This is a genomic window from Mycobacterium sp. NGS15, from assembly GCF_059813245.1.
Genome location: NZ_JCALEF010000006.1, coordinates 449,503 through 501,833, shown reverse-complemented (window position 1 = coordinate 501,833; position 52,331 = coordinate 449,503). Strand labels below are relative to the sequence as shown.

At 63.6% G+C, this 52,331-nt stretch carries 68 protein-coding genes (2 of these 68 only partly in view); 51 read left to right on the top strand and 17 right to left on the bottom strand.

What is annotated here, in order from left to right:
* Positions 1 to 476, bottom strand: the start of a protein-coding gene (lysA, locus tag AC5Y5C_RS20210; protein WP_499975718.1) for a diaminopimelate decarboxylase. The gene continues 871 nt to the left of window position 1, outside the view; 476 of the gene's 1,347 nt are visible here — the first part of the coding sequence; its start codon is at positions 474 to 476; its stop codon lies beyond the left edge, outside the window.
* Between the two features lie 107 nt (positions 477 to 583).
* Here lysA and mfd point away from each other — a divergent pair, with 107 nt between their 5' ends.
* The 4 genes from mfd to efeB (AC5Y5C_RS20190) all read left to right on the top strand — a co-directional run bounded on the left by mfd (position 584) and on the right by efeB (AC5Y5C_RS20190) (position 8,625).
* Positions 584 to 4,237 (top strand): transcription-repair coupling factor, encoded by a 3,654-nt coding sequence (gene mfd / locus AC5Y5C_RS20205; protein ID WP_499975717.1) that lies wholly within the window; start codon positions 584 to 586, stop codon positions 4,235 to 4,237.
* On the top strand, positions 4,234 to 5,217 hold the full coding sequence (locus AC5Y5C_RS20200; RefSeq protein WP_499975715.1) for a nucleoside triphosphate pyrophosphohydrolase: 984 nt from the start codon (positions 4,234 to 4,236) through the stop codon (positions 5,215 to 5,217). The genes mfd and AC5Y5C_RS20200 overlap by 4 nt, the downstream gene beginning before the upstream one ends.
* Before the next feature lie 109 nt (positions 5,218 to 5,326).
* Positions 5,327 to 7,381, top strand: a complete 2,055-nt coding sequence (gene efeU / locus AC5Y5C_RS20195) for an iron uptake transporter permease EfeU (RefSeq protein WP_499975712.1) — start codon at positions 5,327 to 5,329, stop codon at positions 7,379 to 7,381.
* 17 nt (positions 7,382 to 7,398) lie between these two features.
* Positions 7,399 to 8,625, top strand: a complete 1,227-nt coding sequence (gene efeB / locus AC5Y5C_RS20190; protein WP_499975710.1) for an iron uptake transporter deferrochelatase/peroxidase subunit — start codon at positions 7,399 to 7,401, stop codon at positions 8,623 to 8,625.
* Here the strand turns inward: efeB (AC5Y5C_RS20190) and efeB (AC5Y5C_RS20185) are convergent.
* The 3 genes from efeB (AC5Y5C_RS20185) to efeU (AC5Y5C_RS20175) are packed head-to-tail and all read right to left on the bottom strand — an operon-like array spanning position 8,622 to position 11,918.
* On the bottom strand, positions 8,622 to 9,926 hold the full coding sequence (efeB, locus tag AC5Y5C_RS20185; protein WP_499975709.1) for an iron uptake transporter deferrochelatase/peroxidase subunit: 1,305 nt from the start codon (positions 9,924 to 9,926) through the stop codon (positions 8,622 to 8,624). The two genes, efeB (AC5Y5C_RS20190) and efeB (AC5Y5C_RS20185), sit on opposite strands and share 4 nt — an antisense overlap.
* Positions 9,874 to 11,028, bottom strand: a complete 1,155-nt coding sequence (gene efeO, locus AC5Y5C_RS20180; protein ID WP_499975707.1) for an iron uptake system protein EfeO — start codon at positions 11,026 to 11,028, stop codon at positions 9,874 to 9,876. Before efeO ends, efeB (AC5Y5C_RS20185) begins: the two co-directional genes overlap by 53 nt.
* Positions 11,025 to 11,918 carry an iron uptake transporter permease EfeU gene (gene efeU, locus AC5Y5C_RS20175; RefSeq protein ID WP_499975706.1) on the bottom strand — a complete coding sequence of 298 codons (894 nt, stop codon included), beginning with the start codon at positions 11,916 to 11,918 and terminating at the stop codon, positions 11,025 to 11,027. The genes efeO and efeU (AC5Y5C_RS20175) overlap by 4 nt, the downstream gene beginning before the upstream one ends.
* Before the next feature lie 173 nt (positions 11,919 to 12,091).
* On the opposite strand from efeU (AC5Y5C_RS20175), the gene AC5Y5C_RS20170 reads away from it, so the two are divergent.
* The 7 genes from AC5Y5C_RS20170 (at position 12,092) to AC5Y5C_RS20140 (ending at position 18,282) form a co-directional block, all read left to right on the top strand.
* A complete protein-coding gene (locus AC5Y5C_RS20170) occupies positions 12,092 to 12,859 on the top strand; it encodes a lytic transglycosylase domain-containing protein (RefSeq protein WP_499975704.1) in 768 nt (255 codons plus the stop codon).
* An 83-nt stretch (positions 12,860 to 12,942) separates the two neighbouring features.
* Positions 12,943 to 14,235, top strand: a complete 1,293-nt coding sequence (gene eno / locus AC5Y5C_RS20165) for a phosphopyruvate hydratase (protein WP_078290586.1) — start codon at positions 12,943 to 12,945, stop codon at positions 14,233 to 14,235.
* 29 nt (positions 14,236 to 14,264) lie between these two features.
* A complete protein-coding gene (locus AC5Y5C_RS20160; RefSeq protein WP_499975701.1) occupies positions 14,265 to 14,879 on the top strand; it encodes an FtsB family cell division protein in 615 nt (204 codons plus the stop codon).
* On the top strand, positions 14,876 to 15,355 hold the full coding sequence (locus AC5Y5C_RS20155; protein WP_499975698.1) for a DUF501 domain-containing protein: 480 nt from the start codon (positions 14,876 to 14,878) through the stop codon (positions 15,353 to 15,355). Before AC5Y5C_RS20160 ends, AC5Y5C_RS20155 begins: the two co-directional genes overlap by 4 nt.
* Before the next feature lie 5 nt (positions 15,356 to 15,360).
* Entirely contained in the window at positions 15,361 to 16,305 is a 945-nt protein-coding gene (locus AC5Y5C_RS20150) for a Ppx/GppA phosphatase family protein (RefSeq protein ID WP_499976098.1), read from the top strand.
* 217 nt (positions 16,306 to 16,522) lie between these two features.
* A complete protein-coding gene (locus AC5Y5C_RS20145; protein WP_499975695.1) occupies positions 16,523 to 17,413 on the top strand; it encodes an alpha/beta fold hydrolase in 891 nt (296 codons plus the stop codon).
* Positions 17,410 to 18,282: a sulfite exporter TauE/SafE family protein gene (locus tag AC5Y5C_RS20140; RefSeq protein ID WP_499975692.1), complete on the top strand. Its 873-nt coding sequence runs from the start codon at positions 17,410 to 17,412 to the stop codon at positions 18,280 to 18,282. Before AC5Y5C_RS20145 ends, AC5Y5C_RS20140 begins: the two co-directional genes overlap by 4 nt.
* On the opposite strand, the gene AC5Y5C_RS20135 is transcribed toward AC5Y5C_RS20140, so the two are convergent.
* From AC5Y5C_RS20135 to AC5Y5C_RS20120, 4 genes are all read right to left on the bottom strand, one after another.
* The gene (locus tag AC5Y5C_RS20135; RefSeq protein ID WP_499975691.1) at positions 18,209 to 19,396 is read right to left on the bottom strand and encodes an MAB_1171c family putative transporter; all 1,188 of its coding nucleotides are present in this window, start codon (positions 19,394 to 19,396) and stop codon (positions 18,209 to 18,211) included. The two genes, AC5Y5C_RS20140 and AC5Y5C_RS20135, sit on opposite strands and share 74 nt — an antisense overlap.
* A complete protein-coding gene (locus AC5Y5C_RS20130; protein ID WP_499975688.1) occupies positions 19,393 to 19,911 on the bottom strand; it encodes a hypothetical protein in 519 nt (172 codons plus the stop codon). Before AC5Y5C_RS20130 ends, AC5Y5C_RS20135 begins: the two co-directional genes overlap by 4 nt.
* 2 nt (positions 19,912 to 19,913) lie before the next feature.
* Complete coding sequence (locus AC5Y5C_RS20125; RefSeq protein WP_499975687.1) at positions 19,914 to 20,393, bottom strand: XRE family transcriptional regulator; 480 nt, start codon at positions 20,391 to 20,393, stop codon at positions 19,914 to 19,916.
* Between the two features lie 85 nt (positions 20,394 to 20,478).
* On the bottom strand, positions 20,479 to 22,320 hold the full coding sequence (locus AC5Y5C_RS20120) for a fatty acyl-AMP ligase (protein WP_499975684.1): 1,842 nt from the start codon (positions 22,318 to 22,320) through the stop codon (positions 20,479 to 20,481).
* 490 nt (positions 22,321 to 22,810) lie between these two features.
* Here AC5Y5C_RS20120 and AC5Y5C_RS20115 point away from each other — a divergent pair, with 490 nt between their 5' ends.
* Positions 22,811 to 24,037, top strand: a complete 1,227-nt coding sequence (locus AC5Y5C_RS20115; protein ID WP_499975681.1) for a tyrosine-type recombinase/integrase — start codon at positions 22,811 to 22,813, stop codon at positions 24,035 to 24,037.
* Positions 24,038 to 24,040: 3 nt separating this feature from the next.
* Here AC5Y5C_RS20115 and AC5Y5C_RS20110 read toward each other — a convergent pair whose 3' ends face one another.
* From AC5Y5C_RS20110 to AC5Y5C_RS20095, 4 genes are all read right to left on the bottom strand, one after another.
* Positions 24,041 to 24,493, bottom strand: coding sequence for a hypothetical protein (locus tag AC5Y5C_RS20110; protein WP_499975678.1), 453 nt, complete (start codon positions 24,491 to 24,493; stop codon positions 24,041 to 24,043).
* A gap of 111 nt (positions 24,494 to 24,604) precedes the next feature.
* Positions 24,605 to 25,507 carry a hypothetical protein gene (locus AC5Y5C_RS20105; protein ID WP_499975676.1) on the bottom strand — a complete coding sequence of 301 codons (903 nt, stop codon included), beginning with the start codon at positions 25,505 to 25,507 and terminating at the stop codon, positions 24,605 to 24,607.
* Entirely contained in the window at positions 25,504 to 26,019 is a 516-nt protein-coding gene (locus tag AC5Y5C_RS20100; RefSeq protein WP_499975675.1) for a DUF6932 family protein, read from the bottom strand. The genes AC5Y5C_RS20105 and AC5Y5C_RS20100 overlap by 4 nt, the downstream gene beginning before the upstream one ends.
* Positions 26,016 to 26,957 (bottom strand): helix-turn-helix domain-containing protein, encoded by a 942-nt coding sequence (locus AC5Y5C_RS20095; protein WP_499975673.1) that lies wholly within the window; start codon positions 26,955 to 26,957, stop codon positions 26,016 to 26,018. Before AC5Y5C_RS20095 ends, AC5Y5C_RS20100 begins: the two co-directional genes overlap by 4 nt.
* Before the next feature lie 328 nt (positions 26,958 to 27,285).
* On the opposite strand from AC5Y5C_RS20095, the gene AC5Y5C_RS20090 reads away from it, so the two are divergent.
* From AC5Y5C_RS20090 to AC5Y5C_RS20010, 17 genes are all read left to right on the top strand, one after another.
* Positions 27,286 to 27,429 carry a hypothetical protein gene (locus AC5Y5C_RS20090; protein WP_499975672.1) on the top strand — a complete coding sequence of 48 codons (144 nt, stop codon included), beginning with the start codon at positions 27,286 to 27,288 and terminating at the stop codon, positions 27,427 to 27,429.
* The gene (locus AC5Y5C_RS20085; protein ID WP_499975670.1) at positions 27,426 to 28,178 is read left to right on the top strand and encodes a hypothetical protein; all 753 of its coding nucleotides are present in this window, start codon (positions 27,426 to 27,428) and stop codon (positions 28,176 to 28,178) included. Before AC5Y5C_RS20090 ends, AC5Y5C_RS20085 begins: the two co-directional genes overlap by 4 nt.
* A 2-nt stretch (positions 28,179 to 28,180) precedes the next feature.
* Positions 28,181 to 29,041, top strand: a complete 861-nt coding sequence (locus tag AC5Y5C_RS20080) for a hypothetical protein (protein WP_499975668.1) — start codon at positions 28,181 to 28,183, stop codon at positions 29,039 to 29,041.
* 39 nt (positions 29,042 to 29,080) lie between these two features.
* Entirely contained in the window at positions 29,081 to 29,281 is a 201-nt protein-coding gene (locus tag AC5Y5C_RS20075; RefSeq protein WP_499975667.1) for a hypothetical protein, read from the top strand.
* Between the two features lie 101 nt (positions 29,282 to 29,382).
* Entirely contained in the window at positions 29,383 to 29,805 is a 423-nt protein-coding gene (locus AC5Y5C_RS20070; protein ID WP_499975665.1) for a DUF6197 family protein, read from the top strand.
* A complete protein-coding gene (locus tag AC5Y5C_RS20065) occupies positions 29,802 to 30,110 on the top strand; it encodes a DUF732 domain-containing protein (RefSeq protein ID WP_499975664.1) in 309 nt (102 codons plus the stop codon). Before AC5Y5C_RS20070 ends, AC5Y5C_RS20065 begins: the two co-directional genes overlap by 4 nt.
* Positions 30,107 to 30,316 carry a hypothetical protein gene (locus AC5Y5C_RS20060; protein ID WP_499975662.1) on the top strand — a complete coding sequence of 70 codons (210 nt, stop codon included), beginning with the start codon at positions 30,107 to 30,109 and terminating at the stop codon, positions 30,314 to 30,316. The genes AC5Y5C_RS20065 and AC5Y5C_RS20060 overlap by 4 nt, the downstream gene beginning before the upstream one ends.
* The gene (locus AC5Y5C_RS20055) at positions 30,316 to 30,636 is read left to right on the top strand and encodes a hypothetical protein (protein WP_499975661.1); all 321 of its coding nucleotides are present in this window, start codon (positions 30,316 to 30,318) and stop codon (positions 30,634 to 30,636) included. Before AC5Y5C_RS20060 ends, AC5Y5C_RS20055 begins: the two co-directional genes overlap by 1 nt.
* Positions 30,633 to 31,046, top strand: coding sequence for a hypothetical protein (locus tag AC5Y5C_RS20050; RefSeq protein ID WP_499975658.1), 414 nt, complete (start codon positions 30,633 to 30,635; stop codon positions 31,044 to 31,046). The genes AC5Y5C_RS20055 and AC5Y5C_RS20050 overlap by 4 nt, the downstream gene beginning before the upstream one ends.
* Positions 31,043 to 31,216, top strand: coding sequence for a hypothetical protein (locus AC5Y5C_RS20045; protein ID WP_499975657.1), 174 nt, complete (start codon positions 31,043 to 31,045; stop codon positions 31,214 to 31,216). Before AC5Y5C_RS20050 ends, AC5Y5C_RS20045 begins: the two co-directional genes overlap by 4 nt.
* Positions 31,213 to 31,416: a hypothetical protein gene (locus AC5Y5C_RS20040; protein WP_499975656.1), complete on the top strand. Its 204-nt coding sequence runs from the start codon at positions 31,213 to 31,215 to the stop codon at positions 31,414 to 31,416. Before AC5Y5C_RS20045 ends, AC5Y5C_RS20040 begins: the two co-directional genes overlap by 4 nt.
* Positions 31,416 to 31,586 carry a hypothetical protein gene (locus AC5Y5C_RS20035; RefSeq protein ID WP_499975654.1) on the top strand — a complete coding sequence of 57 codons (171 nt, stop codon included), beginning with the start codon at positions 31,416 to 31,418 and terminating at the stop codon, positions 31,584 to 31,586. Before AC5Y5C_RS20040 ends, AC5Y5C_RS20035 begins: the two co-directional genes overlap by 1 nt.
* A complete protein-coding gene (locus tag AC5Y5C_RS20030; protein ID WP_499975653.1) occupies positions 31,583 to 31,729 on the top strand; it encodes a hypothetical protein in 147 nt (48 codons plus the stop codon). Before AC5Y5C_RS20035 ends, AC5Y5C_RS20030 begins: the two co-directional genes overlap by 4 nt.
* Positions 31,726 to 32,874, top strand: coding sequence for a hypothetical protein (locus tag AC5Y5C_RS20025; protein ID WP_499975651.1), 1,149 nt, complete (start codon positions 31,726 to 31,728; stop codon positions 32,872 to 32,874). The genes AC5Y5C_RS20030 and AC5Y5C_RS20025 overlap by 4 nt, the downstream gene beginning before the upstream one ends.
* A complete protein-coding gene (locus AC5Y5C_RS20020) occupies positions 32,871 to 33,728 on the top strand; it encodes a dATP/dGTP pyrophosphohydrolase domain-containing protein (protein ID WP_499975649.1) in 858 nt (285 codons plus the stop codon). The genes AC5Y5C_RS20025 and AC5Y5C_RS20020 overlap by 4 nt, the downstream gene beginning before the upstream one ends.
* Positions 33,725 to 34,702, top strand: a complete 978-nt coding sequence (locus AC5Y5C_RS20015) for an AAA family ATPase (RefSeq protein ID WP_499975647.1) — start codon at positions 33,725 to 33,727, stop codon at positions 34,700 to 34,702. Before AC5Y5C_RS20020 ends, AC5Y5C_RS20015 begins: the two co-directional genes overlap by 4 nt.
* On the top strand, positions 34,695 to 36,152 hold the full coding sequence (locus AC5Y5C_RS20010) for a DNA cytosine methyltransferase (RefSeq protein WP_499975645.1): 1,458 nt from the start codon (positions 34,695 to 34,697) through the stop codon (positions 36,150 to 36,152). The genes AC5Y5C_RS20015 and AC5Y5C_RS20010 overlap by 8 nt, the downstream gene beginning before the upstream one ends.
* A 128-nt stretch (positions 36,153 to 36,280) precedes the next feature.
* On the opposite strand, the gene AC5Y5C_RS20005 is transcribed toward AC5Y5C_RS20010, so the two are convergent.
* A complete protein-coding gene (locus tag AC5Y5C_RS20005) occupies positions 36,281 to 36,514 on the bottom strand; it encodes a hypothetical protein (RefSeq protein WP_499975644.1) in 234 nt (77 codons plus the stop codon).
* A gap of 68 nt (positions 36,515 to 36,582) precedes the next feature.
* On the opposite strand from AC5Y5C_RS20005, the gene AC5Y5C_RS20000 reads away from it, so the two are divergent.
* From AC5Y5C_RS20000 to AC5Y5C_RS19965, 8 genes are all read left to right on the top strand, one after another.
* Complete coding sequence (locus AC5Y5C_RS20000) at positions 36,583 to 37,596, top strand: DNA-methyltransferase (RefSeq protein ID WP_499975642.1); 1,014 nt, start codon at positions 36,583 to 36,585, stop codon at positions 37,594 to 37,596.
* Positions 37,597 to 37,786: 190 nt separating this feature from the next.
* On the top strand, positions 37,787 to 38,137 hold the full coding sequence (locus AC5Y5C_RS19995) for a hypothetical protein (protein ID WP_499975640.1): 351 nt from the start codon (positions 37,787 to 37,789) through the stop codon (positions 38,135 to 38,137).
* Entirely contained in the window at positions 38,134 to 38,847 is a 714-nt protein-coding gene (locus AC5Y5C_RS19990) for a DNA-binding protein (RefSeq protein WP_499975638.1), read from the top strand. The genes AC5Y5C_RS19995 and AC5Y5C_RS19990 overlap by 4 nt, the downstream gene beginning before the upstream one ends.
* Complete coding sequence (locus tag AC5Y5C_RS19985; RefSeq protein WP_499975636.1) at positions 38,844 to 39,110, top strand: hypothetical protein; 267 nt, start codon at positions 38,844 to 38,846, stop codon at positions 39,108 to 39,110. The genes AC5Y5C_RS19990 and AC5Y5C_RS19985 overlap by 4 nt, the downstream gene beginning before the upstream one ends.
* Positions 39,110 to 39,967 carry a hypothetical protein gene (locus tag AC5Y5C_RS19980; protein WP_499975634.1) on the top strand — a complete coding sequence of 286 codons (858 nt, stop codon included), beginning with the start codon at positions 39,110 to 39,112 and terminating at the stop codon, positions 39,965 to 39,967. Before AC5Y5C_RS19985 ends, AC5Y5C_RS19980 begins: the two co-directional genes overlap by 1 nt.
* Entirely contained in the window at positions 39,967 to 40,305 is a 339-nt protein-coding gene (locus AC5Y5C_RS19975) for a GIY-YIG nuclease family protein (RefSeq protein ID WP_499975632.1), read from the top strand. Before AC5Y5C_RS19980 ends, AC5Y5C_RS19975 begins: the two co-directional genes overlap by 1 nt.
* Positions 40,305 to 41,093: a hypothetical protein gene (locus AC5Y5C_RS19970; protein ID WP_499975630.1), complete on the top strand. Its 789-nt coding sequence runs from the start codon at positions 40,305 to 40,307 to the stop codon at positions 41,091 to 41,093. Before AC5Y5C_RS19975 ends, AC5Y5C_RS19970 begins: the two co-directional genes overlap by 1 nt.
* On the top strand, positions 41,090 to 41,437 hold the full coding sequence (locus AC5Y5C_RS19965; protein ID WP_499975628.1) for a hypothetical protein: 348 nt from the start codon (positions 41,090 to 41,092) through the stop codon (positions 41,435 to 41,437). The genes AC5Y5C_RS19970 and AC5Y5C_RS19965 overlap by 4 nt, the downstream gene beginning before the upstream one ends.
* Here the strand turns inward: AC5Y5C_RS19965 and AC5Y5C_RS19960 are convergent.
* Complete coding sequence (locus AC5Y5C_RS19960) at positions 41,410 to 41,595, bottom strand: hypothetical protein (protein ID WP_499975626.1); 186 nt, start codon at positions 41,593 to 41,595, stop codon at positions 41,410 to 41,412. The two genes, AC5Y5C_RS19965 and AC5Y5C_RS19960, sit on opposite strands and share 28 nt — an antisense overlap.
* A gap of 12 nt (positions 41,596 to 41,607) precedes the next feature.
* Between AC5Y5C_RS19960 and AC5Y5C_RS19955 the strand changes: the two genes are divergently transcribed.
* Both AC5Y5C_RS19955 and AC5Y5C_RS19950 read left to right on the top strand, forming a co-directional pair.
* Entirely contained in the window at positions 41,608 to 42,156 is a 549-nt protein-coding gene (locus AC5Y5C_RS19955; RefSeq protein WP_499975625.1) for a DUF1643 domain-containing protein, read from the top strand.
* Between the two features lie 175 nt (positions 42,157 to 42,331).
* Entirely contained in the window at positions 42,332 to 42,664 is a 333-nt protein-coding gene (locus AC5Y5C_RS19950; RefSeq protein WP_499975623.1) for a WhiB family transcriptional regulator, read from the top strand.
* 274 nt (positions 42,665 to 42,938) lie between these two features.
* On the opposite strand, the gene AC5Y5C_RS19945 is transcribed toward AC5Y5C_RS19950, so the two are convergent.
* On the bottom strand, positions 42,939 to 43,127 hold the full coding sequence (locus AC5Y5C_RS19945) for a hypothetical protein (protein WP_499975622.1): 189 nt from the start codon (positions 43,125 to 43,127) through the stop codon (positions 42,939 to 42,941).
* Between the two features lie 289 nt (positions 43,128 to 43,416).
* On the opposite strand from AC5Y5C_RS19945, the gene AC5Y5C_RS19940 reads away from it, so the two are divergent.
* From AC5Y5C_RS19940 to AC5Y5C_RS19925, 4 genes are all read left to right on the top strand, one after another.
* Positions 43,417 to 43,758, top strand: a complete 342-nt coding sequence (locus tag AC5Y5C_RS19940; RefSeq protein WP_499975621.1) for a hypothetical protein — start codon at positions 43,417 to 43,419, stop codon at positions 43,756 to 43,758.
* The gene (locus tag AC5Y5C_RS19935; protein WP_499975620.1) at positions 43,755 to 44,729 is read left to right on the top strand and encodes a hypothetical protein; all 975 of its coding nucleotides are present in this window, start codon (positions 43,755 to 43,757) and stop codon (positions 44,727 to 44,729) included. The genes AC5Y5C_RS19940 and AC5Y5C_RS19935 overlap by 4 nt, the downstream gene beginning before the upstream one ends.
* A gap of 141 nt (positions 44,730 to 44,870) precedes the next feature.
* Complete coding sequence (locus tag AC5Y5C_RS19930) at positions 44,871 to 45,419, top strand: DUF6968 family protein (protein WP_499975618.1); 549 nt, start codon at positions 44,871 to 44,873, stop codon at positions 45,417 to 45,419.
* Positions 45,419 to 45,742: a hypothetical protein gene (locus tag AC5Y5C_RS19925; protein WP_499975616.1), complete on the top strand. Its 324-nt coding sequence runs from the start codon at positions 45,419 to 45,421 to the stop codon at positions 45,740 to 45,742. The genes AC5Y5C_RS19930 and AC5Y5C_RS19925 overlap by 1 nt, the downstream gene beginning before the upstream one ends.
* Positions 45,743 to 45,785: 43 nt before the next feature.
* Here AC5Y5C_RS19925 and AC5Y5C_RS19920 read toward each other — a convergent pair whose 3' ends face one another.
* Complete coding sequence (locus AC5Y5C_RS19920; protein ID WP_499975614.1) at positions 45,786 to 46,160, bottom strand: hypothetical protein; 375 nt, start codon at positions 46,158 to 46,160, stop codon at positions 45,786 to 45,788.
* Between the two features lie 307 nt (positions 46,161 to 46,467).
* Here AC5Y5C_RS19920 and AC5Y5C_RS19915 point away from each other — a divergent pair, with 307 nt between their 5' ends.
* The 3 genes from AC5Y5C_RS19915 to AC5Y5C_RS19905 all read left to right on the top strand — a co-directional run bounded on the left by AC5Y5C_RS19915 (position 46,468) and on the right by AC5Y5C_RS19905 (position 47,478).
* A complete protein-coding gene (locus AC5Y5C_RS19915; RefSeq protein ID WP_499975613.1) occupies positions 46,468 to 46,881 on the top strand; it encodes a hypothetical protein in 414 nt (137 codons plus the stop codon).
* A 133-nt stretch (positions 46,882 to 47,014) separates the two neighbouring features.
* Positions 47,015 to 47,206, top strand: coding sequence for a hypothetical protein (locus tag AC5Y5C_RS19910; RefSeq protein WP_499975610.1), 192 nt, complete (start codon positions 47,015 to 47,017; stop codon positions 47,204 to 47,206).
* A 2-nt stretch (positions 47,207 to 47,208) separates the two neighbouring features.
* Positions 47,209 to 47,478 carry a DUF7213 family protein gene (locus AC5Y5C_RS19905; RefSeq protein WP_499975608.1) on the top strand — a complete coding sequence of 90 codons (270 nt, stop codon included), beginning with the start codon at positions 47,209 to 47,211 and terminating at the stop codon, positions 47,476 to 47,478.
* Positions 47,479 to 47,509: 31 nt separating this feature from the next.
* Here AC5Y5C_RS19905 and AC5Y5C_RS19900 read toward each other — a convergent pair whose 3' ends face one another.
* On the bottom strand, positions 47,510 to 47,668 hold the full coding sequence (locus tag AC5Y5C_RS19900; protein WP_499975606.1) for a hypothetical protein: 159 nt from the start codon (positions 47,666 to 47,668) through the stop codon (positions 47,510 to 47,512).
* A 125-nt stretch (positions 47,669 to 47,793) separates the two neighbouring features.
* Between AC5Y5C_RS19900 and AC5Y5C_RS19895 the strand changes: the two genes are divergently transcribed.
* From AC5Y5C_RS19895 to AC5Y5C_RS19875, 5 genes are all read left to right on the top strand, one after another.
* Positions 47,794 to 48,135 (top strand): HNH endonuclease, encoded by a 342-nt coding sequence (locus tag AC5Y5C_RS19895; RefSeq protein ID WP_499975605.1) that lies wholly within the window; start codon positions 47,794 to 47,796, stop codon positions 48,133 to 48,135.
* A 149-nt stretch (positions 48,136 to 48,284) separates the two neighbouring features.
* Entirely contained in the window at positions 48,285 to 48,848 is a 564-nt protein-coding gene (locus tag AC5Y5C_RS19890) for a hypothetical protein (protein WP_499975601.1), read from the top strand.
* Positions 48,849 to 49,074: 226 nt separating this feature from the next.
* Positions 49,075 to 49,542 carry a phage terminase small subunit gene (locus tag AC5Y5C_RS19885; RefSeq protein WP_499975599.1) on the top strand — a complete coding sequence of 156 codons (468 nt, stop codon included), beginning with the start codon at positions 49,075 to 49,077 and terminating at the stop codon, positions 49,540 to 49,542.
* Between the two features lie 9 nt (positions 49,543 to 49,551).
* Positions 49,552 to 51,201, top strand: a complete 1,650-nt coding sequence (locus AC5Y5C_RS19880) for a terminase large subunit domain-containing protein (RefSeq protein ID WP_499975596.1) — start codon at positions 49,552 to 49,554, stop codon at positions 51,199 to 51,201.
* Positions 51,202 to 51,214: 13 nt separating this feature from the next.
* A protein-coding gene (locus AC5Y5C_RS19875) for a phage portal protein (protein ID WP_499975594.1) crosses the window boundary here: on the top strand, positions 51,215 to 52,331 show its 5' portion. Its footprint extends 335 nt past the window's final position; the window shows 1,117 of its 1,452 coding nt (coding positions 1-1,117); its start codon is at positions 51,215 to 51,217; its stop codon lies beyond the right edge, outside the window.

Here is a 52,331-nt window from a genome sequence, read left to right as displayed (position 1 = left end):
AGCCGGGTGGCCAGGAACATGATCTCTGTGTAGGAGTCCACCACGATCCGGCCCACGCCCACCGCGGCCGCGTCACTGAGCTCGTCAGGGGTCTTGGCGTTGCCGTGCATGATGATTCGTTCCGGATCGAATCCGCCCGCGAGTGCGGTCGCCAACTCGCCGGAGGAGCAGACGTCCAGCGACAGGCCCTCTTGTGCCACCCAGCGCGCGACGTCGGCTGTCAGCAGCGCCTTGCTGGCGTATGCGACTTCGATCTCGCGCAGGGTGCTGCGATAGCGGCGGGCGCGGTAGCGGAAGTCCTCCTCGTCAAGCACGTATGCGGGGGTGCGGAATTGGTCGGCGATTTCCGAGAGTGCCGTCTCTCCGACGCACATCCGGCCCTGCTCGTCCAGGTGTGTGGTCACCGGCCATACGGCCGGGTCGACGCGTGGCCGCGCCACGTTGTGTAAGGACGGCAGGAGGTCCAGAAGTGTCATGCATCCACCGTGCGCCTGTGGCGAGCGCATGCGGAGTTTCTTGACGCTGCCTTGACGGTGATGGGCCCGATTTTGGCGAGATCTGGGCGCCGTAGAATGGAGCCACCATGACTGTGACTGCCCCGCCTCTCGCCGGGGTGATCCGGACAGCCTTGCGGGATCCCGCATTCGATGTACTTGCCCCGGCCATCGCCGCCAAGACCGGCCTTGATCTGACGGCACCGTCGTGTGCCCGGGCATTCGTCGTGACCGGTCTCGCCGATGCGAGCGATGCGCCCGTCTTGGTTGTGACGGCCACCACCCGGGAAGCGCAAGACCTTACCGCCGAGCTGCGCGACGTATACGGCGATGCGGTGACGTTGTTGCCGTCCTGGGAGACGCTTCCGCATGAACGGTTGTCGCCCGGAGTCGACACCGTAGGCGCACGGCTGCAGGTGCTGCACCGGCTGGCGCATCCGCAGGATTCCCGGATGGGGCCACCGCTGCGGGTCGTGGTCACCACGATTCGCTCGCTGTTGCAGCCGATGTCCCCAGGGCTGTTCGATCTTGAGCCCGTGGAGCTCATGGTCGGTGCCGAGTCGGAATTCGACGGACTGATCGCCCGCCTGGTGGAACTCGCATACACCCGCGTGGACATGGTGGCGGGCCGCGGTGAGTTCGCGGTGCGTGGCGGCATTCTCGATGTCTTCAGTCCCACCGCAGACCATCCGGTGCGTGTCGAGTTCTGGGGCGACGAGGTCAGCGAGATGCGCTACTTCTCGGTCGCCGACCAGCGATCGATCCCCGAGCTGGAGGTCACCTCCGTGCTCGCGATGCCCTGCCGCGAACTGCTGCTCACCGCGCAGGTACGTGCCCGTGCTGCCGAACTTGCCGCGGTGGCGAGTGCCTCCGCGGAGGTGCCCGATGAGCACCGGATCGGGACCGGGGTGGCGGAGATGCTGGCCAAGCTGGCGGACGGCATCTGCGTCGACGGGATGGAATCGCTGCTGCCCGTGCTGCATTCGGGCGAGCTCACCATGCTCGTCGATCATCTGCCTGATACCGCCCCGGTGCTGGTCTGCGATCCGGAGAAGGTGCGCACCCGGTCGGCGGACTTGGAGCGCACCGGCCGCGAGTTCCTCGAGGCCTCCTGGTCGGTCGCCGCGATCGGCGCCGACGCTCCGATCGACATTGCGGCGCTGGCAGACTCGGGGTTTAGGGAGCTTGATGACGTCAAGCGCACTGCCGATGAGGCCGGACATCCGTGGTGGTCGCTGAGCCCGCTGAGCATGGGTGACGACCAGTCTGTCGAGCTGGCGGTGCGCCCGTCGCCGTCCTCGCGCGGTCACAAGGAAGGCGCCGCGGAGATTTTCGCGATGCTGCGCGCCCACGTGATGACGGGTGGACGGGCAGCGGTGGTGGCCGCAGGCGCGGGTACCACCCACCGGATTATCGAGCAGCTAGCCGAAACAGAAACGCCTGCCACGTTGTTGGAGCCGGGAGCCGAGCCCGCCGAGGGGGTTGTCGGAGTACTGCGCGGCCACCTCACCGACGGTGTGGTGCTGGCCGGGGCCAATGTCGTCATCGTCACCGAGACCGATCTCACCGGCAGCCGGGTGGCGGCCACCGATGGCAAGCGGCTACCCGCCAAGCGCCGTAACCAGGTTGACCCGCTCGCCCTCACCGCCGGCGACCTCGTCGTACACGATCAGCACGGCATCGGGCGATTCGTCGAGATGGTGGAACGCACCGTCGGCGGGGCCCGTCGGGAGTACCTGGTGCTGGAGTACGCCTCGGGCAAGCGCGGCGCCGCCGCCGGTGGGCAGAGCGATCGCCTGTATGTGCCGATGGATGCCCTCGATCAGCTGTCTCGATATGTGGGTGGTGAGTCACCCGGCCTGAGTCGCCTCGGGGGTAGCGACTGGACCAACACGAAAACTAAGGCGCGCAAGGCTGTTCGTGAGATCGCCGGTGAGCTCGTTGCGCTGTACGCGGCGCGCCAGGCCGCTCCCGGTCATGCCTTCGCGCCGGATACTCCGTGGCAGCGGGAGATGGAAGACGCCTTCGGGTTCGTCGAGACCGTCGATCAGCTGACCGCCATCACCGAGGTGAAATCCGATATGGAGAAACCAGTCCCGATGGACCGGGTGGTGTGCGGCGACGTGGGCTATGGAAAGACCGAGATCGCGGTGCGGGCGGCGTTCAAGGCTGTCCAGGACGGTAAGCAAGTCGCGGTGCTGGTGCCCACGACACTGCTTGCCGACCAGCACCTGCAGACCTTCACCGATCGCACCGCGGGATTCCCGGTGAAGGTGGCGGGCCTGTCCCGATTCACCGATCCGGCCACCTCGAAGCTGGTCATCGAGGGAATGGCCGACGGCTCAGTCGATATCGTGATCGGTACCCATCGTCTGCTGCAGACGGCTGTGCGATGGAAGGACCTCGGTCTGGTGATCGTCGACGAGGAGCAGCGCTTCGGCGTCGAGCACAAGGAACACATCAAGGCGCTGCGCACCCACGTGGACGTTCTCACGATGAGCGCCACCCCGATCCCGCGCACGCTGGAGATGAGCCTGGCCGGCATCCGCGAGATGTCGACCATCCTCACTCCGCCCGAAGAGCGCTACCCAGTCCTGACGTACGTGGGCCCGCACGATGACAAGCAGGTGGCGGCGGCGCTGCGCCGCGAGCTGTTGCGTGACGGACAGGCGTTCTACGTGCACAACCGGGTGAGCACGATCGACAGAGCCGCCGCTCGACTGCGTGAGCTGGTGCCGGAGGCCAGAGTTGTTGTGGCGCACGGTCAGATGCCCGAGGAATTGCTGGAACGCACCGTCGAGGGCTTCTGGAACCGTGAGTACGACATTCTGGTGTGCACCACCATCATCGAGACGGGGCTGGACATCTCCAACGCGAACACCCTGATCGTGGAGCGGGCAGATATCTTCGGGCTGTCGCAGCTGCACCAGCTGCGTGGCCGCGTCGGCCGTAGCCGTGAACGTGGATATGCCTACTTCCTGTATTCGCCCGAGGTTCCGCTGACCGAGACCGCGTACGACAGGCTCTCGACAATCGCCCAGAACAACGATCTCGGTGCCGGCATGGCCGTCGCCATGAAGGACCTGGAGATTCGTGGGGCGGGCAACGTGCTCGGCGTCGAGCAATCCGGTCATGTCGCCGGGGTGGGTTTCGATCTCTACGTCCGGCTTGTCGGCGAGGCCGTCGAGGCATACCGCGCTGCGGCTGACGGGAAGACGGTGCAGACCGCGGAGGAGCCCAAGGAGGTGCGTATCGATCTTCCCGTCGACGCGCATCTGCCCACCGACTACATCGGCAGTGACCGGTTGCGCCTCGAGGCGTACCGCAGGCTGGCGGCAGCAGGGGACGCCACGCAGATCAGTGCGGCCGTGGAAGAGCTCATCGACCGGTATGGCCCGCTGCCGCTTCCGGTCCAGCGACTTGTCGCCGTGGCCTCGCTGCGTCTGCTGTGCCGCGAGATGGAAATCACCGATCTCTCGGTGACCGGCACCAATATCCGGATACAGCCGCTACCGCTTTTGGATTCGGCGCAATTGCGGCTCAAACGCTTGCATCCGTCGGCTCAGTATCGTGCGACGACTTCCGTTGTCCAGGTTCCCATTCCGCGTGCCGGCGACGGAGGTGTGGGCTCGGAGCGAATCCGGGACCTGGAGCTCGTGCATATGATCGTCGACCTGCTGCTGGCATTGTCGGGGCGTCCCGCGGGCAGTGTTGATATAACACCAGTGGAGGTGAGCAAATGACCGTCATCCTTGTGGACCCGCGCCATCCGTCGATGGTCCCGGTGGAGGCCGTTGATTTGCTCGCCGGCGATCTGCAGTACACCGAGGAACTGCCGGTTCGGCTGGCGTGGTCGCTGTCGACCGCGCGTCCGGTGTACGTCGGAGATGATGCCCCCGCGCTGCTGTCCTCGGACCGCGATCATCCGGAGGTGAAGGCGCGGATCGGGGCAGGGGCCAAGGTTATCGCGCCGCCGGTGCGTCAGGGCGAGAAGCTCATCGACGCGGTGGCGGTGATGGACCGGCTGCGGACGAACGGCCCGTGGGAGAGCACTCAGACCCACGATTCCCTGCGCCGGTACTTACTCGAAGAGACCTACGAGCTGTTCGATGCCGTGCGCACCGGTGATGTGGACGAGCTCCGCGAAGAGCTGGGAGATGTACTGCTGCAGGTGCTCTTCCATGCCCGCATCGCGGAAGACGCCCCGGAGCATCCATTCAACATCGACGATGTCGCCGAGGCGCTACTGAACAAGTTGGGTAACCGCATTCCGGTAATACTCGGCGCTGGTGGGGATTCCAGCTCGATCTCGCTGGAAGAGCAACTGGCGCAATGGGAAGAGCGCAAGGCGCAGGAGAAGGATCGCGACTCGTGCCTGGACGGTGTGTCCAGTAGCCAGCCCGCGCTCGCACTTACCCAGAAGGTGCTGGGCAGGGTGACGGCTGCGGGGCTGCCCAAGGAGTTGATCCCGGCGCAGCTGCTGTCGGTGACCATTGAACTCGAGGGCGACGCCGAGAACCAGTTGCGTGCAGATGTTTTGGAGTTCATGGACACCGTGCGCCGCGCCGAGAGAGCCATTCTGGCCGGGCGGCGCGGTGAGGATGTCGCCGCAGGGTTGGCCAGCACGGACCTGCGCGGTGTGGACGGCGAGGAGTGGCGCGAACATTGGCTGCGGAATCCGGTTGAGGCGTCTGCCGACGACGCCGATGCAGAGTCGGTGTAGACCCAGACGGTAGCTACGTCCGCGCCGGACGGGCCTTTGTGCCCGGCTTCGCGGGACTATGGTCCGCACAGCATTTGCACAGCATTTAGGTACGCCATACCTTATCTAGGTGGTCTTATCGGATGCGGTTCCCAATCTGCTTATAGGCCTGAGGGAGGGCCTGGAGGCGGGGCTCGTGGTGAGCATTCTGCTTGCCGCTGTCCATCGTTCACCGCTGGCGGCCGAGGGGCGCCGGGCCACCGCCCCGGTATGGCTGGGCGTGCTCGGTGCACTCTCCGTGTCGGCCAGCTTCGCGGCGGTGCTCAACTCCACGACCAGCTCGCTCGGTGCACATGGCCAGGACGTGGTGGGCGGCGTACTCAGCATCCTCGCCGTCGGATTGGTCACCGCGATGATCTTCTGGATGTCGCGCACCGCCGCCAGCCTGTCTGGCGAGCTGTCCGGGAAGGTTGAGCACGCCCTCATCCTCGGTGCGGGTGCGCTGGCCCTGACGGCGTTTTTGGCTGTAGCCCGCGAGGGACTGGAGACAACGCTGTTCTTCTGGACCGCGGCCAAGGCGGCGGGGGAGACCACCGGACCGGTGATCGGCGGTGCGATCGGGCTGGCGATCGCGGTCGCGCTGTGCTGGCTGCTGTATCGCCGCGCGGTCAAGCTCAACCTCAAGGTGTTCTTCACGCGTACGGCCGTGGTGCTCATCGTGATCGCCGCGGGCATCCTTGCGTATGGCATCGGCGACCTGCAGACCGCGGGGTGGCTGCCCGGGCGGGCCTGGTACGCATTCGATCTGAGCCAACACATTTCAGCGGACTCCTGGTGGGTCACCATTGTCACGGGTATCACTCAGCTCACCCCGCGGATGACCGTGCTGCAGGTGGTGGCGTGGGCTGGGTACCTGATATTGGTGATACCTCCGTTCTTACGGGTGTCACGCCAAAACCATTCGCCCACGGGCGCGCCGGAAACGGACGGGGAACCGTCGGCCTTCGCCCGGCTGATTGGGCAGCGTCCGCTCGCGGTTGCCGCGGCCATCGTGGTGGTGCCGGTACTCGCCGCGGCCGCGGTGATCGCGATTCTGCCGTCCGCCGATCGCGATGCCGGTACGCAGGTGACCGTGACTGCCACGGGGTGCGCGGAGGACTGGAAGTCCGCTGGCACTGGAGTGCAGACATTCTCTGTCGTGAACAAGTCGGGTAAGACCGGTGAGATCAACCTGGTGGATGGCAGCAACGGCGTGGTGGCCGAGATCGAAACTCTCGGGCCGTCTACTAGCTCCACGATCACCGCAACGCTCTCTGACGGGACGTACACGTTCGCGTGTCTGATGGCCGGAGAGCCGGTCAGGTACTCCGCGCCCCTGCAGGTCAGCGGGAACGCCGTTGCTGATGCGCCCCGGCCTGTCGTCAGGGTGACCGAGGACGACCTCAAGCCGCCGATGGAGGCCTACCAGCGTTACGCCGATAATCTCTTGGCTGCACTGGGCACCCAGGCGCGGGCACTTCGTACCGACCTTGCCGCGGGAAACATCGAAGCGGCTAAGAAGGATTGGACGCCGGCGATTCTGACCTGGAATCGGATCGGTGCGGCGTATGGCAGTTTCAAGGACTATGGGGACGCCATCGCCGGGCTGCCGCACGGGCTCGCAGCGGGGGTGCACGATCCCGACTTCAAAGGCTTGCGCCGCCTGGAGTACGGGCTGTGGCATGGGCAGCCCGCGTCCGTGTTGGCGCCGTTGGCAGAGGAATTGGTGTCCACTATCGACACGCTGCGTGCGCATCTGGCGGACGTGATGACCGAACCCGCCGATCAGACGAAGCGCCCACACGAAATCCTCGAGGACACCTTGCGATTCCAGCTGATGGGTTACACGAACCAGGGGGCGGGCACCGAGTATCCGGAGGCGGCGGCCGCGGTCGAGGCCACCCGGGCGGTACTGGGTCAGTTCTCCGCGCTGATCAATGCGCGTGATCCAAAACTGTTGGGAGAAATCAATTCCCAGCTAGATATTCTTGACGCAGCACTCAGGGCAACGCAGCAAGGGGGGCGCTGGCGACCGCTTGACCAGGTGCCGCTGGCCGGCCGCCAGGCGGTGGATGCCGCGCTAGGGCAAGTGCTTGAGACGCTTGCCTCGGTACCGCTGCTTATCGAACTCCCGCCGAGCCGTTGACCAAGGAGTCGCGCAATATGGATGTCAACCGCAGGAATTTCCTACGCGGCGCTGCCATCGGTGCCGCCGGCACCGCGGTAACGGGTGCGGTGATCGTCAAGGGTGCCGAAGTCGACGCGAACGCGGCGGCCGTAGCCGTACCGCCGAGTCGATACCCCTTCCACGGGGCCAGGCAATCGGGAATCCTTACCCCGGTTCCCGCCGAGAAACAGAATTTCGCCTGCCACGTGGCCTTCGACGTGACGTCGAAGAACAGGGATGCGCTGGCTGCGGCCTTCAGGAAGCTGACCGAGCGGGCGCGGTTCCTGTGTGCCGGTGGCACCCCGCCCGAGCTGGGTGTGGGGCAACCGCCCGCGGACAGCGAGGTGGTCGGGCCTGTGGTTGAGCCCGATGGGCTGACGGTAACGGTGGCCGTCGGGCCGAGCCTGTTCGATACCAGATTCGGGCTGACCGACCGTAAGCCTGCCAAGCTCAAACCAATGACGGTGTTCCCCAATGATTTTCCCGAGGCGGCGTGGTCACACGGCGATCTGTTGGTTCAGCTGTGCGCCCACAATCCCGATACGGTGCATCACGCGCTGCGCGACATCACCCGTGCGGTGCGCGGCGATCTGCAGATGCGTTGGCGGATTGAGGGGTACAACTCGCCGCCGCGTCCGTCGGGAACGGGCCGCAATCTGTTGGGCTTCAAGGACGGCACCGCCAACCCGGTGTCCGACGATGCCGAGAAGCTGATCTGGGTGGGCCAGGGTGAGCCGGCCTGGACCGCGGATGGCACCTACATGGTGGTGCGCCTCATCCGGATGCTCGTGGAGTTCTGGGACCGTGTCTCCATCAATGAACAGGAGCGGATGTTCGGCCGCCGGCGCGATAGCGGCGCACCGCTGGACGGCAACAACGAGTTCGACACCCCCAACTACGCGACTGATCCCGAAGGTCAGACCATTCCTCTCGATGCGCATATCCGGCTGGCTAATCCGCGCACCACGGAGACAGACAGTCAGCGGTTGGTGCGGCGCTCCTATAACTACGACCTGGGCGTGGATCTGAACGGGAATATGCAGTCGGGCCATGTGTTCGTCTGCTTCCAGCAAGATCTGGAGCGCCAGTTCGAAACCGTGCAGAACCGGTTGAACGACGAGCCTCTCGTCGACTACGTACAGCCGTTCGGTGGCGGGTACTTCTTCGCGCTGCCCGGTGTTACCGATGAGAACGACTGGTACGGAAGGGCCTTGCTCAGTTAGCCGAAGAGTGCCTGACCCCAGTACTCCTTGGGGCCCAGCCCCGGCGGGCAGGCGAAGAGGGCCGAGCCGGTATGCAGGATGTATTCGTTGAGGGCGTCCTCGGTGGCCAGCTTGCGCTGCATCGGGATGAACTGGGTCTGCGGATTGCGGACGAAGGCAATGAAGAACAGCCCCGCGTCCAGATGCCCGAAGCCGTCCGACCCGTCGGTGAAGTTGTAACCGCGGCGCAAGATCTCGATACCGCCCAATTCCTCGGCGGAAGCCAGCCGCACGTGCGCGTCCACGTCGAGCAGCGGTTCCCCGTCGGACTTCTTGCCGGCGAAGTCGATGGCCGCGAACTCGTCGCTCTGGCCAATGGGCGCACCGGATCCCTTGGAGCGCCCAATGACTCGTTCCTGCTCGTTGAGCACCGTCCGATCCCAGCTCTCGATCAGCATCCGGATGCGCCGTGCCACCAGGTACGTGCCGCCCGTCATCCATTCAGGGTTGTCACCCTTGGCCACCCAGACGCTGGTGTCGACCTTCCCGGTGTCTTCGGACTTGATGTTGCGGGTGCCGTCCTTGAACCCGAACAGGTTCCGTGGCGTCACCTGCGAGCGGCTGGTCGAGGAGGTTCGGCCGAAGCCCAGCTGTGACCACTTGACCGCGACGGTTCCGAAGCCCACCCGGGCCAGGTTGCGGATGGCATGCACTGCAACTTGCGGGTCGTCGGCGCAGGCCTGAATGCAGATATCGCCGCCGCAACGGGCGGGGTCCAGCTTCTCGTTGCGGAACTTCGGCAGTTCCTGCAACGCGGGTGGCAGCTTGTCGGCGATGCCGAATCGGTCCACCCCGTCCTTGCGGAAGAACGATGGCCCGAACCCGATCGTCAGCGTCAGCGCGGAGGCGGCCAGGTCCAGTGCCTCGCCGGTATCCGTCGGTGGGGCATAGGGATTGCCGTCCACCGCGCCGCCCGGCGTGGTCTCCTCGCCCTGGGACATCCGCTCGGCCATATCGGTCCACTGGCGCAGCATGGCCTGGACCTCGCCGCGGGTGGCGTTGGGCATCACGTCGAAGGCGCAAAAATGCATCCGGTCCTGGGCCGGGGTGACGATCCCGGCCTGGTGGTCGCCCCGGAACGGCACCCTGACGTTGGCCGGGCCAGTGCTCGCGGCGGACGCGCGTCCGCCCAGCACGCCCGCCCCGGCCGCTCCGGCGACGGCCGCCGTGACACCGGCCGCGCCCAGTATCTTGCGGCGGGAGAGCCCGCTACCTTCCGGCGATGACACCCTGCACCTCGCTGACCTCCTTGGAGAGTGCATCGATGGCGTGCGCCAGTTCGGTGCGCTGTTCCTGTGTCACGGTGTCGTAGAGGACGAATCCGTCGCCCTTGCGGTACTTCCCGAGTAGCACGTCGACCTCCTTGAAGCGCTTGTCGATCGCCTGCCCCAGCTCTGGTTTGCGCTCATCGAGGATCGGGCGCACGGTCGCGATCGCGTTCTGTGAGCCGTCGAGGTTGGCCTGGAAGTCCCACAGGTCGGTGTGGCTGAAAAACTCCTCTTCGCCGGAGATCTTGGTCCGTGACACCTCATCGAGCAAGGTCTGTGCACCGCCGGCGATCTTGGTGGTGTTGATGTCGAAGTCCTTGGCGCGCACGCCGTCAGAGAGCTCCTTGATGTCCTTGAGCAGCTGATCGGCGATGGCATCGGTATCGGGCTGCAGCCCGGTCGACCAGAGGTCCTTCTCCAGCCGGTGGTATCCGGTCCACTTTTCGCCGGGCTGAACATCGGCCTCGCGCAGGTCGATTCGTGGGTCCAGATCGTTGGGGAAGGCTTCGGCGACCGGCTCGATCCGCTCGTAGTACACACGGCTGGTCGCGTATTGTGCCTTGGCAGAGGCGATGTCCTTGGCCTTGACCGCGTCGACGAACTTGGCGGCGGATTCACTGAGGGCGTCCACCTGGGTGATCACGTAGCCGCGGTAGCGGTCGGTGGCATCCTTGAACTTGCCTTCGGCGTCCAGCTTCACCGCGGCTCCGGTGATCTTGAAATCGCCGCGGATGCCGTCGCCGATCATGCCCGGCTTGCATGCGGTCTGGTACGTGCCGGGCTCGGTGAACTGCACGATGAGCTTGCGGCCGATGCCCGAACCGATGTTCTCGACCTCGCCGAGCGCGCGGTCACCCTTGTCGTAGACGTAGAACTCGGTGACCTTCGACCCGTTGTTGGTCACCTTGAAAGTGACTGGGCCCGTGGTGGCCTCGGTCTTGGACACCTCGCAGCTGGTGTCGGTGGCGGTAACGGTGACCTCTTGACCCGCACCGGCGGCACCGCCCTCGGAAGATTCCTTGGGGGTACAGCCTGCCAGTGTCATACCGGTGGCCACGGCAAGCGCGGCGGCTGCGTAGGCGGGTGATGGTCTCATCCAGCGGTCCTCTCGGGTTGGGCTTCTGCGGTGGTCGGCGCCTTGGGCTGGACAGCCACCGGGCGTAGGAAGAGACCGAGCACGATCACCAGGTAGGTGATCCAGCCCGCGAGTTGCAGCACCGTCGGGGTGGGTGTCACGTTGAAGATGCCGCGTAGCAGTTCGCCATACCAGGCGCTCCAGTCGAACCAGCCGGTGATGTCAAAGGCCTTGTGCGACAGTCCCGGAAGCCATCCAACCGTTTGGAGGGCGCCGATGCCGTAGGACAGGATCCCGGCGGCCACCACCACCAGAAAGGCGCCGGTGTACTTGAAGAACTTGCTCAAGTTGATCTTGATCGCGCCGCGGTACATGCCGTAGGACAACACGGTTGCGGCGGCGACTCCGGTGACGAGTCCGGCCAGGGGCCAGCCGGTTCCGGCCTTGGCGTATCCGACCATGAACAGTGCGGTCTCAACGCCTTCGCGGCCGACCGACAGGAACGCGACGACCAGGACCGCCAACGAGCCCGTTTCCAATGCTTGGGCCATGCCGTGACGCAATTCGCCAGCGATGCTGGCCGCTGCCGTGCGCATCCACAGCACCATGGTCGTCACGATTGCTACCGCGACCAGCGAGGCCACGCCAGCGATCGCTTCGGCGCCCAGGTCGCTGATGGTGTTACTGCCGAAATGGATCGTCACGAAGATCAGCAGTGTCATCGCGATGGCACCGGCCACACCGAGCCATACCCACCGCAGTGCGTCGCGACGGTTCGACTTCACCAGGAAAGCCACCAGGATCATGACGACGATCCCGCATTCGAGCCCTTCGCGCAGGCCGATGAGGCCGCTGCTGAAGTATTGCGAGAAATTGGTCGGCCCGTCGGCTAGGACGCCGATATTGCGCATGTCCAGGGTCCTTTTCCTTCATATGACTTTGGCTAGCCAACGCTTGCCAAGGTGCGGCTGACCTTACCTGAATTGGATGCTCGGAGGCGATGGCGCAGCAACGGCTGCGTCCGCGTGTGGCCGGCTCATGCAACGATGGAGGGCAATCCATCGCACCGTCTAGGAGTTCCGTCGTGTCGTCCCTCGCTGTGCGCTCGTTGTCGGCGCGCTTGGTGCGGATCGTGCTCGTCGTCTCCATTTCGACGTTTCTGCTGGCTGCGGGCTGTTCCTGGGAGTTGGGCGGACGATCGCCGTTACCGCAGGGAGTGCCGCCACCCGCGGGGGATCCGGTGCCCGACATCGCGACGCCGCCCGCGCTGATCCACGGCCGCCCGGCCGACCAGCTGCGGGAATGGTCCGCGCCGCGTGCCCAGAAGACCGGAATCCCCGTCATCGCGCTGGAGGCGTACGCGTACGCGGCCAAGGTCGCCGAGCAGGAGAATCCGCGGTGCAAGATCGCGTGGACGACGCTGGCCGGAATCGGCACCGTCGAGAGCCACAACGGCACCTACCACGGTGCCGAGCTGCAGCCCAACGGCGATGCGCTGCCGCCGATCCGTGGGGTGCGCTTGGACGGATCCAACGGAAACCTGCGGCTCCCCGACACGGACAAGGGCGTGTTGGACGGTGACGCGAACCAGGACCGTGCGATGGGACCCATGCAGTTCATCCCCGAGACCTGGCGTATCTACGGTGTGCGGGCCGCGGGCGAGGGTGAGCCCAGCCCCGACAACATCGACGATGCGGCGCTATCGGCGGCGGGGTACCTGTGCTCGCGCGGTGGTGATCTCAGTACCACCGAGGGCTGGATCAAGGCATTGTGGGCCTACAACATGTCGGACGTGTATGCCGAGCAGGTACGGGATTGGGCCACGGCCTACGCCAAGGGTGCCACGCTCTAGCACTAGTCTGTACCCCGACGTTCTTCGCCCCAGCGGCTCATCAACGTACGACGACGGAACCGCAGCACCCCAAAGGAGAGACAGTGCCGATTCTTGAGCAGGTAGGCGCCCGCGAAATCCTCGATTCGCGCGGCAACCCGACCGTCGAGGTCGAGGTCGCCTTGACCGATGGCACGTTCGCACGTGCGGCCGTCCCCTCGGGTGCCTCCACCGGTGAGCATGAGGCCGTCGAGCTGCGTGACGGCGGCGCGCGTTACGGCGGCAAGGGTGTCACCAAGGCCGTGAACGCCGTGCTCGACGAGATCGCGCCGGCGATCATCGGTGAGAGCGCCGATGATCAGCGCCTCATCGATCAGGCTCTGCTCGACCTCGATGGCACCCCGGACAAGTCACGCCTTGGCGCCAACGCCATCTTGGGCGTCTCGCTGGCTGTCGCGAAGGCCGCTGCCGACTCGGCCGGACTGGCGCTGTTCCGGTACCTGGGCGGCCCGAACGCGCACATTCTGCCGGTGCCGATGATGAACATCCTCAACGGTGGCGCACACGCCGATACCGGGGTGGATGTCCAGGAGTTCATGGTGGCGCCCATCGGTGCGCCGAGCTTCAAGGAGTCGCTGCGCTGGGGCACCGAGGTCTACCACTCGCTCAAGTCCGTGCTGAAGAAGCAGGGCCTGTCCACCGGCCTCGGGGACGAAGGTGGATTCGCGCCCGATGTCGCCGGAACCCGGGCCGCGCTGGACTTGATCAGCATCGCGATCGAGGCGACGGGCCTCAAGCTGGGCTCGGATGTGGCGCTGGCGCTGGATGTCGCGGCCACCGAGTTCTACAGCGCTGCAGACGGTTACAGCTTCGAGAAGGAGAAGCGCACCGCCGAGCAGATGGGTGCGTTCTACGCCGAGCTGCTCGACGCCTATCCGCTGGTGTCCATCGAGGACCCGCTGTCCGAGGACGACTGGGATGGCTGGGTGGCGCTCACCACGGCGATCGGTGACCGCGTTCAGCTGGTCGGCGACGACCTGTTTGTCACCAATCCCGAGCGCTTGGAGGAAGGCATCGAGCGGGGTGCCGCGAATGCGTTGCTGGTCAAGGTGAATCAGATCGGCACCCTGACCGAGACCCTCGACGCGGTGACGCTGGCGCACAGCAGCGGCTACAAGACGATGATGAGCCACCGCAGTGGCGAGACCGAGGACACCACCATCGCGGACCTGGCGGTCGCGGTGGGCAGCGGTCAGATCAAGACCGGCGCCCCGGCGCGTAGCGAGCGGGTGGCCAAGTACAACCAGCTGCTGCGCATCGAGGAGACCCTTGGGGACGCTGCCCGCTTTGCAGGGGACCTCGCCTTCCCGCGTTTCTCGATCGAGACGTCCGACTAGCGGATACGCCGACGGGCTGAGGCCGAGCTATGGCTGAATCCAAACGGCGCCCCGCGTCCGGCAGGTCGCGGGGTCCGGCTCCGGCCGCCCGCAAACGGGCGCCGGTCAAGCGGCCTGCGCAGAAGGTCGTCAGGGGTCCGGCAGCACCCGCCAAGGCGGCCAAGACCGGCGGCGCCACCGGCGCGGTGGCGGCATCGATCGAACGCAGCGCCGAGCATCAGTCCGAGCAGCGCCTGGGTTCCACCGCCCGGCGGGCTGCCATCCTGGCCGCCGTGGTGTGCGCGCTGACCCTGACGGTGGCCGGTCCGGTCCGCACCTATTTCTCGCAGCAGGCCGAGAGGAATCAGCTCGCAGCCGCGGAAGCCCAGCTGCGGGACCAGATTGCCTCGCTTGAGGACAAGAAGCGCAGGCTGGCGGATCCGGCCTACATCGCGGCCCAGGCGCGTGAGCGGCTGGGGTTCGTGATGCCGGGCGAGGTGCCGTTCCAGGTGCAGCTGCCGAACACGCCCGTCGATGCCAGGCCACAGTCGCAGGGGCCGGTGGACAACGGCAATCCGTGGTACACCAACCTGTGGCACAACATCGCCGACTCACCGACGACCGTTCCGACCGCGCCCCCCGTGTCACCGGCGCCGCTGCCGTGATCTCCGACGACGATATCGCCGCGGTCACAGGGCAATTGGGCCGTGCGCCGCGAGGAATGCTGGAGGTCTCCTACCGTTGCCCTAACGGTGAGCCGGCCGTCGTGAAGACCGCTCCGCGGCTACCCGATGGCACACCGTTTCCCACGCTCTACTACCTGACGCACCCGGCGCTGACGGCTGCCGCGAGCCGCCTGGAATCCGGTGGGCTGATGCGTGACATGACCGATCGCCTTGCCGCCGACGAGGATCTGGCGGCTGCGTATCTGCGGGCACACGAGAGTTACCTCGCCGAGCGCGATGCCATCGAGCCGCTGGGCACCGCGGTCACTGCGGGCGGTATGCCCGACAGGGTGAAGTGCTTGCACGTGCTGATCGCGCATTCGCTCGCGATGGGCCCGGGCGTCAATCCCTTGGGGGATGAGGCGATTCGAGAGTTGGCGGGCACCATGCCCGGAGTGCTGCCGGAGGTCTGGTGACCGCGATTCGGGTTGGTGCCGTGGATTGCGGTACCAACTCGATCCGTCTGCTGATCTCGGATGTCGACGACTCCGGGCGGTTGACGGATGTGCATCGCGAGATGCGGATCGTGCGTCTGGGACAGGGTGTCGATGCGACGGGCGAGTTCGCGCCCGAGGCCATCGCTCGCACCCGGGTGGCGCTCGGGGCGTACGCCGAACTGATGGACTCGGTTGGCGTGCAGCGGGTCCGCATGGTGGCCACCTCGGCGGCACGTGACGTCTCGAATCGTGAAACATTCTTCGCGATGACGGCCGAGTTGCTCGGAATTGTCGTTCCGGGGGCGGTGGCGGAGGTCATCACGGGCACCGAGGAGGCCGCGCTCTCGTTCGCTGGCGCGGTGGGGGAGTTGGACTCGACGGCCGGGCCCTACGTGGTGGTGGACCTGGGCGGCGGGTCCACCGAGACGGTGCTCGGTGATGCCGGCGGGGTCAAGGCCAGCTTCTCGGCGGATATCGGTTGTGTGCGGCTCACCGAGCGGTGCCTGCACTCGGACCCGCCCACCGCCGGGGAAGTCGCGGCGGCGCGCGATGTGGTGCGGGCACAGTTGGCGCGGACATTCGACGCGGTACCTGTCGAGCAGGCGCGAACGTGGGTGGGGGTCGCGGGCACATTCACCACGCTGGCGGCGCTGGCGCACCGGCTGGACGCATACGACCCGGCCGCGATCCATCTGTCGCGGGTGCCGTTGGGGCGCCTTTCCGAGGTGACGTCCGAGCTGATCGCGATGGCGCGAGCGCAGCGGGCTGCCCTGGGTCCGATGCACGAGGGGCGTGTCGACGTCATCGGCGGCGGATCCATCGTCGTGCAGGAATTGGCGCGCGAGTTGTCTGCCCGCGCGGGTATCACCGAGTTGGTGGTCAGTGAGCACGACATCCTCGACGGCATCGCGATGTCCTTACGCAGGTAACTAGGTCTTAACACGCATCCGTGTGACCTGCGTAACAGTTGACAATCTACCCCCTCCCCCGGTTGACAAGTCGACCGAATCAACTGACAGTTGATATATCAACACAGACCGATAACGGGCAGTTGAAGTCTGGTAAACGGTCAGTTGAGAGGCGCAGCGTCGCGCACGAGCCCGGATCAGCAGATGTTTGATTAGGTGCGGAAGGTTTGGATCCCTAATGTCCGGATTGATGTCGAACGCCGAAGTGCGCGAAATCGGGGTCTCGGAAACAGGTTTCGTGCGACGGCCCGATCCGGATGGTGCCGCGGTCGCCTACCGGACATATGGACGTGCCCGTCCTGGTGTCGCCGATGTGGTGCTGGTGCATGGCAGCCTGCAGAACTCGGCCGTGTGGTCCAAACACGGCTACATCGCGCAGCTGACTCAGCAGTACCGGGTGACCACCATCGACGTGCGTGGGCACGGCGCCAGTGAGAAACCCGACCACCCCGGTGGATACGCCATCGCCTCGTCGGCACGCGATGTCTGCGCGGTATTGGATCACCTGGGCATCCGTCGGACCCACTACATCGGATACTCGCTCGGTGGGCGCATCGGGCTCACCCTCGCGGCCACGGCCCCGGAGCGGCTCACCTCGCTGGTCGTAGCGGGATCCTCGCACCGGCCGCAACGCGGAGCGGTGGACGTACTGATCTTCCCGGACGCTGTTCGGGTGGTTGAGGAATCCGGGCTCGCGGCCTTTGTCGAGGGCTGGGAGGCGCATCGCGGTCAGCAGATGGGGTCGGGATTCCGGGCGACCATCGAGGCGCTCGGTCAATGCGGGCTGGCGGCGTTGCTGCGACAGTGGGATGCCGAGCCGGGTGTCGCCGAAGAGGTCCTACTCCAAATCGACACGCCCACACTGTTCTTCGCGGGTTCGGAGGATCCGATGCGGCTGGCCGAATCGCGGGAGGCGGCGGTCCGGATGCCGCGTGCCTACTTCGCCCTATTGGACGGCTGCAACCACGGTCAGACGGTGACGATGCGCGAGCGCATTCTGGACCGCGCCGAGGCATTCTTCCGCTTGTCCGAGTTCTCCGATATCGAGAAGCTGCGGGTGGCCGGATGACCGGAGGTTGTGCGCTGCGGCCGGGCACAGCGACGCTCGCGCGTATCGGAGTGTTGGGCGGCATGTCGGGCGGGCTGCTGGGTGGTGGCACCGGCGTCATCACCGTGCCCGCATTGGCGCGGGCAACGACGTTGAGCCGGGCCGTCATTCACGGCACCTCAACGCTGCCGAACGTATCTGCCGCGGTCGCGGGCAGCATCGTCTACGCGCTGCACGGGGCCAAGGTGGACGTGGTGGCGGGCGCCGGGCTGATGGCCGGCGGGGTGTTCGGTGCGGTGGTAGGCGCCAAGCTGGTGGCGCGAATCCCGGAGTGGATCCTCAAGGCGCTGTTCGTGTTCGTGCTGTTGGCGACGGCGCTCAAGCTGCTGTTGAGTGCGGCGGGGATCGACCCGTCCGCGGGCGAGGCGTTGCTTCCCGACGGCGTGTTGTCCCATGTCCCATCGGTTATTGCGATCGGAGCGGTGGTCGGGTTCGTGGTGGGCGCCTGGTCGGCCGCGCTAGGTCTTGGCGGTGGGCTGCTGACGGTTCCGGCGATGCTGGTGTTGTTCGGCTCCGACCTGCACGTGGCAGAGGGCACCTCCTTGATGGTGATGCTGCCCAACGCGCTCGTCGCGTCGACCACCCATCTGCGGCAGGGCACCGCCGATGCCCCCATAGGCTTCCGGTTGGCCGCATTCGCGTTGCCGGGCACCGTGGTTGGCGCGCTGTTGGCGCTCGCCTTGAACGCACGCTGGCTGGCGCTGGTGTTCGGCTCTTACCTGGTGTTCATCGCCGTCCGCGAGATCGTACGGGCGGTCAGGAGTTCGCCAGCCCGTGGGACGAAGAAACCAAGTCCTGCGCCGGCCGTTCAGGCGTGTGTTGGCGGTTGATCTTCTGGAGCTCGCGCGCGACATCCAGAAGCCAGCTCAGCTCCTCCTTGCGGTTGGCGCCCGTGCGTTCGCCGATGATCTTGGTGCCGGAGCTTTTGTCGGTCTGCGGTGCGGTGCGTTGTTGTTCGATGGCCGAATGAATCTGGCGGGCTGCCGAGATGGTCGAGGTGCGCTCGGCGAGATATGGGCGGATGGCGCTCAGGCCGTCGCGAATCTCGACGATTCTGCGGTAGAGCCGGTAGTTGTGATCGCCGATCGCGGCCTGAGGTGGCGCCAGCGCGATCTGAGTGTTGCCTTCGTACAGGGCAGTCCAGAGTGGCTCGAGCTGGCGGTGCCACCGGTAGGCCTGGATGCGTTGGCGTGTCGAAGAGACGAGCTGTGAGAGGGAAGGTCCCGCAAGACCTATCACGATGAGGATCTGCCCGATGGTGGCGGCGAGCGGGGCCAGGCGCTGCCAGGAGTAGCTGTCGTTGGTGATCATGCCGTAGATGGCCGAGTGGGCCCGCATGAGGCAGAACGCCAGGCACATGGTGGCCCCGGCCGCGGTAAGGAGCATGCTGCGTCGTAACCAGTGCACATCGTGGAAACGGGCGTACTGCAGGCATTTGACGATGATCAGGAGAGCGCCCAGGCCGTAGGTGATCAGATAGATCAGCATGTAGGCGACCCAGGCCGGCTTGGCGCCGTGTGAGGCGTAGAAGTCCTGTGGCAGCTCCGAGGTGGGTGCCACAAACCAGCAGAGAGTCAGGGCGCCGCCGATGGCTACCGCCATCCCGACCCAGAGCCGCGCGCGCTGCACCGCACGGGGACCGGATTCACCCCAAAAGGTGATGACCGTGAGAACGCATGCGGTCCAAGCCATGCCGCCCGAAAGGTTCAAGACAAGCCGGCCCATGTTGTGCACGCCGACCAGGTTGTCGAATTTCTCGTATAAGGGCGGAGTTGCCAAGGTGACGGCAATTCCCTTGAAAAGGAAGGACAACAACAGTGCCACCGAGGCCGGCGGGCGGACTCGAGAGCGCAGCATCGCGGCGGAGACCACCACGACGGCGGCAAAGCTGAAGACGGCCGCTACCGAGTACGCGGCGGCGGAGTCTTCGAAAACGGAGGTCACGGTGCCGCCGGTGAGCCTTCCAGCGTCAGAGAGGCCAGGATGCGCCGCAGGTTGGCGTTCGTGACGGGGATGGGACGGTGGCTGTCAGGGCTGACCCGCTGCCCCATCATGGAAGCGAGCATCTCTGCCTCGACTTCCTGGTCGTCCAGATAGCTTTCACGACACAGGACTTCGGCCAGCTCGCGCTTGCTGGAACCGGTGTGCCCGCACATCACATGGCTCAGCTCGTGCAAGATGATGTGCTCGCGATGCATGGTGGTGGTGTCGCTGTCGTACACCACATAGTCGGTCGCGTCGGTGCGGACCAGCAGACCGTGTACACCGCTGCCCGAGAGCGAGTAGGGAACGAGTTGGATATCGCGCTCGCTGAGCTCACTGGCGCGGGCGCGGATGTCTTCGACGGTGGTCAGCGACTCAAGCCCAAGGTCGGTGAGCTTGCGCGAGCACTGCTTGTGAATCGCCTGCAGTTCGCGGGTGGACCGTAGATCGGTTGTGAGACAACGCATCTTCGGCATGTTTACTGCCCGTTGTTGACCGAGTTGTCCACCGTGGGCAGGCCCTGCAACGCGCGCACGTGATCGAGTACCGCGGCGACCGTCTCCAGGCTCTGCTTGTTCAGGCCGATCGCGCGCAACGCGATCAGCTCCACCTCGTCCCGCGTGGTCTCGTCCAGGGCGCCGAGGCGCTCATCGAGCGAGTAGGTGCGCTCGGGATCGGTGAGCACCGAGAGCGGAACGCGGAAGAAGTCGGCCAATGCGCCGAGGAGGTCGATCGCGGGCCGGGCGCGCTTACCGGTGCGCAGCGCCGAGAGGTAGGCACCGCCCACCTTGATGCCGGGGCTGGACTTCTTGATGCCGTTGGCGACCTCGTCATTGGTCCACATGCGGCCGTCGGGCCGCCGATGCGAATGGAAGAGCGCATTGATGCGGTCTGCAAGGTTCGCGTCGGCGGATTTGGCATCCTGAAGGGACGCCTGCGGCGGGCTCGTCGTGGCCATCCACTAAGTCAAACACCGATGCCGTGAGCCCTCAACGCGAGGGGGCAGACTCTCAGTGTGATTCAACCCACAGTTGAGGCGTGGCTCAGCCGTAGACGCCTGCGAGGTACTCCGCCTGGCAGGCCCGGCGTGCGAGCTTTCCGCTGGTGGTGCGGGGAATCGCGCCTGCGGCGACTAGCCGGACGTCGGCTACCGGCAGGGCGTGGGTGCGTGAGATGGCGGCGCGGATGGTTTCGGTCACCGGTGATTGCTCCACGCGCCCGGATCCGGGTGCGCGTTCGGCGACGATCACCAGCCGCTCGCTGGTGTCGGCGATGGCGGCCTCGGCGAGCTGATTGGCTGCCACGGAGAAGGCGGCGACATATCCGGACCGGACGGCGGGGGAGGACGCCGAGGCGGTGGCTTCGATGTCTTGGGGGTAGTGGTTGCGTCCGTCGATGATGACGAGGTCTTTGATGCGGCCGGTGACGTACAGGTTGTCGTCGAGGTATACCCCGAGATCGCCGGTGCGCAGCCAACGGCTGTCGGTCGGGGTCCCGGTGGCATGGCTGCGGTGTTCGAGCCGGGAGCGCAGCCTGTTGTGGAAGGTCGCCTGCGTCTCGCGGGTGCGGCCCCAGTACCCGCGGCCGATGTTGTCGCCGTGGAGCCAGATTTCACCGATTTCGCCTTCGGGGAGTTCGGCTCCGGTGCGTGGGTCGACGATCACCAGCCATTGGCTGGAGATCACCTGACCGCATGAGACGTGGGGTACCGCGGTGGGGGCATCGGGGGACACGGGCACGGCGCGGTCTTCGGCGAGCTGTGTGCGGTCCAGGTAGATCATGCTGGGGCGCTCGTCCGGGGCGATGGTGGCCACCGACAGCGTCGCCTCTGCCATGCCGTAGGACGGCTTGATGGCGGTGGGTGGAAATCCGTAGGGGGCGAAGGCCTCGTTGAACTTCTCGATCGCCGACAGGGTGACCGGTTCGGATCCGTTGAGCAGGCCCGCGACATTGGACAGGTCCCAGGTTTCGCCGGCCGGTGGGCGGCCGCGCTGGGCGGCAAGCTCGAAGGCGAAATTCGGGGCGGCCGCGAACACCCGCCCGTATGCGGACTCGGTAGCAAGCTGCTTGATCCACCGTCGTGGGCGCCGCACAAAGGCCAACGGCGACATCAAGGTGATGTGACCGCCGCACAGCGGGGGAAACAGGATCATGATCAGACCCATGTCGTGATACAGCGGCAGCCAGCTCACGCTGCGGATGTTCGTGTCCAGGCCGCCGGCCAGAATCATCTGCAGAACGTTCGTACAGGCCGCGCGGTGCGTGATTTCCACGCCGGCCGGGGTGCGTGTGGAGCCCGAGGTGTACTGCAGGTAGGCCAGGTCATCGGTATCGAGTTCGGCGGGGATGAACGTGGCGCCCACCGAGTCCGGTACCGCGTCGATCGCGATGACGCGGGGCCGACGCGCACGGGGAAGCTTGCGCAGAAAGGCGTTTACCGATTCGGCGGCGGCATCGGTGGTCAGGATGACCGTCGGTGTTGCGTCCGAGAGCACCGCGTCGAGGCGTTCGGTGTGACCGGGCAGCTCGGGGGCGAACAGGGGAACTGCGATGTTTCCGGCCTGGATGGCGGCGAAGAATCCGATGACGTACTCGATGCCCTGCGGCGCCAGGATGGCGACGCGATCACCGGGGGCGGTGACTTGCTGCAGTCGCGCGCCGATGGCCCGCATCCGGGTGCTGAGCGTGGTCCAGCTCAGTTCGATGGCCACGCCGTCGTCGTCACGGGTGAAGTCGAGGTAGCGGTAGGCGGCGGTACTGCCGAACTCGGCGATGTTGTGTTCGAAGTTCGAAAGCAGAGTGCTGCCCGGAGGAAGATCGATCGCGCCATCGGCGTCGAGGTAATCCTCAATTCCATTCTGGCGAACGGCCACTCCGTCTGACATATCCAACTCCCGACTCACGATGGAAAACACTACCTGCGCTAACTAAGCTATCTCTTCGTTCGCAGGTGACCCGTCGTGCGAGGAGCGGGCGGCAACTTTCAATGTCGGCGATCGCGCGATCTGATGACGAATCACACCAGAGCTCGATCGAATTCCGGTGGTGTACAAGGGGTATCACTATCGATGGGAAACATTCAATGTGACGCCCGGGGTGTGTCGGGTTTGGGTGTGATCTTTGTCGTATGTAGGAGGGGTAGGGGCGGAAGTTGGCGCCAGGGGAAGCGCCGGGTAGAACTAGGGCTGATCTGCGAAGCCCCCATAGCCCAATTGGCAGAGGCAGCGGACTTAAAATCCGCTGATACGGTATTCTGGACAGCGGCAATGAGTCATTAGTGCAGGTAGGAGCGATCTGTATCGATCCAGACTTAATATGTCTGGTCTAGCTTAGGCTACAGCGTAGGCTACAGTCGTGCGATAGGAAGTTTGCTAGATGGGGCAAAGGCGTACCCGCGGCGACGGGGGGCTGTATAAGCGCGGCGACGGGTTGTGGATCGGGGCCGTGGATATCCCGACTGAAGACGGCGACCGCAAACGCAAGACCGTCTCGTCAAAGGACAAGTCAAAGGCGCTCAACAAGCTCCGCGACCTGCGTAAGGCCGTCGAGGAAGGGCGGATAACCTCAAGTCCGGCAACCACTGTCGAGAAATGGCTCACTCACTGGCTTGAGACCATCGTGGAACCATCGGTGTCGCCCAATACGTTTGAGTCGTATTACGAGCCCATGGTCAGGTTGCACCTCGTCCCGAACATCGGTCACTACCGTATGGACAAGCTCACGGCTGCCCATGTCCGCGCGCTCGTGCGCAAGTTGGAGAGCGAGCCGACTCCGGTCGCGAAACGGCTCCTAGCGCTAAAGCGGCCCCTCACCGAAGAGGAGGAGGCTAAGTCGAAACTCACGGGTACCCGCACCGCCCAGAAGGCCCACCAGGTGCTAACCAAGGCGCTTTCAGATGCGATCAAGGATGGCATTCCGATACGCAACGTCGTGCAGGCGGTTGAGAAGCCCGACCATATCGCCGAAGAAAAAGAGCCGTTCACTGTCGATGAGGCTAGGCAGATCCTCGGCACCGCCTTCGAAACTAGGGACCCGTTGTTCACCATGTGGGTGACGCTGTTCTTCACAACCGCCCGGCAGGGCGAGGCCATCGGATTGGAACTGGATCGATGCGACGTAGAGGAGGGCGTCTTCCATTTCGACTGGCAGCTGCAGTACCGGCCGAAGAGAAAGATCAGGCCCGGGTTCGAGTATCGGGACTGCACCGACAAATTGATCTTCACGCCGCTCAAGTCAAAGAAGAGTCACCGTCACGTTGCCATGACAAACCCGGTCTGGAAGATGATGGGCGAGTACATCGAAGCGAAGTCGGGTCCGAACCCGCATGGGCTTGTGTGGCATCACCCAGACGGCCGGCCGCTCTCGCCAGGAGATGCTGACGAGGCTTGGAATGAACTCATCGAGAAGTCGGGTGTGAGGTACCGATCGATGCACACCACCCGCCACACCACCAACACCCTGCTCAACAACGCCCGTGTCACCCAGGAGACGCGCATGGCGATATCCGGTCATTCCACCGTGAAGGCGCAGGAAGGTTACGTGCACGCCGACATTGAGGCTCAGCGGGAGGCGCTGTCGAACCTCAATGAGCTGTTGGGTTAGCAGTCAGCTGCTTGAGCATGCGCCCGGCCCTACGGCGTCGAGCAACTGCTGTTGTTTTTCAGTACGTTTCGACTTGGGAGTGCGGCAGATCTGGCGGAACTCATTCTCGGTGTCTTGATTACTAAGAAGTGCCTCATCCACGTGTGTCGCCCGGGAGGGGCAAACGAAGTTCATATCGGTGCGCGTTAGGTCCGCATCCGCTCCTTGCATAGTGAACCCCAGCGCCAGCTCGTCAACCGTACGGTTGCAGTCCTTCACGGTGAGCTCGTAGAGGGTTTCAAGGTCGGGGCTGGCATGCGGTCGATCCTTGATAATGGCTGCACGCCAAGCATTCTGGTCAATGGAATCCAACGGCTTAATCTCCGACCCCCTGGCGTGGCAGCCGGTGGCGGCAGCAACGGAAATGGTGGCCACAACCGCGATAGGAAATTTCGACGTGAGCATGAAGCTCTTCATGGCCCCCCGATCGGAGTCGATCTCAACCAGCGCACTCTACGCTGTAACACGATCACCTCACAGCCGTTTCACAGCACGGATTCTGCGCAGCTGGTTGACTGTGACCCTGTCTTAGAACAGGGGGTGCTCGCCGGTGATGCTCTTTAATCGGTAGGTCGGCCGGCCCGCGCGCCCGGAAGCATGATGCACGACCGTCTGCTCCATCCTCACCTGAACGATCTGACCCATGTAGCGGGGGAGCTCACGCAAGATCGTTTCGTCGACTGACCCGTGGTAGGAGTGATCGGCGTCGAGATAGAAGATGCGCCGACGGGTACGGACACCGTCAAGAACGCCTTCCATCTCGATGGTCTTCACATTGGTGCGCTGCTCGGTCAGTGCATCGGAAAGCACTACAGCCTGTGATGTTGACAGCTGCCCGTGGTCCGTGGCGAGGTCCAGGCTGACGCCGAGCGAGGTATCCCGTACGGCTGCGACGAGGTATTCCAGGCCGACGCGCTGAGTGACCGGTAGGGATAGGACAGAATCCAGCGCTGCATCGTCACTGCCAGTCACGGGTAGCAACTCGACAAGGTCTTGCACCGCGGCCTCGGTGATGGTGACCGCCTCCGATACGTCGAACAGGGGCTCTTCGACTTCATCGTGACCGAACTGGCGGAACCCGAATTCGATGACGCTCCCGATCGCGCCGAGTGAGATGAGTGAGTACTTCTGGCGGTAGCTGCCGTGCATCTGTGAAGGAAGCTTGTCCGAATCGGCGGCTCGATAGGCGCCGAGCATCGCCGTCGTGTCCGTGATCGCCTTGGTCAGTGCTGCGGTCGCCGTGGATGAAACGGGCATTCCCGCCGAGTCGACGGTGACGCGAAGCCGGGGAAGGCGCCGAGGGTAGAACTTCGAATCAGCCACCGCAGCGGATCCAAGTGCGAGGTTCAGGCTGCGCCTGCGACGAGGATCCTCGGATGCCGCGATCTGGTCCTGTAGCGACTCGACGGCGCGGCGAAGCGGGCTAGTCATATCACCACCTCCGCGTATCCCTTGACGAGGTCTTCGACGACCATCCCGTCCACCTTGACCGATGACCAGGTCTCATGCCATTCGTCCTCGTTGCTTTCGTGTACAAGGAAAGCATCTAACAAGGCACCGACAGGTTGCACACGCTCGACCATCGCGGGCCAAGGATTCTCGATAATGACATTCTGCAGGGTGATCAAACCCAGTATGTCCACATACTGCTGATCGGTCCAATCGTCGACGTCGGCCCAGTTATTGGGCAATATTGCCACGTCAACGTCATGTGGCGGGGCGATTTTGTGCATCACGAAACCACCATCGACCCAGAGGACAGCACCGTTCGGTAGATAGCTGGCGATCAGCTTGGAATGCAGCAAGAAGGCGCTGAATAGCCGCTCCCGATGCTCGCGATGCGGAGCGTTTTGGACGCACCGGTCGTAGATTCCGTCAAATGTAGTGGGGTGCCGTCCCGGCGGCAGTAGGCCCGTGGACTGATCCCACTCGGGCAGGCTCACCGGCGAGTCTCCTCCTCGGGGCGTACCACGCTAGCTTGCCCGCCGAGTGCGCCACGGGCTGCCCGACGGGCACCCTGCGCCTTTGCATCAGCGATGTTCGGCGTCTGCACTGAGCCCTCCCCCTCCTCCTGCGTCGATATATCAGTTTGCCCGATTTCTGTACTACTGTCCCGGTTTTCGGTCTCGCCGAGGTCGCGATCTGATTGCAGCTCAGGTATGGGCTCATCACTTTGGTTATGACGTCGAGTCGAGAGGCTCCGTGAACCCGCGCGAAGGTCGAGCACTTGTTGTATCTCGTCCGGGCCAGTCTTCATGGGGTACTTGCGGTCGCGATAGTCGTAAGCGGAATCTTCGTCAAAGAAGTCGAACTCCGGCTGAGTGTCCACCTTGCGCCGGAACTCGCGTGTCTGCTGCTTCAGCCGAAGCAGTCGTGTGGAGTCGCCGACCACCTTCTTGGCCACAGTCTGGATGGATTCTACGATGTGATCAACCTCGCTTTGGAGGCCCTCCACGCCATAGACCAGGTCTTCCACTTCGCCGGAATCCTCTATATCGATGCTGGTGTCGACTTGGTGGGAGACCGCTTGGAGCTGGTCGGCATCCACGGACAGTCCAGCAAGTAGGGGGGCAAAATCAGCGCCTGCTCCAGCGTCAGATCGCGATGGCGGACGTGTACTGCGAGGCATCGTAGTACCTTGCGATTCTTGCTGCTCACGACCCTGGAGGTCACCTTTGTTGAGGATCCCAGCCGCCACGAGGGCCTCAACAGGGGACTGGCCGTACGCCTTGGCGAGCGTTATCACCTGCTGAGCCTCGGGCTTATTGCTGCCGCGTTTCCACCGCGAGAATGCGGTTTGGCTGATGCCAGTGTCGTCCGACATCTGCTTCTGCAGTTCCGTCCCTGAGACTCGCACCACGTAGCTCCACCAGTCGGTCATGACAGCAATCGTATTGCGCGTACGCAATCGAAACTAGCCGCGTGGGCGTGTTGCGTGCACGCAACGTTAGTGCTCAGCAAGTTACACGTCTGTGTTTCAGCATGGCATCGATGCTATCCGGCGCCGTTATCAAACCGTTATCTTGCATACTTGCGTCAATGCATAGTCGCGCGTAGGTTCGTATGCATGGCCGCAAGAATGCAGGCCACCCACCAGATTGAGGGGGTGAGTGGTGTTGACAACCCTTAGCATTAACCGTCCGGGCTTAGAGAAGATCAGACGCTTGGCTAACATCCAGCGCGATCACGAGTTCGCTACACGAATCAAAGTGGACGCCACGACCGTCTCCCGAGTACTCACCGGCAAGAGCGCTCCAGGCGCTCGATTCATCGCCGGATGCATCGAGGCCTTTGGTGCCGACTGCTTCACGGATCTGTTTGTCATCGTTCCCGACGAGGGGACTGCGGCGTGAGCGCTGTGCCGCAGCTCCAGATGGACGCTCCGGATGCTCGTGCACTCACTGACCGGATCAAGGTGGGTGTCGAGGCTGTCTGGGATCTAGTCAAAGCTGCATACGAGGGTCGTGCATGGACCTCCCTGGGCTACACGTCCTGGGATGACTACTGCACCCGCGAGTTCGGCACCACACGCTTGCGCCTTCCGCGCGAAGACCGCGCCGAGGTCGTGGCGTCGCTGCGGGAATCAGGGCTAAGCATCCGGGCCATAGCCGCGGCCACAGGCCACGGCGTGGCGACGATCAAGCGCGAGCTAGACGCAGGTGTTCCAAATGGAACACCTGAGCCCGTTGCGTCCGAGCCTGAATTTGGGGCTGAGCCGACCTTGTCGCCGCTTCCGGAGAACTACATGAACCCCCCGGGCGGGGTGACCGATGAGACACCTGGGCGCACGGACCGAGTCGCCGAGGCGCTGGCGAAAGTGCAAGCGAGAGAATCAAAACCGGAACCGAAGCCGATCACCGGCCGCGACGGCAAGACTTACAACCCGAAGCCGCAAGCGCCGAAAGAACCTCGACGTAAGCCGCTCCCAGATGCTTTCGGATCCGCCAACTACGAGCTCCGCAAGGCGGTCGAAAGGGTGGTTCGCCTATCGGGCGATGACCGCCTGGAAAAGAACAAGGACCAGATCGTCGGCTCCAACCTAAGCGATCTGATCCGTGCCCGCGACGCCCTCTCGGGCGTCATCCAACAGTTAGAAGGGTAGCAATGTCCGTACATCAGCTCAAGATGCAGATCGAGAAGCCGAGCCAGTCGATCATCTACGTCGACCCGGCGATGGCGCGCCGGGTTCTTGCGAAGAACACACGGAACCGGCCTATCTCCGAGACCCACGTGAAGCGCCTCATGGACGAGATGCGCTCGGGCCGATGGCAGTACAACGGTGAAGGCATCAAATGGTCCGTTGACGATGTCCTGCTTGACGGTCAGCATCGCTTGACGGCGCTGTCCCGCATGCCTGATAGCTTCCCAGCTATCCCGTTCCTAGTGGTCCGCGGCCTACCGACGTCATCACAGGACACTATGGATCAAGGCCGTACCCGCTCGGCCGGTGATCAGCTGAACATCGATGGCCTGACGAACAACGCGGACAGCAAGGTCGTCGCCGGTGCGATCCGCGTCTACATCGAGTGGCAGGACGGTCTGCTATTTCGAGATCGCGCTTCCAACAGGGTCAGCAACCCGATGGTTATCGACTGGGCGCAGAACCACCCGGTCGAGATCGCGATCATGACGACCGTGCTCTCCACGGAGATGCGTCGAGTGAAAGCGCGGCCCAGTCTCACCCTGGCAGTACTCACGCACTTCCATCTAATCGACGGCGAGGCGGCGCGCGAGTTCTGCAAAGCCCTATACAGCGGTGCAGGGCTGGACGGCGGAAGCCCCATCTTGGCGCTTCGTGACCGCCTAGATCGCATCACCACACAAGGGCTCAAGACCACAGACCGGGACACCATCGGATTCTTCGTCTTGGCCTGGAATGCGTGGCGGCGTGACCGCAAGCTGACCAAGTTCCAACGACCAGTTGGCGGCTCATGGACACGTGACACCTTCCCGGAAGCGGTCTGAGGCGTTGACCCACGAACTGATCGGAAGTGGGAAGTCGTGATGAGCGCGGAATCGACCCCTGTCGGCGCTCTCAACTCGGACCGTGCAGCCGACTACTGCGGAATATCCCGAGTGATGCTCGACCGCGAGAAGCGGGCGGGTCGCGTCTGTCCCAAGTACGTGGGGACCAAACCGGTCTACCCGCTCAAGGAACTCGACCGGTATCTCGACGCTCTGCCTTCGGAACCTAGGTCGGCGTAACAGATTGCTACACAACTAAATAAGTAAAGACGCTGGCGGTCACGTCGCCAAACAGAAACCGCCAGCGTCCCCTACCAGCAATCCTACGGAAAGGAATTGCCATGTCGAACCATATCCAAGTCCCTGCTCAGTGTGTCGGCGGTCCGCCCTCCGGCAACGGGCCAACCCCCGAGCTGATCGTCCAGAAGCTTCGCGAGGCGCTGGGCGAGTTGCGCAAGCCGATCTCGCCGGAGACCAAGAATGGTTGGGCCCAAGGAACTTACGGGCTTCCATACGCATGCAAGTGCTTAGACGGTGCGCTGCGCTATGTGGTCACCTGGCGGAGCCGTGGTCGCACAGGGGACCAGCTCCACGAGGCGCTGCGACGTCAGGTCGCAGAGGTGATCGCCGACATCAAGGGCGTGGAGATAGTCGGGCATCCGGCTCCTTTCATCCACGCGTGGAATGACGAACAGGGGCGGGTATTCGCTGAGGTCGAGTCGGTACTTGAGCGGGCGATCCAGCATGTCGAGGCCTTCGCATGAAGCGCCTCCTGCTTACCGCAGCTGCTGGTGCCGTGATCGCCGGGGCGTGCTCGCCCCCCGCGCACGCCGATGATGCCAGTGACTACGCCGCCAGCTATGGCGGTCTTATCTGCAAACAGCTCGATGCGACTCCGACGCTGCCAGGGGTAACCCGTGTGGGTGTACTCGTTGCGGGGGAGGGTTTTTCGTCGTATGACGCGGGCCGCATCCTGCGGCTGTCGGTCAACACGTTCTGCCCGCGCCACACCGATCTGCTCCAGCGCTACATCGTGGCCGCTGGCGTCGCGCCGGGGAGGTCGGCATGAATCGCAGCCTCGAGCCACACGCCAGCCTCGCCGAGTACTTCGATGCGCTCGCCTACGGCAAGCACTCAAGCGCACTCACAAAATGCAGCCCGACCACGTACGAGCCGCGTCATAAGGAAGACCGGCGCGCAAGGGCCCTCACGGACTTCTTCACCGACCGCGATTGCCGCGAAGAGTCCAGCGCAGCAATCAAGGCGGGTGCGTGATGCCAGAGCCAACAAGGGCATTGCTCGAAATGGTCGCCGAGGTAGCCGACAAACTCGCAGACATCACGCCCCTGATCGATCCGAAGGACACGACCGGCGTCGGGCGTGCGTGGAGTCCCAACGGCTTGCGGCAATACGTGGCTGAGTGGACGAACAAGCTGGACGGCGACGCCGCGCTCATTGAGCAGCTGACGCAATGCATTGCCGGATTCCTCACCCAATCAACGCAATACGAACGGGTGGCACGAGAACGCGCGACGCCGCTCGCGTACCTGATCTACGCCAACTTCGACATTAAGCCCAAGGGGGGCAAGGCATGACAACCCTTGAGTACACCGAGCAGCTGGTAGTGGAGTGCTGCTGCAACTGCAGCATGGTCTTTGCCGTCCCGGCTGATTTCCAACGGCGCCGCAAGGAGGACCACGAGAGTTATCACTGCCCGGCTGGCCACGGTCAGCACTATTACGGCAAGACCGAGGCCGAGAAGCAGCGTGAGCGCGCCGAGCGGCTGCAGCGTCAGGTGGAGGCCCGCGAGGCCGACATCCGCATTGAGCAGCGTCGCCTGGAATCGGAGCGCCGCGCGCACTCCGCGACCAAGGGCCAGCTGACCAAGACCAAGAGGCGGATCGCGAACGGCGTGTGCCCTTGCTGCAACCGATCATTCGCCAATCTGGGGCGTCACCTGGCGGGCCAGCATCCCGAGTATCAGCAGCCAGGGGAGGGCCAGTGATCGAGCTGACCGTGCCGGTGTGCACTGTGCACCAGAAATTCAAACCGTGCCCGCCATGCGCGAAACAAGCTGCACGACTGCGGGTGCAGAACTGGACCGCCGTGGCGTGGCTGCTGCTGTTCACGGTGTTCTTCGTGGCCGTGTTGTGGTTTAAGTGCGGTGGCCAGTGACTGCCATCGAGGCCAAAGAGGCCGCTGAGCTGGTCGCGCGCATCGTCCGCGACGAGGTGCTGCAAGCAATGAAAACCCTTGTCACCGTGCGAACAATCGCACCGGAACGAACCCCGGAACTCGTCGCGATCACCTGTTCATTGCAGAGGGCGTACGACCAGCTGACCGTGAGTTTCGACCTGCTGGAAGGCCGTCGGTGATGACTTTGCAAACCATCCGCGAACCGGGATCGATTCTGCTGGGCATCGCCTGCATGCTGCGTGAAGAGACCGACATGGCAGAGCGGCTTCGTCTACTTAACGCGCGCGACTTGTTGTTGCGCGCCAGGGGTATTGAACCGCAAATCACAATCCTTGGAGAGGCATCATGACCGCATACAAGGGAGAGGTCTCCCAATTCAACACCGATGGAATCGTGATCACGGGCGACTTCACACCCGGGGACGTGATCACTCTGCGGCCCGGGGCCCGGATTGTGATCCTGACGGACGAGGACGCGGAGAGGTTCCTGTGAAATTCTCCGTGCGCTCCAGCGCGCTTGCGCCGGCAATCGCTTCTGTCGCAGCGGGGTTACCGCGTGCGGCCGATACTCCAACGCTGGCAGGGATCCTCGTTGAGCCGTTGATCGGGTCCGTGGCGCTGAGCAGCTACGACTACGAGCGGTCCATCCGCATGGAGGTCGCCGCCGACGTGGGAGAGGTCGAGGGCGCCGTGTTGGTCTCCGGCCGACTGCTCGCCACCATCGGGAAGCTGCTGCCTTCGGATGCCGAGGTTGCCTTGGAAGCCAAGGGCGGCACGCTCTCGGTCAGCTGCGGCAAGGCCTCTTTCGTGTTGCCGCTCATGGAGGCTCACTACTACCCGCAGCTGCCGCAGGTGGCCGAGGACCGCGTTGTCGGCTCGGTGATGGCTGCGGAGTTCAGCGCGGCGGTCGCGGCGGCGGCGCCATTCGCAGCGGGCGATCCTGCCCTGCATGAGTGGACGGCTGTGCACCTGGCCGCCACCGAGGCCTATCTCGAATTGACGGCTTGCGATAAGTGCTCGGTCATCGTCAAGCAGATTCCCTTCGACTTCGCCGCCGACGGGGTGAGGACCGTGGATGTTCCTGCTGGGCTCCTGGCCGACGCGGTGGGGCCCTGGAAGGGGTTCGACGGGTCCATCGAGTTGTCCTGGGATGAGAACCTATTCGCGCTATCAGGGGCCGGATCAACGTCAACGATGAGCATCCTGGCCTACCCCTATCCATCCGTGGAGACCGTCTATCCCAAGCAGGTCACCACGGCGTGCGAGGTGACCAAGAGTCACCTGGTGACGATGCTCAGCCGCGCTTCCGCATTCAGCTCGGGGGATTACGCCCGCATCGAGTTGTTCGCGAGCGAGGGCAGTCTCGCTGTTCAGAATCTGGGCGGCGATGGGCTCATTCGCGATGAGCTGACACCGCACAGGTTCTCGGGTGCTCCAGCCAAGGTCTCCATCAACGGGCGGCGTCTGGCGGCGGCTATCAAGGCTATCGACACCGACCGGATGACCTTGGGATTTAAGGGAATGCGTGTGGGCATCTACCCCGGAACTCCAGAGGTCGTGTTCGAGCGCACGGGTATATCACTGCCGCCCGAAGAGATGGCGGTAGCAGTCATGGGAATGGTGGGAGACAAGCAGTGACTTCTGTAATCGATGCGGCACATCTAGCCCGGCAGCGCGCATTTAGCCTGGCCACTTTCGGCCCCGGAGCTCGCACCAAGGGGGTGATCGACCACATCACCAAGGAACTGGATGAGATTCGGTCCGCTCCGGCTGATATCGCCGAGTGGGTGGATGTCATAATCCTGGCGCTCGACGGTGCCTGGCGAGCGGGTTGGGAGCCGCAACAGATCATCGACGCCATCGTTGAGAAGCAGGCTCGCAACGAGCAGCGCACGTGGCCCGACTGGCGTACCGCGGATCCGGACAAAGCTATTGAACATGTGCGAACGCCAGCAGGCGAGGCAACCCAGACCGCTGGGATAACTCGACGTAGGGACGCTGCTCAGGTGCTTGGGATTATCTCATGGGTTCGCAAGCAGCTCAAGAGGATCGAGGTCGATGCCAACGAGCGAGCCGAGGTCGAGTTCCCCGAGGAGAAGGTCAAGGGGCACGTTGTCATTGATGGCCAAAAGGTGGAGGTGTCATCGACCACGCGCGTGCAGCCAATCGCCAAGATCAAGGTGGAAGATCCAGACCGGCTAGCCCAGTGGGTGCAGAAGCGTTGGCCCACTGAGATTGTCCCCGCGGTGCGCACCTCGTTCCTCGCGCAGATGTCAGCGGACATGGCAGCCAATGACGGGTGCCTAGTCGATGCCGAGGGCGAGGTCTGCCCATGGGTGGGGCTGGAGCTGCCGAATGCCTACACCACGACTCGGCTACTTAAGGACGCCGACCAGCATCTCGCCGAACTACTGGGACGGCGCTCTCTGGCCGACCTCATCTGGTTCATCGAGAACGACGTCACCGTTCTCGACACGGAGGCGCAATCGTGACTCTGACTGTTCGCAAGCCCACGGGTGTGGTCCCGTTCCCGCTAGTGCTGATCGAAGGCCCGGAGAAGTCTGGGAAGACCTACGCCGCAGCACAGTTCACCGCGTCGGAGAATATCGGCCAGGCCTACTGGCTCGATCTCGGCGAGGACGCCGCCGACGAGTACTCAGTCATCCCCGGCGCCGACTACCTAATCATCGAACACGACGGCACCTGGCGCGACATCGTGCACCAGGTCGAGGAAGTGGCCAAACTCGCCAAGGCCGCGCATGCGGCCGGTGAGCCCCCGGTGGTGCTGGTCATCGACTCGATGACGAACGAGTGGACGTTTCTAAAGGATTGGGCCGATCAGCGCGCCAGGAACACGCCCTCGAATCGGGCGAAGCTGGCCAAAGACCCCGACGCCGAGATCAAGCCGTCAATGAACTTCTGGAACGACGTCAGCGAGCGGCACTACCAGCTGATGCGAATCCTGGTCTCATTCCCAGGGATTGTCATCATGACTGCCCGGGGCAAGGAAGTCGCCGAAGTCGAGGACGGCAAGCCAACCGGCAAGCGCGACTACCGCGTCGAGGGCCAGAAGGATCTTGCCTACGAGGCCACGGCCTGGGTGCAGCTCTCCCGCGAGCGGCCGCCCGTTGTCGTCGGGGTGCGATCACCCACCTACGGCGTGCGCCCGGGCGTTGATCAGCCCAAGTCGGTGAAGGACTTCTCGCTGGAGTGGCTGATCTTCGACGTGATGAAGCCGGGCATGTCCCCGCGCAAGACCACACCGTTGCAGGCCTCGGATGTTCCGCCGGCGCAGCAGATGAAGGAACAGCTGCGCGCGCTACTCGATGGCAGAGGCATCGACCTCAAATTGGCAGGGAAGTGGTTCAACGACGAGTACGGCGCAGACCTGAACTCCAGCACTGACCTGGAACAACTACACGCGACCCTCGACCACTTCTCGGCAGTGGAGATGGCCGATGCGTGATATTCGAATTGGCTCCCTATTCTCCGGCGCAGGCGGGCTGGACCTGGCGGTCGAGCACGTCACCGGTGGCCGCACCGTGTGGCACTGCGAACCCGACCCCGACGCATCGAAAGTGCTCGCCGCCCACTGGCCTGGCGTGCCCAACCTCGGAGACATCGCCGCGGTCAACTGGTCGCAGGTCGAACCCGTGGACATACTCTGCGGCGGGTTCCCCTGCCAGGACGTGTCCGCCGCCGGCCGACGTGCTGGTATCGCACCGGACACCCGATCTGGACTGTGGCTCGAGTATGCCGAGGCTATCAATCAACTACGACCGCAGCTCGTGGTCATCGAGAACGTCAGGGGTCTGCTCAGTGGATATGCCCATCGCGCAATGGAACCCGGAGGCGATGATCTGGCAAGCCGATCAAGTCGACCTGTTCTGCGAGCAGCGGGAGCCGTACTCGGAGACCTGGCCGACCTCGGGTATGACGCGCAGTGGACAACTATTGCCGCTTCCGATGTCGGGGCCCCTCACTGCCGTTTTCGGGTCATCTTTACTGCCCACCCCAAGGGCCAGCCGTGGCGCCTCGACCAGCGAGACTTGCGACGCACTACTGCCTACTCCGACGACGCAACCGCAGACGGGCAACGGTCACGCCAGGAACCTTGGAGCGGAGGTCAAGACGCTACTACCAACCCCTGGTGCGACGGATGGGACCAAGGGTGGTCCGAATCAACGGGGTTCGTCGGGCGACCTGATGTTGCCGTCGGCGGTGATGAGGCTGACCGAGTAGATCTGCTGCCAACCCCGACGGCCAGCCGGTATCCGAGCAATCGGTCACTAAGCCCGGGGGCGGCCGTGCGTCCGACCCTGGACTCGATCACGGACCTGCTGCCGACGCCAGGGGCATCCGATGGAAACGGTGGACGGGCTGCCAAGGCGACTGGCGGTGTGCGATCGTCTGGCGCCAAGCGCAGTGTGCCACTCACCGACTTACCGCTCCTGCTGCCGACGCCGAAGACCACTGATGGCCACCACTCGCCGCCTGCCGACCTGAATCGGAATCAACCTGGGCTACGGGCCATCACGGGGCTACTTCCGACACCCTGCGCATCCGACGCCACAGGCGGCGGCGCTCATCCGGACGGCCGCGAGGGACATTCACGCCAGCTGATCGACTACGCGCTACTCAACGGCACGCCACAGTGGGGCAAGTACGAGTCGGCCATCCGTCGCTGGGAGTCCATCACCCGCGAGGCGCCCTCACCGACCGAGCCTGGAGCCAAGGGCAATCCGCGCCTGGCGGCGACATTCTCCGAGTGGATGCAGGGCTGGCCGCTCGGATGGGTTACCGACATTCGTATTTCGCGTAGCGCCAAGCTGCGCATTATTGGCAACGGCGTGGTGACCCTGCAGGCCATCGCTGCGCTGTACTGGCTGCTCAGCGTTTCCGAGGTGGCCGCGTGACCCACTTGGCTAGCAGTTCACGGAGCACCGTCGACACGTCGCGCCCCTCAGCCTCAGCCTTGTTTTGGGCTGCACTCCATAGTTCGTCCCCGCAGCGGAAGTTGCGAAGTGGGGTTCCCTTCGACATGTCAGTCGACCACCTTGAGTCTGTATTCAGCGAATGCCCAGTCTCCATCTGGAAAGCGGATGATCAGGCCCACGGGTGCGCTGCTTTGTGCTGGCCCATCAGAGGGGAATTCGAGTGTTCCCACGAGCTTTTCACCTTCGTAGGTGGTGTGTTCGACGGTCTTGCCAAGGAACCGCTCAAGGTAGACGCGACCTTCGCGGGCGATGCGCGTCTGAGACAACTGAATGGTGGTCATGTACCCCTCCTCGTTGGGTGTACCCACACCCTAGCTCAGGTGTACCTACACCCGCAAGGGGGAGCCGCATGACCCCGCCCTACTACCAGGACCACTCTGTGACCCTCCACCACGGGGATGCGCTCAGTGTTGCAACGACGCTTGCCGATGGCTCTGTCGACTGCATCGTCACCAGCCCGCCCTACTTCGGACTCCGCAATTACCAGGTGGACGGCCAGTACGGCCTGGAGGATTCACCTGCTGAGTACGTCGAGACCATGCGCGCATTGTTCGCCGAGCTGCGACGCGTGCTCGCCGATGACGGAACCCTCTGGTTGAACCTGGGTGATAGCTACTCCTCGCGTGTGGCGACGCGCACCAGCTCACACCAGGACGGATTGTTCCCGGATCGCGCGGAGCCCCACAAGGATTGGAGACGAGACAAGGCCAACGGTTTGACCCGGATGCCCTCGGACTCCGGATTACCCGAGAAGAACCTCGTCGGCATACCGTGGCGCGTGGCGTTCGCGCTGCAGGATGACGGCTGGATTCTGCGCAACGACATCATCTGGAACAAGCCAAACGCCATGCCCGAGAGCGTGGCCGACCGTCTCTCTGGCCGCCATGAGCACGTGTTCCTGTTCTCCAAGTTGCGGCGCTATTGGTTCGATCTTGACCCGATACGGGACGCACACTCGGAGGCCTCGCGGGAGCGCACCCAGCCGCACCGTGCAGCGCCGGGAAAGTCCGCCCGACAAGGGCTCGGCTTTCCCGCTGGGGTCAATCCGCAGACTGCGCGACTAGATCAGGCGTTGCATCCGGTTGGTCGCAATCCTGGCGACGTGTGGGAGATCCCCACGCAACCCTTCCCTGGTGCGCACTTCGCGACCATGCCACCGAAGCTCGCTCAACGGTGTATCGCTGCCGGTTGCAAGCCGGGCGGCATAGTGCTCGACCCGTTCAGTGGCTCTGGCACAACAGGTATGGCAGCGCGGCACCTCGATCGCAAGTACGTCGGCATTGAACTCAACCGTGACTACCTCGATCTGTCACTGCGGACACGCTTTAGTCAACCGACATTCGACTTCGGGGCTGGCGCATGAAGCATGCCTTTTGTGACAGGTGCGGGCGCTATTGCGTCGTGCGAAACCACCGGGATTGCATGTGCCATGACTGCGAGCTGGGCATGAATTCGATTGCGGCAGCACTCAGGCCGCCGTGGGCGCGTCCGATGACCAGCGAGGAAGTCCAGCTGGCGTACACCTGGTTGTTGATCGATAGGCGGTCGGCCGCATGACGGCCGAGTTCACGGCCGTGGCGCTGCGGCTCATGCGTGAGCGCTCTGGAGGTCTTTGTGAGGTCCAGTGGCCCAATGTGTGTCAGGGCAGCGGCAGTCAGCTGGTTGGCCACCATCGACGGCCACGCGGCAACGGCGGCACCAAGCGCCAGTCATCGCGACTGGCAGCCAATGGGCTGATGGCGTGCACCTGGTGCCACACCTTCCTGGAGACCGGAGAACGTGGCCAGGCCCGCAAGCTCGGGTTCATTGTCGACCAGAACGCGGAGCCCGCGGACGTCCGGGTGTTCTACCGGCACGAGCTGCACGTACTGCTGCACAACGACGGAAACCTGGAGGCGGCATGAAATGCAAGAGGCCCAGCTGCCATCGGGCAGGTATCCGGCGCCGTCAAGGATTCTGCAATCCGCACTACAAACTCGCAGACCGCGGGTATGTCGACCCCGGGCCGGCGAGGGAGCACATCGCGCAGCTTCATTCCCTCGGGCATTCCTGGGTCGATATTGCTAAGCAGGCTGGTATCAGCCGCGCCGGTCTGGATCGAATCCGCGATGTGTCCTACCCGACGATGCTCAAGGTAACGGCTACCCGGATTCTCGCTATTCCCATGAGAGTTGGCGATACGGCGACTATCGACGCGACGGGGACGGTGCGGCGCCTGCGGGCACTGACGGCCATCGGCTGGCCAATCACGTTACTTGCTAAGGAGATTGGGATAACGCCCTCCACCCTGGAAAATCACGTCCATCGAACAACCGTAGCCACAAGCCGTGCCAGGCAGATCGCCGAGTTGTTCGGCCAGTTGCAGATGACTCCTGGTCCGTCGAATCGGTTGCGAACCCTCGCGCAGCAGAAGGGTTGGCACCCACCGTTCGCGTGGGACGAGGACTCCATCGATGACCCCAGCGCCATACCGGATCTCGGCGGCAAGTCGACATGGATGCAGGAGTACGAAGACCTCCAGTGGGTCTGCGACGACGACGAGCAGATCGCCGAAGCGATGGGCATCCAGCCGGACTCAGTGAAGACGCAACTACGACGGAAGGCCGCGGCATGACGGAGCAAGGCGTGAAGGACATGTCCACCGAGAATTGCCTCCACATCGCGCTCGACCCGACCGCCGCGTGCGACTTGCTGCAGTGTCGTGAGTGCGGAGAACTCCTGCCAGATCTGAGCGATGACGTGGACGATCTCGACACAGACGATGAGTTCGTAATGTGCCGCTGCTTTGGGGAGTTGACGCCTGCCGACAAGGCACGGCGCCTCGGATGTGACCAGCGCGGGGGATGTTCCGAACTACGTGACTCGATGGAGTTCTGATGGCGTCCGCACTGAAAACCGCTGAACTGCTGGCGCTTCTGCGTCGGCACTACATCAAGCCCGGACAGCCACTGCCTGGTGGGGTCTTCCTGCACGAGGTAGGCGGCAATGGCAGCTGGGGTGCCTCGGCGCGCGCGGATGCCATCTATGTTGGGTTCACGTCATCGAGCGGTCGCATCCTGGTTGGCCATGAGCTCAAGATCAGCCGCGCCGACTGGCTCAACGAGCTGAACAAACCGGGCAAGGCCGATCAGTGGGCCGATCAGTGTCATTCCTGGTGGCTGGTAGTGAGCGACCCGTCCATCGTCCAGGACGGCGAGCTTCCGCCCGGTTGGGGTCTGATGTCGCCGGGGAAGTCGAAGACCCGGATGTCCATACACACGCCGGCAGCGGTGAAGGCTGATCACACGCCCTCCTGGGATGCCATGCGCTCGATCGTGGCGCGCTACGACACCCTGCGCGCGCAGGAGATCCGGGAGACCGTGGCCAAACGCGCCGAGCAAGTCGATGCCGACCGCGAGAAGCTGATCGCGCGTGAGGTGGAGCGCCGGATCCGTGAGGCACCCGAGGCGGGCCCGGCGGCCGAACGACTCAAGATCCTCGAGGACACCATCGGCGCTCAGATCGACTGGAGCGACCGCGTCTGGACGCCCCGGAACAAGGTGGACTTGGAGTTCGTCGGCCGCCTCGGAAAGGCCGCGCTGGCGCTAGGTGGGCTCCAGGATGCATTGCTTCGCATAGGAAATCGGCACAACAGCACCGAATCCGTGCGGCGCCATCTAGACGAATACGACGCGAGTCTGGCCGAATTTATGGCCGCTGCTCAGCCTGAAATTGCGAATCAGGAGGGTGCCTAATGGCAAAGGATCACACGGGTATCAACCTCAGTGGCGGCAGACCCTCCGGGTGGCGCGAGACGGGCAAGACGGCCGACTGGTTCGTCTACGCCATGTACGAGTCGCAGGGGCGGGTGAAGGCACCCCTCTACGTGGGAGTGACCAAACAGCTCTACACACGCCTTGCGCAGCACCGGCGTCTTCAAGCGTGGTGGCCATTGGTTGGGCGCATCACCATCCAGCCCTTCGCTTGTCAGGAGGACGCCTACGAAGCCGAGGAGCGTCTGATCTACCTCCTGCGGCCACTGTTCAACAGCGTGAACAACATCCATACGCCGACGCCGGAGGTCCCCGAGTAATGCGCATCCGTTCCGTCAAGCCCGAGTATTGGCGCTCGGCAGATACCGCGGCGCTGGACTACTTCACCCGACTGTTCTTCATTGGGCTCTGGAACTACGTCGATGACAATGGGGTGGGGGAGGACAACCTGAACCTGATCCGCTCAGATCTGTTCCCGCGCGACGACATCGACACCGTCTCACTGATGATTCAGGGAGCGCTCACTGAGCTCTCAAGCAACGGTCACATCATCCGATACAGGCATGTAGTGAGTGGCCGACGCTACTTGAAGGTCATTGCCTGGCATCACCAGAAGATCAACCGCCCTTCTGCGTCCAATAAACCGCTACCCACCAGTGATGATGTTGAAATCACTGAGGATTCACTGAATGCTCACGGATCGATCACTGACGACTCACTGTGGGATCAAGGGATCAAGGGAGGGGATCAAGGGAAGGGGGGCGTCGCGAGCGAGTGCGGTGATGAGCCGTCAGTGAGTGGCTCCCCACCCGAGCGCTACGCGCCCCCACCCGAATCCTGCCCAAAGCATCCTGACGGAACCGAGAGTCCGTGCCGCCCGTGCAAGCGTCATCGCGAAGCGCGCCAACGCTGGGATGAAGAGCGAATTGTCCGCGAGAAGGCCGAACGGCAATCTGCCGTCGAACGGCGTCGCGACTGCGCCGAATGCGACAGCGCAGGTTGGCGTCTGGACTCTCCGGATGACTCGGCCGTGAAATGCACCCACGGCGCCGCGCCAGCCCTCCAGCTCGTCCACAGCGATGCGAACCATGGGAGGGCGGCCGGATGAGCCAGGAACAGCATTCTGCAGGTTCTACGGGCGTCCTGGAGCGTCCCAAGGTCGATATCGCCGGGATCGTCGGCGGTATGGGCGCGACATCCTGCCAGTGCCTGTTCGTCGTATGCCCGTGTCACGAGACTCGATGCGATCAGGAAGCGAAGTGGGCGGCCCGCATCCATGGCTGGGTTAGACGGGGTGACGCGGAGCACTACAAGGTCTACGACCTTTGTGATGACTGCAAGAAGCACATCGAGGAATCGGTACGACAGCTTGTCGGAACCGACGGTGCGTGCAGCTGCGGCATGACCGGAAAGTTGGTCTCGGACTACATCGGCCCGGTGATGCCGCTATGAGCTTCGAGGCGAAGTACCCGGGACGGTGTGGCGGCTGCGACAACCGGATTCATCCCGGCGAGGACGTGCACTACGAGGACGACGAGCTGGTTCATGACGACTGCCCCGGTGAGATCGGTGGACTCATTGAGGTTTGCCCGGACTGCTGGTGCATTCATCGGGGGGGGCGCGTGAGCGACTGGACAGACGCCGTCGATGGATTCGAAAGTCCCTTCCGCCAGGAGATGGACGTGCGCTCTGCGGCGATAAGCGCATGTGGCACCTACCGCTACGAACTCACTCGTAGATGGGATGACGGACCGCTTGTGGAGTTCATCATGCTGAACCCATCGACGGCTGATGGCACGGTTGATGACCCGACAATCCGCCGGTGCATCGGGTTCGCGCGGCGCTGGAGCTACGGCGGCATCACGGTGCGCAACCTCTACGCATACCGCGCCACTGACCCGACCGAGCTTGCGAACGCGCTAGATCCGATTGGGCCCGAGAACCGTGATCATCTGAGCCGCACCGACGCCGACCGCACGATCGTTGCCTGGGGTTCCCATCCGGCTGCGGTTGGCTGGTGGAGCGGATATCCATTCGGATGGCAGCGCAGTGTGATTCAGCGGCCAGCGCTGTTTTGCCTCGGTACTAACGCCAACGGCTCACCGAAACATCCGCTCTACGTCAGTGGTGCGACCCAACCGGTGCCGTATCGGCTGGAGCTGGCCTCATGAGCGACTACGAGGAAGACACCGGCCGTCCGGAGCGACCTGGCGCGTACGACGTGAACGACGCCATACGGCGCGACTGCCCGACCTGCGAAGCCGTCGCTGGCATCCGCTGCTACTTCCCGGGGACTAAGGCGCACAAGACCTTCCCGTGTCTCGGTCGACTAAAAGCAGGTGCGTGATGCCACAGCCGCGACGGGGCGCCTACAAGCCCAAGCAGAGCATCACGCTCCCGAAGTCGATTGCCCTGCGGGTCACATCGTTCTCAGGCGACCTGGATTGGCAAGGGCGTGCGCTATGCGCCCAGACCGATCCCGAGGCGTTCTTCCCTGAGAAGGGCGGATCCACCGCGCAGGCCAAGGCGATCTGTCGGGGCTGCGAGGTCGCCGCGGAGTGCGGCGAGTACGCACTCGCGCACGACGAACGGTTCGGGATCTGGGGCGGACTGTCTGAGCGCGATAGACGCAAAGTCAAGCGAGACAACAGTAGTGGCAATGGAAGGAAAGCGGGATGAAGACCAGTCCATGGATTGCCCTACTCGGGTGGATACCTCCGATCTGCCTCGTAGGTCTATTCGTGAACACCGACAAGCCTTGGGTTCACAGCGATTTCCTGTTCGATCTCGGCGGCAATACCTCTATCTTCTGGTGGCCCACGAGGCTGTACAAGCATCGAAAGCGGGGCGGTTTCTGATGACTAACGGTCCGGACAACCTGATAACCGTCGAATGCTCACGCCCTAATGAGCCGTACACCCTGCTTGAGACCGGCACCGTTTTGGATGTCCACCTAGCTGGTCCCGGCGCCCATGGCGGCACGGGTCCGTGCCTGTGCGGATTTGACCGGCATCGGCGCCAAAATGGGATCCACGTAGTCGGATTCAGCGTCGGTGGCGGCGTAACCGGCCCGGGCTACCGGCACCACCCGTGCGCGGAATGCGCCGCACTGGTCAATGGCCGCAAGATCAACGGGACGCACGCGCGCCTGTTCGACGCGGAGCTAGAGAGATGAAGGTCCCCGCAGCCGTCTCCCACCAAGCCCGAGAGCTCTGCTCCGAGTCCGACGAGCATCACGACCGTGTGTGGTTCTGCATGACGTGCAAGGCACTGGAATCCAGGTTGATGCCCATCGGTGAGTTCCTCAAAGGCCTAACTGATCTGAGCGTCACAGTGAGGCGGTGGCCCAGTGATTGACAACTCACCCGTTTTGCAAGCGATAGCCGAACTAGAAGCCAACCAGGACGACATCGATATAGCGGAGGTGACATATGGGCGCAACTGATCTCGACACGCTGGAGTCCGAGGTGGCGGCTGAGTACGCCCAGCTGGTGGCCGAACGCCTGCCGTCCAACCCGTTCAACCCGGATGACTGGTTTGAGGGGACCGACTGGTCGAACTTCGAGCGCAGCACTGAGCGCCGCGACGCCATTGGCCCTGAGTTTCCGCGAGAGCAGTGGGTGGTCTATCCGGGGAATCGCATGGTGATTCTTCTGTTGGTGCGTAACGTGATTCGGCTGGTCCGAGAGCAGCCCGACCACCCTAGGAGTGAGGAGTTGTTCCAACAGGTGTCGTTTCTGTTCGTGTACGGAGGAAAGGTGCGGATCGCGTGACCGAATGCACTCGCTGTGGAGAACGCTGCGAACTGTTCCTGTGCTGGAACTGCGGCAAGGCCATCCGCCGCCTTCTCGTCGGTGAGAAGGTGGCCCGCCGCAAGGGAACCGAGGCGCAGGGGGAGGAGCCGGGCATCATCTGGTACATGGACCGCCTCATGGAGTCGGCCTACCTGCAGACCCGCATGGGCTCGAGCAGTGTCCGCACGGCGCCTGATTCCATGCCACTACTCCCGGATAACCGGGCATCGAAGTTGCGCCACAACATCCATGCCGAACTAACCTCGTGGGTCAAGCAGATCACTGAGGGGCGTCGCATCCGGTTCCTGCCGCTGGAGTCGGCGGAGCCGGAGTTCATCGGTCCCTTGCGGCCCGGGTGGCGCCGCATCCCCGCTGACTACACGGCGACGAGTGCCGACATGGCGCGCTGGCTGGCCCACAACCTCCTGGCGATCATGTCCGAAGAGAACGCTGCCGAGCTCTACGACGGACTCGTAACGCTGACCAAGAAGGCGCACAGGGCCATCGACCGCCCCGAGCTCCAACTCTTCGGGGAGTGCTCGAAGCCGATGGGAGAGAGCGACGAAGGTGTGCCCCTGACGTGCGGAGTGAAGCTCTACGCCGAGAAGGGCGAGAGCGTCGTGGGATGCCCGCGGTGCCGATCGACGTACGGCGTCGATGAACTTCGCGAGGACATGCGCGCCCGGGCCCGCGATCAACCCATGACGGGGGCCGACGTGCTGCGCATGATGAAGCTCACCGGCGAGGCACCTCCGCCCTCGACGTTCTATAAGGTGCTGCACCGCGTCGTGCCGCGGTTGTATCTGCACGCCGACGGCCAACGTAACCAGCACCGGACACCAGGCTGCAAGGAGCTCTACGCCTACGACGATGTGATGGCCAAGCTCCGCGAGAAGGAAACGGAGAAGCCCACTCATCGTCGGCGGGAGCGTAGGCGGGCGAGCGCCTGATTTGGTCCTCAGTGCGCCGCGGATGGGCGGGTGGCTGGGGTATTTGCTGAATGTCGGGCGACTTCCGCGGGTCTGGCATAAACTGCGACTGTTATCGGGGCAGCAAGGGCGCCCGGTCGTTAGAGGGGTTGGGGCAAATAGATGACAGACTTTTCGGCCAGTGGTGACTATGTTGCCCAGCGGTTGTTGAAGACTGGCGACGGAGGCGAAGTCAAGGTGGGGCTTGGTACTCCCTATCTCTCCGATTCAGCCGAAGGTGGATGGTTCTGCAAGTTCAGCGTTGAGGGCCCGGGGTTTGATCCACTGGTGTCGCTGGCCTTCGGTGTCGACAGCGTCGATGCAATCACCTCAGCACTCGCCGTCATTGGAGATCTCGCTCAGCGTTTCGGCCCAGGGCTACGGCTCGAGACCGGCGAGGAGCCGGGCTTCCTTCGGACGAAGGACCTGACCTTCCGGGCAGCTCGCATGTCGGAAGTAGAAGGCGATTCTGGTTGCTGTGGTTCTCACGCCGAAGATGAAATTGATCTGGAGAGTGTTGCCAACCCTCCAGATGACGACGATTTCTGTTTGCACCGGTACGAGAGGGCCGTCCGTGCGTGCCTTGGCTTGACTGAGCCTGCATACACCAGGTGCGTCAGGATTGCGCACAACCACTACTTGGGATGCTTAGAGCGTCCGCGCCCGGTGTGATGAGTACTGGACGTTTCTCACTGGAAGTAACCGGCACATATGCCGAGAAGGTAGCGATTACCTACACCGCTGCAGGTGGCGGCGACACCGTTCTTGCGAACCTGCCGTGGTCGCAGGAGGTCGAGCCCGATGAGCGTTGGGGAATCAGTCTTGGTGCCAGCCACGAGAAGAGAGAGCTCGGCGAGTTGACGTGCCGAATCTTGCGTGACGGCCAGGTGATTGCAGCGATGACGAACAACGGCCTGATCAAGTCAACATCAAATGTCAGATGCAGTGTCACCTACGGAGTCTTTCCCGGCGGGTGGATCATGACCGACGGCTAGCGCTTTTCCGGGGAGTCAGTACGAGGGGGGCGTGGCAATGACGCTATGTCCGTTCGAGATCCGCACGGCTGTAAATCGAACCTATACCTTCGGCGTTCGTGTCGATGCGGATACCGGCACGGGCCGCGGCGTCCAGGATGTCCCATCGCCCGAGCAACGCCGCCTTCCCCTGATCTTGCAACGAGTCCAGATCACCGCCCTTGGCAAGCCCCCATGCCGCGGCGCGCGCTAGCTCGGCCAACTCGCTGGCCGCGGTTGTGTCAGCACCCGACTGAGAGATCACAGCAGCGGCGTCACTCAACCCTTGCGCCCTGCCTTGTGCGTATCCAGTGGCGTAACTTGCATCGCCCTGATCCATCGCGGTTCGACGAGCGGAATCGGCGGCAGCCTCGGCCAGTCTTGAAATTTCCTCAAGCATCTTGCCTAATCTCCTTGCGCTCGGACTATGTCTAGCAGTGCCAAGCCGCCTGCCAGTGGTGATCCGTCGGATTGCGAGGATTTGCTCTCCGGGTGGCCCCGACCCGAGCGTAAATCACGCGCTTGTAATTAGTGCTCTGGCCTCGTAGAATACGGATAGCAGTAGCGCAACTATCCCCAAAATAGGTCGCTGACCTGCAGTAATCTCCCCGACCCCGTCTGTTTCGTCAGGCGGGGTCTTTTCGTCTCGTGGCGGCCCTATCTACATGGCTTGCCGGGGAGCCGCAGTCAGATCTAGTATCGAACATGTGTTCGAGTGGCGTGTGCACAAGGCGATCGCTGAGTGTGTCGCGGCCACCCCAAACTTGTTGAGTTCGATCACCGTCGAGAAGTTCACCGAAGAGCGGCGCCACGGGGTGCACTCACAGGAGCTGGTGGCCGAGCTCATCGCGTCGGTACTCCCGGATGGTCTGAAAGTTCGGGGATACCAGATAGTTGAGCTGCCCGCGGTGGAGCGAGATCAGTACGGCACCTACTCGGTGCGCGTCCCGATCGTCGGCCAGCCCTGGGCCGACGGCGAGATCCGAATCCGCCACACACCCAAGGGTGATCAGGCCTCGATCTTCGGGGTGTCGTCGCCCTTCTCGGTCGATGACCTGCAGGCTCTCGCGGCGGCACTCCTGGCCGTGCACGCATTCTGCAAGGCCTACAAGCCGGGCTGAGCGCGCCGGGCGTCAAACCGGTTCATTGCCATGGTTGTACCGCTTCCGGCAAGGCCGTCCCATGACGCCGACCTATTTCGGACGAGGACGGACCTGCGTCCGGCGCCTCACCCACCAAACCCCAGGAGGCAATGTGCCCGCCACGCACTCCGCGGTCGTCAACATCGACTGCCCGCGCTGCAACGACGTCATCGAGTGCACCGGTCTCATCGACGGCGTGGGGCAGATCAAGCCACAGCCCGACGGCACCGCGACCACCGAATACGACGTGCGCGTACCGGATCTCGCGCAGCACTTCTCCGCGCACTACAACGCCAAGCACTGACCATGGACGACGCGCGTAGAGCCGCGTACGCCAAGATCGATGAAGGTGTCCGCGAACTCACTGCCGTCACCGAGGCCGAGACCGACGACGGCGTGCGCTACACACCCACCGATTACGTGCTCATCGTCGGCGCGCAGGGTATCGATGACGAGGGCGATCGCGTTGGATACGTCAGCGTCTATCCGCAACACGGATCTCAGCCGACGTACATCACCACCGGATTGCTCTCGCAAGCCCAGGAGTTCCTGTCGTCAGCGCGCGTTGTGGACTGACGATGGGCGAGGGAGCCATAGCCTTTGTGCATCATGGCCGGGCCTCGATCTTGCTGGCGATGGCGTTGATATCCCCAGCGATCTGACGAAGTAGGAAGTATTGGGCGATCTCAATGTCACTAAGGTCGCCCGCCAACTCCGAGACCTTGAATTTGTGTTCCGCAATCTCGATGAATTCCGGTAGTGCCATGTGCACGTCCTTCCCGTGGCTGATGTCTGACAGCACCATCCAAGTGGGTCTTGCCCAATCCGCGTGGGTGATTTGTGAATACGGCCCCTGTCGTCAACGGCGGTTGGGCGCAAGAGGGGGCGCTGATGCCAAGAGCGCCGCGTCCGTGTCCAGTGCCTGGATGTCCCAACCTGATCCGCTTCACCCGCTACTGCCCTGAGCACACCGAGGCGTGGAGCGGGCCACGCACAGCGTCCAGTCGGGTCACCAGTCAGCGCCGTTGGAGAGAGCTGGTCCCGAAGATCCTGGACCGAGACCGCTATCGCTGCCGCATCCAGTACGAGGGGATCTGCATGGGGCGAGCCACTGTGGTGGACAAGGAGCAGCCCGCCTCGCGCCGGCCAGATCTCGCGTTCGATCCGAAGAACCTGCGTGCTGCGTGCCAGCCGTGCAATGACCACAAGGCCAGAACTGAGGACCGGGGCTGAGGCAGAGGCAGGTACCAGTACAGCCATTCCATCCTTGTCATCGACGGGTATTGGCGAGAATGCACCTCGTGCCAACGCCTCCTCCACTTCCGCCTCCTCCACTTCCGCCTGCGCTACCGATGCCGACATCATCGCCAACCCAGACAATCGTGGTGAATCTTCCGCCCGAGGTCATGGACAAACTTGGACCCCATCAGTCGACTTGGTTCACGCAGCCGATCGCCACAGTCGTCGCCGCGACTATCGCCCTGCTTGCGGCAGCGATCGCATATCACGGGCTTAGGTCTCAGCTGGCGGCGACCGCGAGGGAAGCGCGAAACGATCGAGAAGCGGCGGCAGAGTTGGCCCGCAAAGCCAGACGAGCCGAGCTTGAGCTAGCGCGAAACGTCCAGCGACAAGCACTCATCGAAGCCGCGGTGACTCTCCTGCATGATATCCACACCACCTCTATGGCGGGCGGTACCAACCCGGAGAGGGCCGAGGACTCCGAGTTCAGAGGGGACTTCGACTCAATGATGGTGAAGGCATATGTCGTCGTTGAGCAGATGCGAGTCAGTGGCCTCGAAAGCAGTGCCGCAGCCCTATTGGATTTTCTGCGAACCTCCCTCGGCCACTTCGAGACTGGCGAACCATCAAGTAAAGAGACATTCGAGATCCGCAAGAAGTTCTTCGAGACCCTGCGTGATGAACTTGACTCCGCCGCTGTGGATTGATTGACAGATGGTGGAACGTTGCAATGGACGCGGACGGGCATGGGTACCACTAACCCCAGGGGGTCCACCCCCTCCCCGGGTCACCTTGGACAGCCGTAACGCTCTGTGAAATCCGCCGTGTACGGATCCCCACATTTTCCGGACATGCACAGATCGCGCGCATTCGCCTGTCGCGCAACGACATTCCCGACATGGGAGTCAACCATCCTGACATAGGAGTTCAGTCATGCCACGTCAGCCCAAAGACCCCTCACTGCGCGCTCGGCGGAACACGTCAACTACTCGCGCAGTACTCAAGGCCCAGGCCAACCCGACCATCCCGGAGCTGCCGAAGGGCAGGTGGCACCAGCAGGTGCAGGACTGGTGGACGCGGGCGTGGTCCTCGCCAATGGTTCCGGAGTGGACCGAATCGGACATCGACTCGCTGTACATGGTCGCCCGGCTGATGCAGCTGTTCTGGCATTCGGGCACCTTGCCGAACGAGTGCAAGGCGCTGGCCGCCGAGATCCGGCAGCTGCTTTCGCAGTGCGGATTGACGCCGATGTCGCGCCGGTCGCTGCAGTGGGAGATTGAGCGCGGCGAAGGTGCGGCGCAGTCGACGGCCCAGCGCCGGGCCGCCAGCAAGGCTCCCGCCAAGAAGGCGCCGGCCAAGCCCGATCCTCGTGTCGCGCGGGCGAATCTGCACGTCGTGTAACGGCTTGCGTTGGAACTGATTGTCCCGCCGGATACCGGCGAGCTGTTCCCCACATTGGGGGATCAACTGTGCGACTTCCTCGAAGAACGTGCGTGCCATGGCCCAGGTGATCTCAAGGGTGAGCCGATCACCCTTGCCGAGGACTGGCGGTATGTGCTCTACCGGCTCTACGAGCACTGGCCCAAGGGCCATCGGCGCGCTGGCCGGCGCCGGTTCAAGCGCGGTGCGGTGTCGTGGCGCAAGGGCTCGGCCAAGACCGAGTTCATGGCCCTGGTCGCCTATCTCGAGTTGCACCCGGAATCACCGGTGCGGTTCAACGGCTTCGATGAAGACGCGCCATGTGGTCTGGCTCAGGGACGCCCGGTGGTGGATCCGTACATACCGCTGCTGGCCAACACTAAGGACCAGGTCGAAGAGCTGGCCTACGGTGCGCTCAAGGTCATCTGCGAAGAGTGTGTCGATGCCGACGTGTTCGACGCCGCGCTCGATCGCATCCTACGAATCGGTGAGGACGGCAAGGCTGACGGTAAGGCCGTCGCCCTGGCGAACGCACCGAACTCGAATGACGGAGGCCGCACGACCTTTCAGGGCTATGACGAGACCCACCGGCTGTACCTGCCGAACCACAAGGCGGCCATCCAGACGATGGAAGCCAACCTGGGCAAGCGTATGGCCCAAGATCCCTGGTCGCTGTCCACGACGACGGCCGGCGAGCCAGGGCAGAACTCGCAGGCCGAGGATGACCACTTTCTCGCGGAGGCAATCAAGCGCGGCGAGGTAGAGCGCCCCCGCATGTTCTATTTCCATCGGCAAGCGTCCGACGGTTGGGATCTCGACAAGTTCGAGGACCGGGTAGAGGCGATCCGGGAGGCCTCCGGTCCCGAGCTCTCCGCACGTACCGATCTGGAGGACCTTGCGGCCCAGTGGGACGATCCCAAGGCGGACAAGGCCTACCTCGAGCGAGTATGGACCAACCGGTGGACCCAGCAGGGCGCCCAGGCATTCAACATCCGGCGCTTCAAGGCGCTCGGGCTACCTGGGATTTGGATCCCGCGGCGCGCGTTCGTCACGCTGGGGTTCGACGGCGCGCGGTTCCGCGACGCAACCGGGTTGGTTGTCACCGACGTCCGTTCTGGCATGCAGCAGAAAGCGTACTTGTGCGAGAAGCCCCTCGATGCCCCCGCCGAGTGGGAAGTCGATGAGAGGGAAGTCGACGCCGCGGTCTGCGAAGTGTTCAAGACGTGCCGAGTGCTGTTGATGTACGCCGATCCGCCGCACTGGAATTCGACCATCGGGGACTGGGCGGTCCGATACGGCGAGAGCCGGATCACCAAGAGGCCGATTGTCCAGGAATTCTGGACCAACAAGCAGGACCGGATGATCAAGACGATCCAGGCCTATGGGGATGCCATTGTCACAGGCCGGATCACGCACAACGAAGACGATGAAGGCGATCTCGTGCGCCACGTCGGAAACGCCGGAAAGCACTTCCTGAATCGTCAGGACCTGGAGACCGGAAAACAGCTCTGGATTCTGGGGAAGCTGCACCGGGACCGCAAGTTCGACCTCTGCATGGCATCCATCTTGTCTTGGCAGGCCCGGATGGAAGTGTTCGGACTGGTCAAGCCAACTAAGCGTGTGATATCGCGAATTCGATAGAAGGGGTGAGGATTTGGACACCGAGCTCACCCCGAGCCAGTGGTTTACCCGGCTCAACGCGAGATTTACCGCGGTCATGCGTCAGCCCTGGCTGGACAAGCGGCCACGCCCGAATGACGGCCGGTGCGGGGGCGTGCAGCGATACCGGCTGCCCCGCAACCAGGTTCTCGACACCCTGTGGTCCTACCGGACCGGTGATCCGCCGCTGCCGCAGGTGGCCGAGGAGTACCAAGAAGTCTTCCGCGATGTGATGCGCAAGGCGCGCTCGAACTATGCGCCGATGTGTGTCAACGCGATGCTCGACCGCATGGAACTGCAAGCGGTTTCAACCCTTGCCGATTCGGACACCAATGGCGATGACGTGGCCGCCCAGATCATGGAGGACTCGGGTTTCCTAGCCGTCTTCAAGGACCTACTCGACTTCGTCTTCTCCATGGCCGAGGGCTACGCCATGACAGTTCCAGGCCATCCGTACCCGACAATCCACGCCATCGACCCACGCCGGTGCGTCGGCATCCCCGATCCAGAGAACCCGATACGGCTGTGTGCGGCCATTGTGCGCGAATGGGATCCGATCAAGGAGCAGCACAAGGCGTACGTGTTCCTGCCCGGCCAAAAGTGGACCTTCCGGATGGAAGGCAACGCCTGGAACGACACGCCCGACCCGGAATTCGAGCCGATCGAAGGGTTGGACGAATTCGGTGGTATCCCCATCGTCCGATTCGACAACGCCTTGGGGCTGGGGGAGTACGAACCCCACATCGACCTACTGGACCGCATCAACGATGTCACCCTGCAGCGCATCATCGGCTTCTGGTACCAGGCCCTACGCCAGCGCGCCATCAAGGGCGACCAGGATGACGACGATGATGACGAGCCGGGTACCGAACCGGCCGACCTGAGCAAGGTGTTCAGGGCCGATCCCGGCTCGCTCTGGCAGATCCCGTCCGACTTCGATATCTGGGAGTCGGCACAATCGGACTTCGGGGCATTCCTCAATGCCAAGCGCGACGATGTCAAGGAATTCGCCGCGGTCACCAGCACTCCACTGCACCTGATTACCCCGGATGCCGCGAATGGCTCCGCCGCCGGCGCGGGCCTGATTCGCGAGTCCGCCACCTCCAAGGTGC

Coding starts and splice junctions, on each gene's coding strand:
- mfd (WP_499975717.1), top strand. CDS start 584: ATGACTGTGACTGCCCCGCCTCTCGCCGGGGTGATCCGGACAGCCTTG.
- AC5Y5C_RS20200 (WP_499975715.1), top strand. CDS start 4,234: ATGACCGTCATCCTTGTGGACCCGCGCCATCCGTCGATGGTCCCGGTG.
- efeB (WP_499975710.1), top strand. CDS start 7,399: ATGGATGTCAACCGCAGGAATTTCCTACGCGGCGCTGCCATCGGTGCC.
- efeB (WP_499975709.1), bottom strand. CDS start 9,926: ATGCACTCTCCAAGGAGGTCAGCGAGGTGCAGGGTGTCATCGCCGGAA.
- efeO (WP_499975707.1), bottom strand. CDS start 11,028: ATGAGACCATCACCCGCCTACGCAGCCGCCGCGCTTGCCGTGGCCACC.
- efeU (WP_499975706.1), bottom strand. CDS start 11,918: ATGCGCAATATCGGCGTCCTAGCCGACGGGCCGACCAATTTCTCGCAA.
- AC5Y5C_RS20160 (WP_499975701.1), top strand. CDS start 14,265: ATGGCTGAATCCAAACGGCGCCCCGCGTCCGGCAGGTCGCGGGGTCCG.
- AC5Y5C_RS20145 (WP_499975695.1), top strand. CDS start 16,523: ATGTCCGGATTGATGTCGAACGCCGAAGTGCGCGAAATCGGGGTCTCG.
- AC5Y5C_RS20140 (WP_499975692.1), top strand. CDS start 17,410: ATGACCGGAGGTTGTGCGCTGCGGCCGGGCACAGCGACGCTCGCGCGT.
- AC5Y5C_RS20130 (WP_499975688.1), bottom strand. CDS start 19,911: ATGCCGAAGATGCGTTGTCTCACAACCGATCTACGGTCCACCCGCGAA.
- AC5Y5C_RS20125 (WP_499975687.1), bottom strand. CDS start 20,393: ATGGCCACGACGAGCCCGCCGCAGGCGTCCCTTCAGGATGCCAAATCC.
- AC5Y5C_RS20120 (WP_499975684.1), bottom strand. CDS start 22,320: ATGTCAGACGGAGTGGCCGTTCGCCAGAATGGAATTGAGGATTACCTC.
- AC5Y5C_RS20115 (WP_499975681.1), top strand. CDS start 22,811: ATGGGGCAAAGGCGTACCCGCGGCGACGGGGGGCTGTATAAGCGCGGC.
- AC5Y5C_RS20110 (WP_499975678.1), bottom strand. CDS start 24,493: ATGAAGAGCTTCATGCTCACGTCGAAATTTCCTATCGCGGTTGTGGCC.
- AC5Y5C_RS20105 (WP_499975676.1), bottom strand. CDS start 25,507: ATGACTAGCCCGCTTCGCCGCGCCGTCGAGTCGCTACAGGACCAGATC.
- AC5Y5C_RS20095 (WP_499975673.1), bottom strand. CDS start 26,957: ATGACCGACTGGTGGAGCTACGTGGTGCGAGTCTCAGGGACGGAACTG.
- AC5Y5C_RS20080 (WP_499975668.1), top strand. CDS start 28,181: ATGTCCGTACATCAGCTCAAGATGCAGATCGAGAAGCCGAGCCAGTCG.
- AC5Y5C_RS20075 (WP_499975667.1), top strand. CDS start 29,081: ATGAGCGCGGAATCGACCCCTGTCGGCGCTCTCAACTCGGACCGTGCA.
- AC5Y5C_RS20070 (WP_499975665.1), top strand. CDS start 29,383: ATGTCGAACCATATCCAAGTCCCTGCTCAGTGTGTCGGCGGTCCGCCC.
- AC5Y5C_RS20065 (WP_499975664.1), top strand. CDS start 29,802: ATGAAGCGCCTCCTGCTTACCGCAGCTGCTGGTGCCGTGATCGCCGGG.
- AC5Y5C_RS20060 (WP_499975662.1), top strand. CDS start 30,107: ATGAATCGCAGCCTCGAGCCACACGCCAGCCTCGCCGAGTACTTCGAT.
- AC5Y5C_RS20055 (WP_499975661.1), top strand. CDS start 30,316: ATGCCAGAGCCAACAAGGGCATTGCTCGAAATGGTCGCCGAGGTAGCC.
- AC5Y5C_RS20050 (WP_499975658.1), top strand. CDS start 30,633: ATGACAACCCTTGAGTACACCGAGCAGCTGGTAGTGGAGTGCTGCTGC.
- AC5Y5C_RS20035 (WP_499975654.1), top strand. CDS start 31,416: ATGACTTTGCAAACCATCCGCGAACCGGGATCGATTCTGCTGGGCATC.
- AC5Y5C_RS20030 (WP_499975653.1), top strand. CDS start 31,583: ATGACCGCATACAAGGGAGAGGTCTCCCAATTCAACACCGATGGAATC.
- AC5Y5C_RS20010 (WP_499975645.1), top strand. CDS start 34,695: ATGCGTGATATTCGAATTGGCTCCCTATTCTCCGGCGCAGGCGGGCTG.
- AC5Y5C_RS20005 (WP_499975644.1), bottom strand. CDS start 36,514: ATGACCACCATTCAGTTGTCTCAGACGCGCATCGCCCGCGAAGGTCGC.
- AC5Y5C_RS20000 (WP_499975642.1), top strand. CDS start 36,583: ATGACCCCGCCCTACTACCAGGACCACTCTGTGACCCTCCACCACGGG.
- AC5Y5C_RS19995 (WP_499975640.1), top strand. CDS start 37,787: ATGACGGCCGAGTTCACGGCCGTGGCGCTGCGGCTCATGCGTGAGCGC.
- AC5Y5C_RS19990 (WP_499975638.1), top strand. CDS start 38,134: ATGAAATGCAAGAGGCCCAGCTGCCATCGGGCAGGTATCCGGCGCCGT.
- AC5Y5C_RS19985 (WP_499975636.1), top strand. CDS start 38,844: ATGACGGAGCAAGGCGTGAAGGACATGTCCACCGAGAATTGCCTCCAC.
- AC5Y5C_RS19980 (WP_499975634.1), top strand. CDS start 39,110: ATGGCGTCCGCACTGAAAACCGCTGAACTGCTGGCGCTTCTGCGTCGG.
- AC5Y5C_RS19975 (WP_499975632.1), top strand. CDS start 39,967: ATGGCAAAGGATCACACGGGTATCAACCTCAGTGGCGGCAGACCCTCC.
- AC5Y5C_RS19970 (WP_499975630.1), top strand. CDS start 40,305: ATGCGCATCCGTTCCGTCAAGCCCGAGTATTGGCGCTCGGCAGATACC.
- AC5Y5C_RS19965 (WP_499975628.1), top strand. CDS start 41,090: ATGAGCCAGGAACAGCATTCTGCAGGTTCTACGGGCGTCCTGGAGCGT.
- AC5Y5C_RS19960 (WP_499975626.1), bottom strand. CDS start 41,595: ATGAATGCACCAGCAGTCCGGGCAAACCTCAATGAGTCCACCGATCTC.
- AC5Y5C_RS19950 (WP_499975623.1), top strand. CDS start 42,332: ATGCCACAGCCGCGACGGGGCGCCTACAAGCCCAAGCAGAGCATCACG.
- AC5Y5C_RS19940 (WP_499975621.1), top strand. CDS start 43,417: ATGGGCGCAACTGATCTCGACACGCTGGAGTCCGAGGTGGCGGCTGAG.
- AC5Y5C_RS19930 (WP_499975618.1), top strand. CDS start 44,871: ATGACAGACTTTTCGGCCAGTGGTGACTATGTTGCCCAGCGGTTGTTG.
- AC5Y5C_RS19925 (WP_499975616.1), top strand. CDS start 45,419: ATGAGTACTGGACGTTTCTCACTGGAAGTAACCGGCACATATGCCGAG.
- AC5Y5C_RS19920 (WP_499975614.1), bottom strand. CDS start 46,160: ATGCTTGAGGAAATTTCAAGACTGGCCGAGGCTGCCGCCGATTCCGCT.
- AC5Y5C_RS19905 (WP_499975608.1), top strand. CDS start 47,209: ATGGACGACGCGCGTAGAGCCGCGTACGCCAAGATCGATGAAGGTGTC.
- AC5Y5C_RS19900 (WP_499975606.1), bottom strand. CDS start 47,668: ATGGCACTACCGGAATTCATCGAGATTGCGGAACACAAATTCAAGGTC.
- AC5Y5C_RS19895 (WP_499975605.1), top strand. CDS start 47,794: ATGCCAAGAGCGCCGCGTCCGTGTCCAGTGCCTGGATGTCCCAACCTG.
- AC5Y5C_RS19885 (WP_499975599.1), top strand. CDS start 49,075: ATGCCACGTCAGCCCAAAGACCCCTCACTGCGCGCTCGGCGGAACACG.